This window comes from Bernardetia sp., from assembly GCF_020630935.1.
GTDB lineage: Bacteria > Bacteroidota > Bacteroidia > Cytophagales > Bernardetiaceae > Bernardetia.
Window position 1 is genome coordinate 1 of the sequence record NZ_JAHDIG010000018.1, and the last position, 57,671, is coordinate 57,671.

44 protein-coding genes and 1 tRNA gene are annotated in these 57,671 nt (G+C 34.1%); 22 read left to right on the forward strand and 23 right to left on the reverse strand.

From position 1 onward, the window contains the following. Positions 1 to 81: 81 nt before the first annotated feature. From QZ659_RS06840 to QZ659_RS06870, 7 genes are all read right to left on the reverse strand, one after another. Positions 82 to 774: an ImmA/IrrE family metallo-endopeptidase gene (locus QZ659_RS06840; RefSeq protein ID WP_291723927.1), complete on the reverse strand. Its 693-nt coding sequence runs from the start codon at positions 772 to 774 to the stop codon at positions 82 to 84. Continuing rightward, positions 764 to 1,330, reverse strand: a complete 567-nt coding sequence (locus QZ659_RS06845) for a restriction endonuclease (protein ID WP_291723930.1) — start codon at positions 1,328 to 1,330, stop codon at positions 764 to 766. The genes QZ659_RS06840 and QZ659_RS06845 overlap by 11 nt, the downstream gene beginning before the upstream one ends. A gap of 39 nt (positions 1,331 to 1,369) precedes the next feature. After that, complete coding sequence (locus QZ659_RS06850; RefSeq protein ID WP_291723932.1) at positions 1,370 to 3,586, reverse strand: cyclic nucleotide-binding domain-containing protein; 2,217 nt, start codon at positions 3,584 to 3,586, stop codon at positions 1,370 to 1,372. Positions 3,587 to 3,657: 71 nt separating this feature from the next. Continuing rightward, positions 3,658 to 4,038 carry a four helix bundle protein gene (locus QZ659_RS06855; protein ID WP_291723934.1) on the reverse strand — a complete coding sequence of 127 codons (381 nt, stop codon included), beginning with the start codon at positions 4,036 to 4,038 and terminating at the stop codon, positions 3,658 to 3,660. A 22-nt stretch (positions 4,039 to 4,060) separates the two neighbouring features. Beyond that, entirely contained in the window at positions 4,061 to 5,758 is a 1,698-nt protein-coding gene (locus QZ659_RS06860; RefSeq protein WP_291723936.1) for an adenylate/guanylate cyclase domain-containing protein, read from the reverse strand. 50 nt (positions 5,759 to 5,808) lie between these two features. Then, the gene (locus tag QZ659_RS06865) at positions 5,809 to 7,473 is read right to left on the reverse strand and encodes an adenylate/guanylate cyclase domain-containing protein (protein WP_291723939.1); all 1,665 of its coding nucleotides are present in this window, start codon (positions 7,471 to 7,473) and stop codon (positions 5,809 to 5,811) included. A 129-nt stretch (positions 7,474 to 7,602) separates the two neighbouring features. Next, positions 7,603 to 9,072 (reverse strand): NADH-quinone oxidoreductase subunit N, encoded by a 1,470-nt coding sequence (locus tag QZ659_RS06870; RefSeq protein ID WP_291723942.1) that lies wholly within the window; start codon positions 9,070 to 9,072, stop codon positions 7,603 to 7,605. A 174-nt stretch (positions 9,073 to 9,246) separates the two neighbouring features. Here QZ659_RS06870 and QZ659_RS06875 point away from each other — a divergent pair, with 174 nt between their 5' ends. Together QZ659_RS06875 and mnmE are read left to right on the forward strand one after the other, a co-directional pair. Then, positions 9,247 to 9,891, forward strand: coding sequence for a MarC family protein (locus QZ659_RS06875; protein WP_291723946.1), 645 nt, complete (start codon positions 9,247 to 9,249; stop codon positions 9,889 to 9,891). A 160-nt stretch (positions 9,892 to 10,051) separates the two neighbouring features. After that, positions 10,052 to 11,482 (forward strand): tRNA uridine-5-carboxymethylaminomethyl(34) synthesis GTPase MnmE, encoded by a 1,431-nt coding sequence (mnmE, locus tag QZ659_RS06880; protein ID WP_291723949.1) that lies wholly within the window; start codon positions 10,052 to 10,054, stop codon positions 11,480 to 11,482. Between the two features lie 72 nt (positions 11,483 to 11,554). Here mnmE and QZ659_RS06885 read toward each other — a convergent pair whose 3' ends face one another. Beyond that, positions 11,555 to 12,109, reverse strand: coding sequence for a redoxin domain-containing protein (locus tag QZ659_RS06885; protein WP_291723952.1), 555 nt, complete (start codon positions 12,107 to 12,109; stop codon positions 11,555 to 11,557). Between the two features lie 89 nt (positions 12,110 to 12,198). Next, positions 12,199 to 12,741 (reverse strand): redoxin domain-containing protein, encoded by a 543-nt coding sequence (locus tag QZ659_RS06890; protein ID WP_291723954.1) that lies wholly within the window; start codon positions 12,739 to 12,741, stop codon positions 12,199 to 12,201. A gap of 217 nt (positions 12,742 to 12,958) precedes the next feature. Between QZ659_RS06890 and QZ659_RS06895 the strand changes: the two genes are divergently transcribed. Both QZ659_RS06895 and QZ659_RS06900 read left to right on the forward strand, forming a co-directional pair. Beyond that, positions 12,959 to 13,330 (forward strand): effector-associated constant component EACC1, encoded by a 372-nt coding sequence (locus tag QZ659_RS06895; protein ID WP_291723957.1) that lies wholly within the window; start codon positions 12,959 to 12,961, stop codon positions 13,328 to 13,330. Positions 13,331 to 13,412: 82 nt separating this feature from the next. Continuing rightward, positions 13,413 to 15,230, forward strand: coding sequence for a caspase family protein (locus QZ659_RS06900; RefSeq protein WP_291723959.1), 1,818 nt, complete (start codon positions 13,413 to 13,415; stop codon positions 15,228 to 15,230). A gap of 16 nt (positions 15,231 to 15,246) precedes the next feature. Here the strand turns inward: QZ659_RS06900 and QZ659_RS06905 are convergent, their stop codons facing one another. The 4 genes from QZ659_RS06905 to tsaB form a co-directional block, all read right to left on the reverse strand. Beyond that, positions 15,247 to 15,912, reverse strand: coding sequence for a GldM family protein (locus tag QZ659_RS06905; protein WP_291723962.1), 666 nt, complete (start codon positions 15,910 to 15,912; stop codon positions 15,247 to 15,249). A 12-nt stretch (positions 15,913 to 15,924) separates the two neighbouring features. Then, the gene (locus QZ659_RS06910) at positions 15,925 to 16,908 is read right to left on the reverse strand and encodes a hypothetical protein (RefSeq protein ID WP_291723965.1); all 984 of its coding nucleotides are present in this window, start codon (positions 16,906 to 16,908) and stop codon (positions 15,925 to 15,927) included. Between the two features lie 97 nt (positions 16,909 to 17,005). Next, a complete protein-coding gene (locus QZ659_RS06915) occupies positions 17,006 to 19,486 on the reverse strand; it encodes a BamA/TamA family outer membrane protein (RefSeq protein WP_291723967.1) in 2,481 nt (826 codons plus the stop codon). A gap of 24 nt (positions 19,487 to 19,510) precedes the next feature. Further along, a complete protein-coding gene (gene tsaB / locus QZ659_RS06920; RefSeq protein ID WP_291723970.1) occupies positions 19,511 to 20,242 on the reverse strand; it encodes a tRNA (adenosine(37)-N6)-threonylcarbamoyltransferase complex dimerization subunit type 1 TsaB in 732 nt (243 codons plus the stop codon). 279 nt (positions 20,243 to 20,521) lie between these two features. On the opposite strand from tsaB, the gene QZ659_RS06925 reads away from it, so the two are divergent. From QZ659_RS06925 to QZ659_RS06960, 8 genes are all read left to right on the forward strand, one after another. Then, complete coding sequence (locus QZ659_RS06925) at positions 20,522 to 21,481, forward strand: MlaD family protein (RefSeq protein ID WP_291723974.1); 960 nt, start codon at positions 20,522 to 20,524, stop codon at positions 21,479 to 21,481. Positions 21,482 to 21,550: 69 nt separating this feature from the next. Next, positions 21,551 to 22,162: a hypothetical protein gene (locus QZ659_RS06930; RefSeq protein WP_291723977.1), complete on the forward strand. Its 612-nt coding sequence runs from the start codon at positions 21,551 to 21,553 to the stop codon at positions 22,160 to 22,162. A 302-nt stretch (positions 22,163 to 22,464) separates the two neighbouring features. Continuing rightward, positions 22,465 to 28,587 (forward strand): S8 family serine peptidase, encoded by a 6,123-nt coding sequence (locus tag QZ659_RS06935; protein WP_291723980.1) that lies wholly within the window; start codon positions 22,465 to 22,467, stop codon positions 28,585 to 28,587. 350 nt (positions 28,588 to 28,937) lie between these two features. Further along, a complete protein-coding gene (locus tag QZ659_RS06940) occupies positions 28,938 to 29,822 on the forward strand; it encodes a hypothetical protein (RefSeq protein ID WP_291723983.1) in 885 nt (294 codons plus the stop codon). A 176-nt stretch (positions 29,823 to 29,998) separates the two neighbouring features. Beyond that, positions 29,999 to 30,080: transfer RNA gene (locus QZ659_RS06945), tRNA-Leu, on the forward strand. Positions 30,081 to 30,326: 246 nt separating this feature from the next. Next, complete coding sequence (locus QZ659_RS06950) at positions 30,327 to 31,766, forward strand: trigger factor (RefSeq protein ID WP_291723986.1); 1,440 nt, start codon at positions 30,327 to 30,329, stop codon at positions 31,764 to 31,766. A gap of 219 nt (positions 31,767 to 31,985) precedes the next feature. Beyond that, positions 31,986 to 32,477, forward strand: coding sequence for a hypothetical protein (locus tag QZ659_RS06955; RefSeq protein ID WP_291723990.1), 492 nt, complete (start codon positions 31,986 to 31,988; stop codon positions 32,475 to 32,477). Between the two features lie 86 nt (positions 32,478 to 32,563). After that, the gene (locus tag QZ659_RS06960; RefSeq protein ID WP_291723994.1) at positions 32,564 to 33,022 is read left to right on the forward strand and encodes a beta-carotene hydroxylase; all 459 of its coding nucleotides are present in this window, start codon (positions 32,564 to 32,566) and stop codon (positions 33,020 to 33,022) included. On the opposite strand, the gene QZ659_RS06965 is transcribed toward QZ659_RS06960, so the two are convergent. After that, the gene (locus QZ659_RS06965) at positions 33,019 to 33,435 is read right to left on the reverse strand and encodes a hypothetical protein (protein ID WP_291723997.1); all 417 of its coding nucleotides are present in this window, start codon (positions 33,433 to 33,435) and stop codon (positions 33,019 to 33,021) included. The two genes, QZ659_RS06960 and QZ659_RS06965, sit on opposite strands and share 4 nt — an antisense overlap. A 352-nt stretch (positions 33,436 to 33,787) precedes the next feature. Beyond that, positions 33,788 to 34,609, reverse strand: a complete 822-nt coding sequence (locus QZ659_RS06970; protein WP_291724000.1) for a VanW family protein — start codon at positions 34,607 to 34,609, stop codon at positions 33,788 to 33,790. A gap of 126 nt (positions 34,610 to 34,735) precedes the next feature. Between QZ659_RS06970 and hemG the strand changes: the two genes are divergently transcribed. From hemG to QZ659_RS06985, 3 genes are all read left to right on the forward strand, one after another. After that, complete coding sequence (gene hemG, locus QZ659_RS06975; protein ID WP_291724003.1) at positions 34,736 to 36,100, forward strand: protoporphyrinogen oxidase; 1,365 nt, start codon at positions 34,736 to 34,738, stop codon at positions 36,098 to 36,100. Position 36,101: 1 nt separating this feature from the next. Next, a complete protein-coding gene (locus tag QZ659_RS06980) occupies positions 36,102 to 37,067 on the forward strand; it encodes a hypothetical protein (protein ID WP_291724006.1) in 966 nt (321 codons plus the stop codon). Positions 37,068 to 37,271: 204 nt separating this feature from the next. Further along, entirely contained in the window at positions 37,272 to 38,141 is an 870-nt protein-coding gene (locus QZ659_RS06985) for a flagellar motor protein MotB (RefSeq protein WP_291724009.1), read from the forward strand. A gap of 51 nt (positions 38,142 to 38,192) precedes the next feature. Here the strand turns inward: QZ659_RS06985 and QZ659_RS06990 are convergent, their stop codons facing one another. Together QZ659_RS06990 and QZ659_RS06995 are read right to left on the reverse strand one after the other, a co-directional pair. Then, entirely contained in the window at positions 38,193 to 39,824 is a 1,632-nt protein-coding gene (locus tag QZ659_RS06990) for a transporter substrate-binding domain-containing protein (RefSeq protein WP_291724012.1), read from the reverse strand. Positions 39,825 to 39,940: 116 nt separating this feature from the next. Then, complete coding sequence (locus tag QZ659_RS06995) at positions 39,941 to 40,426, reverse strand: hypothetical protein (protein WP_291724015.1); 486 nt, start codon at positions 40,424 to 40,426, stop codon at positions 39,941 to 39,943. A gap of 145 nt (positions 40,427 to 40,571) precedes the next feature. Between QZ659_RS06995 and QZ659_RS07000 the strand changes: the two genes are divergently transcribed. Beyond that, positions 40,572 to 41,249, forward strand: a complete 678-nt coding sequence (locus tag QZ659_RS07000; protein ID WP_291724018.1) for a heme exporter protein CcmB — start codon at positions 40,572 to 40,574, stop codon at positions 41,247 to 41,249. 517 nt (positions 41,250 to 41,766) lie between these two features. Here QZ659_RS07000 and QZ659_RS07005 read toward each other — a convergent pair. Beyond that, entirely contained in the window at positions 41,767 to 43,086 is a 1,320-nt protein-coding gene (locus QZ659_RS07005) for an ABC transporter permease (RefSeq protein WP_291724021.1), read from the reverse strand. 134 nt (positions 43,087 to 43,220) lie between these two features. Between QZ659_RS07005 and QZ659_RS07010 the strand changes: the two genes are divergently transcribed. Then, positions 43,221 to 44,276 (forward strand): M42 family metallopeptidase, encoded by a 1,056-nt coding sequence (locus tag QZ659_RS07010; protein ID WP_291724024.1) that lies wholly within the window; start codon positions 43,221 to 43,223, stop codon positions 44,274 to 44,276. A gap of 93 nt (positions 44,277 to 44,369) precedes the next feature. Here QZ659_RS07010 and QZ659_RS07015 read toward each other — a convergent pair whose 3' ends face one another. Beyond that, entirely contained in the window at positions 44,370 to 46,532 is a 2,163-nt protein-coding gene (locus tag QZ659_RS07015; RefSeq protein WP_291724026.1) for a M3 family metallopeptidase, read from the reverse strand. 233 nt (positions 46,533 to 46,765) lie between these two features. After that, the gene (gene msrB / locus QZ659_RS07020) at positions 46,766 to 47,347 is read right to left on the reverse strand and encodes a peptide-methionine (R)-S-oxide reductase MsrB (protein ID WP_291724029.1); all 582 of its coding nucleotides are present in this window, start codon (positions 47,345 to 47,347) and stop codon (positions 46,766 to 46,768) included. A gap of 190 nt (positions 47,348 to 47,537) precedes the next feature. Between msrB and QZ659_RS07025 the strand changes: the two genes are divergently transcribed. After that, positions 47,538 to 48,527, forward strand: a complete 990-nt coding sequence (locus QZ659_RS07025; protein WP_291724032.1) for an ABC transporter ATP-binding protein — start codon at positions 47,538 to 47,540, stop codon at positions 48,525 to 48,527. Between the two features lie 105 nt (positions 48,528 to 48,632). Beyond that, the gene (locus QZ659_RS07030) at positions 48,633 to 49,871 is read left to right on the forward strand and encodes a hypothetical protein (protein ID WP_291724035.1); all 1,239 of its coding nucleotides are present in this window, start codon (positions 48,633 to 48,635) and stop codon (positions 49,869 to 49,871) included. Positions 49,872 to 49,880: 9 nt separating this feature from the next. Here QZ659_RS07030 and QZ659_RS07035 read toward each other — a convergent pair whose 3' ends face one another. Then, positions 49,881 to 50,513, reverse strand: a complete 633-nt coding sequence (locus QZ659_RS07035; RefSeq protein ID WP_291724038.1) for an AAA family ATPase — start codon at positions 50,511 to 50,513, stop codon at positions 49,881 to 49,883. Between the two features lie 256 nt (positions 50,514 to 50,769). Here QZ659_RS07035 and QZ659_RS07040 point away from each other — a divergent pair, with 256 nt between their 5' ends. After that, positions 50,770 to 53,064, forward strand: coding sequence for a muramidase family protein (locus QZ659_RS07040; protein WP_291724042.1), 2,295 nt, complete (start codon positions 50,770 to 50,772; stop codon positions 53,062 to 53,064). A gap of 55 nt (positions 53,065 to 53,119) precedes the next feature. On the opposite strand, the gene QZ659_RS07045 is transcribed toward QZ659_RS07040, so the two are convergent. Beyond that, the gene (locus QZ659_RS07045; RefSeq protein ID WP_291724046.1) at positions 53,120 to 53,902 is read right to left on the reverse strand and encodes a hypothetical protein; all 783 of its coding nucleotides are present in this window, start codon (positions 53,900 to 53,902) and stop codon (positions 53,120 to 53,122) included. A 171-nt stretch (positions 53,903 to 54,073) separates the two neighbouring features. Between QZ659_RS07045 and lysS the strand changes: the two genes are divergently transcribed. Both lysS and QZ659_RS07055 read left to right on the forward strand, forming a co-directional pair. Continuing rightward, positions 54,074 to 55,831: a lysine--tRNA ligase gene (gene lysS, locus QZ659_RS07050; protein ID WP_291724049.1), complete on the forward strand. Its 1,758-nt coding sequence runs from the start codon at positions 54,074 to 54,076 to the stop codon at positions 55,829 to 55,831. Positions 55,832 to 56,000: 169 nt separating this feature from the next. Next, positions 56,001 to 56,486 carry a nuclear transport factor 2 family protein gene (locus tag QZ659_RS07055; RefSeq protein ID WP_291724051.1) on the forward strand — a complete coding sequence of 162 codons (486 nt, stop codon included), beginning with the start codon at positions 56,001 to 56,003 and terminating at the stop codon, positions 56,484 to 56,486. Between the two features lie 12 nt (positions 56,487 to 56,498). Here the strand turns inward: QZ659_RS07055 and obgE are convergent, their stop codons facing one another. Further along, complete coding sequence (obgE, locus tag QZ659_RS07060) at positions 56,499 to 57,491, reverse strand: GTPase ObgE (RefSeq protein WP_291724055.1); 993 nt, start codon at positions 57,489 to 57,491, stop codon at positions 56,499 to 56,501. Between the last annotated feature and the right edge of the window lie 180 nt (positions 57,492 to 57,671).

Consider the following 57,671-nt stretch of genomic DNA (forward strand, 5'->3'; position numbering starts at 1 on the left):
AAGAACAGCGCAAAACAATAGCCAAAATTCAAAGTTTTATGGGACAAGATAAGGGGTAGAACCTTGCGCCAGATGGGGGGATTAAATATCAAACATATTCGGATAATAACTCTTCATTACACTCTTTAAAGATTTAGTTTTATACCCAAACTTGATGTAACCTTCTGAATGTAACTTATATATTACGCTTACCTTAGTTGTTTGAAAAAAAATTGAAAGTTTGCTCACGATATATGCAAAGCTCTCTTGATTACAAGTCTGTTCATCAACATATAATATGTTAGAACTTAAATTGATTTCAGACTTTGCTTTTTCAAATTGTTCAAATAAAGCAACACTAGGAATTATTAAGTTTAAAGCAAAATAATTTGCCTGCCATTCAATCCAATTTCCTTTATCCTCGAATATATAATCAAATATTTTGTAGTTGTCTTCATTGTCTTTCAAACTGTCATATTCCTTCTGTTCCATCATTAGTTCACTATGAAGAAAAAAATGTCCTATTTCATGAGCAATTATGAAGAAACCTCTTTGAGATACATATTCTTTAGCACTTACATATATTGTTCTATTATTCAAATCGTATTTGCCCAATATTTCACTTTCTATCTTATTGTTTATGTCAGATATATACTTAGTTTTTAGTCTAAAATTCTTATATAAGTTTGCAATTAGGAGTTTCATATCTAATTGCTTTACACCTATTAGAAATGAGTAAGCAAATTTTCTTAATATATCCTCTGTCAATTTTTTTATTTGTATTTCATCCTTCATTATCTTTTATTTTATCCCTGTACCTCTTTATATAAGATTTTATTATTTGCTCCTCTAAAGTTTTAGCCAAGTCATCTATAGAGGTTTTCCCATTCTTTTTTTTATCAAGACCTTGAGTTGCGTTTTTTTTATTCAAAACTACATTGTAACTAATTTCTGGATTTACATGTATAATCATTAAACCCTTATTTTTAGCAACATTATAAGCTCCTTGACTAAGTTTTCTTGTTGTCATAAAAACTCCTTTGACATTAACCCCTGCTACTTGTTTTGTCTTATTTATAAATTCTTCTATATCATCGACAGGAATATTTTTAGTAGAATAATCTTTACACTCAATCAAGAAAAGAAAATAATACTCCTGTTGATTGCCAAAAAATACCTCTACTGAAATATCAAAGATTATGTTTCCTTCTCTATCTTTAGAATAATAACCTTTTTTCTGATAAATTTTACAAGAATTAGGACTTATTCCTAGAGAACCACTATCAATAATGTTTCTAACAATTTCATAGGACACGTTTTCAAACTTATCTCCTTTTTGAACAGTATTCATTAAATTTAAAATGTGTTAGTGGATTACCAAAATATTTATCTACCCCCTCCTAAACCTCTTCTCATACGTTTCAATAACTTTCCAATAGACGACAGGAATTTCTTGTATCAAATCGGCTGCTATGGCGAAAAGAGAAGTATCTTTTGAGATAGAAATGCTGTATTTTTCGGTGTTTTCTTCCCAGTTTTCAGCATTCAAGATGTCGTTTGCTCCGAAGAAATCGCCTTTTTGTAGCGTTTCTACTTTTTTACCATTCCGTTTGAGAGTTACGCTGCCTTCTGCTATCAGATAGAGAATGTATTTTTGAGAGAAATCTTGTCCTTCAGTTTGGGTCATTGCTTTGGCAATGCGTGTTAGAATAGGAAAAGAAACCACCTCGCCAAAGAGCCATGTATTTTCTAAAAACAAAATATTTTTCTCTACTCGTTTGAGTTCGCTATACAAATCATTTCTATCCACAAAATCGTGATACGATTGTAGAGGAATCTGAATAACAGTAATATTACTGGCTGCTCGGTAGGTTTCAAGAGCTTTTCCACCCAAATACCCCGAATAAAAACCAATGAGAGAACCTGCTGGCAAAACGTGTTGGTTGCCTCGTTTGGAATCTATAAATTCCACCGAACCTGTGAGAAGCAAATACACATATTCGCTATTGTGTCCTTTTTTGAAAAGAATTGTTCCTGCGTTGAAGTGCCTTACCGAATGGTTGAGCAAATAATTGACTTCGTGCTGTGGAGCGCTAGGAAAATAAAATTGAATGTATTTGCTCGCAAAATCAAAGAGATAATCATGACTAGCAGGAATAAGTTTATCAATCATTCCGAAGGCTGCCGATGAACCAATTTCTCGTTCTTTGAAAGTGAGTGGTTTGTGCGTGTGTGCCAAAACTATTTTTTTAGATTCATCTTTTCGATAATCTTCGGCTTGTCCGTGAATCATTCCTCCACCAATATCAATTTTTTTGAGGTCGGTAGGAATAAGGTAGTTTTGCGTGATTTTGTCGTACCACTCATTAGAAACTTGCAAATTGTCGTCTCGTTCCGTCATTTTTTTGAAAACATCAAACGAAACTACATCAGCTAAATGTCCATAAACTTTGTAGGCATCTTTCCATTTGGCTCTAAAATAAAATAAATTCGTTTCGACAGGGTGAGGCGAATACAATGGCATTACCTCCAAGCCATCTACATCGTTCCATGTGTCAAATTCCAAATCACAGACATCAAAAAAGTTTTTAAAATTGCTTTCCTCAATAGACATCAAGGCAGCCAATTTTTTGGTAACGGCAGCACGAACAAGTGGTGTGGCGTAATATTTAAAACGTCTGTCGGTTCGGATGAGTGTAGTAAGCCCTGCAAAATGGTCGTCGTGAGCGTGGGTATGGAAAATTCCCTCAATCTCATTGACGCTAATTCCTAAATAATTCAGACTTGTCAGAATATTGGGACCTGCATCTACTAAAAATATCTTTCCTTGAAAAATAACAATGCTCGCCATACAAGGACGATTAATATCCCAGCCATCACCTTCTCCAGAATGTACCACAGCAAAATATTCTCTATTCAGATAGTGATACCCCAACTGATAAGGAGCTTCATAACGGTCTTCTGCTCCCAAATTTAGATTTACTTCTACGCTTTCCTCTTTATAACTAATCTCATAAATATTAAATCCTTTTCTTTCTATAAAAACTCCGTTTCGAATTTCTGTTTTTGTGTTTTCTTGTTCTGAATTTTCATTTTCTTCGATAATTCGCTTGTCTAAAAGAGCATCAGATGGGTTTATTTTTCCAAAGGCAAAATTGAGTTTTATTCGCATCATTTGCTCAAAATCTTCTCCTCTTACTCCTGCTGCTTCATATTCTTCTTTATTAATTAAGCCATAATTTCCACGATAAAAATATTTCATTTGTGCTTCTATCTGCTCTTCTGTTCCGATAATCATGGGACGGATGCCTGTATTATTCGGATGATTCGGAATGACCATTCCTTGCAAATAGAGCATCTGCATAGCAGGAAATTCTATCAAATTCGAAAAGCTACCGTTCTGCATCAAGACTTCTGAAAGCAAAATACAGTTGGGTCCTGATTCATAAGAAACAATATTTTTTCCTATCTTTTTATCAATCGTTTCGATAAGCCCACGTTTTTTCAAATGTTTGACAGCATCAGCAGGACAACCACAAAGCATAAAAACATTTGCTTCTGGCACTTCTACCCAAAAAATTCCTGTACTTACTTTCAGCTTCTTCATAATATCAGTAATCAGTAATCAGTAATCAGTAATCAGTAAATACGATTTTGTAGTATTTACTTTATATACTACTACTTTTTCTGACTTATTTTACGTTTGTTTATTCTCGTTTTTCTTAAAATTGCGAAAAGCATTTTGCCGATTTCATCGGCTTGTTTGTACATACTCTCGTATGTATTTTCGTCTATATAACCTGTATCTTTTAGTAAACTCAGCCAGTATTTAGTTTCTAAACATTCTTTATAAGCAATGCTCATTTTGGCAGAAAAATCATCATCAGAAATTGCTCCATTAGCTTCTATAATATTTGCTCCAATAGAAGTTCCAGAGCGTAATAATTGCTTTGAAAGTACATACTCTTTTTTCTGCTCTTTCAAAAACTCAAAAGCCTTTACTATTCTGATAGCAAAAGGATAGGCTTTATCATACACTAGGCTTCTATTCTCTATCATAACTAAAGCATCAAAATACTGATTACTGATTACTGGTTACTGACGACTGAACGAAATACATATCAATTTCCCCTTTATTCTTTGCTGTAATTTTCCCTCTGTATTCACACTCAAAATCATTTTTTACATGATGGTATGTGGTTTCAGAGATATTTACCTTTCCAACTTCTCCACTAGACTCCATTCTTGCTGCAAGGTTTACGGCATCGCCCCAAATGTCGTAGGCAAATTTATTTTTACCAATCACACCAGCCACTACCGAACCTGTATGAATTCCCAAACGAAGTTCAAAAGTTGGTTCACCTATTTTTTCTTGGTAAGATTTCCAATCTTTCATAAACTGTTGCATCTCTAAACCTGCTCTTACAGCATCTTTTGGATTGGAACTGTTAGCCACTGGAATCCCTCCTGCACACATATAGGCATCACCTATAGTTTTGATTTTTTCAAGATCGTATTTATCACAAATTTTATCAAACTCTGTAAAACAGTACTCTAATTTTTTGACGAGATCTTCTGGTGATAATTTTTCAGAAATCTGCGTAAAACCTTTGAAATCAGTAAACATAACCGTTACTAGGTCGTAAGATTGTGGTTGAGCATGTCCTGTTTCTTTGAGTTCTTGTGCTGTTTCTTCTGGCAAAATATTGAGTAAAAGCGTATCTGATTTTTGGCGCTCTAGTTCTATTTCCTTGTTTTTCGAACTAAGTTTTCTATTACTATTAAATTTTTGAATAAAGGCTACTACAGAAATAAGAAGAACGATTCCACCACCAATAAGTCCGATGAGAAACTGATTGTTTCGTGCTTTTTGTGCTTGTGCTTCAGCTTTTTGCGCTTGCGCTTCGGCTTGTTGCTCTTTAGCAATGGCTTCTTGTTTCTGACGCTCAGATTCTTTCATTTTCAAATCAAGATTTTTGAGTTGAAGTTCTAGTCCTTGCCTTTCAATAACATATTTTTGAGAGTCAATATCCAAGGTCAGTTCTTTTTTTTGAGTTCTTAAAAACTCTAATTCTCTTTGCGATAAAAGCATAGGGTCTATTTTCATTGCTTCTTCTAGCTCTCTTTTTTTGTCTCGTGGGTCTGGCTTTTCGCTTTGAGCTTTATCCCACATGAGTTCAAAGAGTTTTACTTTTTCTTCGCTCCCTTGTTTTGTGTGTGCCTCTATCAGTACAGTAGAAAGATTTATTCTATCTTGGCGAGTAATTTCGAAAACATCTGGTTTTGAAAGTAGCGTTTCGGCAGTCGGAATGAGGTTTTCATAATCTCTTTCCTTGTGCGTAATTTTGACAATTTTACGCAAAACTTCTCCTTCTTTTTTGGATTCATTTAGTTCATTGTAGAGTTCGGCTGCTTCTCTATATTGATTATTTTTTTTGGTAAAATAATCTGGCATTTTATATTTGTCGCCTAATCGTTCGTGGCTTTTGGCTTTTAAAAGTTTATCATTATTTTTTTCAGCAGTATAGATAGCTCTTTCATAATAACGTGTCATCAAACCATCTTGCTTGATAAGATGATAACTATCTGCAATTTGCCAGCTTAGACTAATGACTGTTTTGTAGTCTCCATTTTTTAAGGCACGTTTTCGCTTGGCATCATAGTTCCTAATCTTTGAAATTACTTGACGACGGTTATAGTTTTGTGCTTTCCCCCAATCATAAGGCACAAAAAGCAACACAATCAGTGAAGCAATGAGAACAAGATATCTTTTTTTCATGTTGATGAATGATTTTTAGGATAGTTTTTTTATTAATTACAATAAGACTTTTAAAACTTAGAAACAACAAAGTACATATCTACTTCGCCTTTATTTTTGGCTTCTATTTTTCCACGATACGAACAGAAAAAATAATCCCTAACAAGTGAATATGTGTATTCAGAAATATTTACTCTTCCAACCTCCCCACTAGATTCCATTCGGGCTGCCAAATTTACAGTATCGCCCCAAATGTCATAAGCAAAGCGTTTTTTCCCAACTACACCAGCTACAACAGGTCCTGTATGGATTCCTAAACGCATTTCGAAATACGGCTTTCCTTGTAGCATTTTCTTTTGTTTGAGTTGCTCAATGACTTCTTGCATTTCCATAGCTGCGCTCACAGCATCGACAGGATTCGTATAATTTGTAGTTGGAATACCTCCAGCACACATATAAGCATCTCCCATCGTTTTGATACGCTCCAAATTCCATTTTTCACAAATAGAATCAAATTCTGAAAAACACTCAGCAAGCTCGTCGATGAGTTCCTCAGGAGTTAGTTCTTCAGCAACTTGTGTAAAGCCTTTAAAGTCTGTAAAAATAACACTCACTTGGTCGTAAGAACGTGGAGGCAAGTTCGGATTACGTTTGAGTTCTTCAGCTATTTCTTTTGGTAAAATATTAAGTAATAGAGCTTCCGAACGCTCTTTTTCTTGTTCTATAATTTCCTTTTGACTTTCAATTTCTTCATTTTTGGACGCTAGTTCTTGGTTGGCAGAAGCAAGTTCTCGGTTGGCTTTTTTCTTAGCCCTCACTGTATTACTCTGAATAATAATAAAAATTATGAGAATTACAGCAAAAAAGGCTACTCCTCCAACAACATACATAAAGAGCTTTTTATCTGCTTCCCTTGCTGCCAAAGATTCTGTATGCAAACGTTCCAAACTATCTGACTCAAATGTACTTCGCTCTAAAAGTTCTTCTATACTAAGTGTTTTTACTTTCTGCTCTTGTGCTATTTTTTCAGCTTCTTTTTTCTTCTCCTCTTTTTCTGTTTTTGAGACAGATAAGGTATCTATCAATACTTCATCTTTTCTTTCTTCTAGTGCTATTACATCTTGCGCCTCGTCTTTTATTTCTTCTTTGATGTTAGCATACAAATTGGCATTTTTAGTATCTCCTTTTATTCTATAGATTTTTGCTAAATCTTCTGTAATTTGTAAAACAAGTTGCGTGGCATTGGCATTGTTGGCAGAACGAATTGTCGTTTTATACACTTCAATAGCTGCATCATATCTCTTCATTTGAGCATAAACATTGCCCTCCAAATAATGATAAAGAGCAGCCTTTTTTCTATCTCCTAATAGTTCATAAGATTTTGAAGCCTTTTTATAATTAAAAACGGCTTGCTCATAATTCTTCTGATTTTTATAAATTTCAGCCAAAGAGGCATAGGTTTTTCCTAAGTTTTCATAATCTTTGACAGTAGCTGAATGCTTAACAGCTTGATTAAGATAGCTGATGGCTTCATCTGTATTTCCTTGCCTGTATTTTCCTTTGCCAATCTCAAAAGCCAATCTTCCTGCTTTATCAGGACGATATTTGTTTACAGCTGCTTTATATTGAGTTTCTAGGTTTTGAGCTACCGTTTGATAGAGAGGAAAAAAATACAACGTAAAAATAAATACACTAAAAATAGAAGCAAGCAGAAAAGATTTTTTTTGGAGTAGCATATTTGAATGGAACTTTTCTATATTAAAAAAGAAGAAGCAAAAAATGAATAGAGAATAGGATTATGGAACACTTAAATTAGACCGATTCTCATAGAAATACAAATTTTTATAAAAAAAAGTAATAAAAAATTAGAACCAGCGAAGAGCAAAAACTACTAATCCAATATTGAGTAAAATCAATACAGCTGAAATGAAAAGAGTTGAAGTAGAAAGTCTAATTATGGGAAGGTTGTTTTGTGTTTTAGAAGCAGACGATTTCAAAAACAAGAGATAAGGCACTTTGAGGTAATAAAAGAAACCTATCAAGGTAGCAATCCCTACGCCAATCAGAGAAAGTAAGAATACTGAACTCACTTCATTTTGATAATTCTGAAAAGCAATAAAAATTACGACGATTTTTACTAAAAAGCCACCCAAAGGAGGAAAGCCAGCTAAAGACAGTGAGGCAAGAGAAAGGAGCAACTTAGAGGAAATTGGTAATTTATTGAGGTCTTTAATTAAAAAATTATCATCATTTTCTAATTCTGCACAAAATTTCCATATAATAGCATTTGATATAATGTAGAAAACCCAAAATAGTAGAAGTCCATTTTCTGAAATAGTAGCGTATTTAAAATTATAAACTAAAAGTAGTAGAAGAAATCCAACTTGAGCAACTCCTGAATAGGCAAAAAAACATTTAAAGCTACTCTGTTGAATAGCTAAAAAACCTCCAAAAATAGCTGATAAAACACCTAGTAGAGAAAGAGCAGAAAATACAATTTCTTGCAAGTCTTTGGATAAATGAATAGACTGACTTAACACAAAAAACAAAACTCCACTCGCTACAATTTTCGGAATAGTAGCTAAAAAAAAGACTGTTCCAGCAGAAGAGTTTTTATAAACTTCGCTTATCCAAAAATGAAGAGGAATGGCTGCGAGTTTGAATAAAAATCCAATTCCTATCAAAACAAAACCAATTAAAAAAATACTTTTATCAGTGTTTGTTAAAGTGGTTTCAAAAATTTGAGGAATAGAAAATGACCCACTTACACCATACCACCACGAAAATCCATAGAGCAAACAAGCTGCACTCACAGCACCAAACGCCAAATAATTGAAAGATGAAGCTATTAGTTTCTCTTTCCCTTTATCAGAGAAAGATACTAGCAAATAACCACAAATAGAAAGCATTTCTAGGCTTATGTACACTCCAAAAATATTGGCTGAAACCACTAAAAATTGTGCGCTCAAAACACCTCCTAACAAGACCACAAACCATTCAGAAAGGTCTTTTTTATGAGAAAGCTGAATCCAAATCGCTAAAATTGCTGAAACAGAAGTTAGTATTTTTAGATAATGCGTCAGTCTGTTTTGGTAAAAAAGGTCGTTCCAAAAAAAAGTTGTCTTAACTGGCGTAGCAATGTCAGTAAAAAAAATAAGGACAAAGATATTTGCTAAAAAAGCAATGCTACAAGTCAATGGTACAAAAGTAGAACTTATCTTTTTAGGCAGCAGCAACCCACAAAAAGCCAACACCCAAGCAACTACTAAAAGTAGTTCTGATTGTAGAAATTTTATATCCTGCCAAGAAAAAAAATAAAAACTTTGTTCTTCCATCTAGCAAAGGTAGAACAAATACAAAAAGAATAAAAGATAAGTCTTTATTGAGACTTAAAAATGCTTTCAATCCTGATTTGTGAAGTTTTCGTGAAAGGGTTCAGTTTCTCATATCTTATTCGTACTTTTGCGTCCTTAAAATTGAAATAAACTTAAGTTACTAATAAAGAACAAATGGAAGAATTAATCAAATTTGGACTGCTCTGTTTTACTACTTATTTTACTATCATCAATCCTTTGGGAGTAATGCCTGTCTTTATGACCATGACGGCTGACCTAAGTGATGCCGACCGTACAGCCACAGCAAGAAAAGCCCTCATTACGGCATTTTTTACGATGATTGCTTTTGCTTTTTCAGGTCAGCTTTTGTTTGATTTTTTCGGAATCTCTGCTGATGCTTTTCGTGTAGTGGGTGGAATTATTTTTTTTATGATGGGTTATGATATGCTACAAGCTCGCCTCATCCGTACCAAGATAGAAGAAGAGTCCGTAAAAAGTTATGTTACTGATATTTCTATCACACCACTTGCTATTCCGATGATTTGTGGACCGGGGGCAATTACTAACTCTATTGTCATGATGCAAGAGGCTCAAAGCATTAATGAAAAAATTGTTTTGATAAGTGTTATGTTTATTATCTGTCTGATTACCTTTCTTACCCTATGGGCTTCTTCTAGAATTTCAAAAATGCTTGGGGAAACAGGAAACAAAATTTTGATGCGAATAATGGGACTTATCGTGATGGTAGTGGCAGTAGAGTTTTTTAGAAGTGGTTTGAAACCTATCATTGTAGATATTGTTAAGGCTGCAGGACAGTAATCAGTTAGTAGTCATCAGTAAAACGATTTGTTTTTGTATAATAACAGTTAAGCTAATTGTAAAGCACACTTACAATTTCGAATGATGAGGTGTTTTTATTTTAATTGTCCACTTTCAAACGCTAGTTCAGCGTAGCTAATTTTTCATTATTAATTAATTTATGTTTACCGACTTTTCAGATACTATTATTGCCCTTTCTACGCCTGCTGGACGTGGTGCAATTGCACTTGTTCGTCTTTCTGGAGAAGATGCCATTTTACACACGCAGCAATTTTTTAAGGGAAAGAATCTTTTAGAACAGAAAAGTCATACTGTTCATTTTGGAACAATAAGAAGCCCTCAAAATGAAATTTTAGATGAAGTCGTAGTTACCATTTTCAAAGCTCCTCATTCATTTACAAAGGAAAATGTAGTTGAAATTTCTTGCCACGGTTCGCCTTTTATTGTCAAACGAATTATTCAAAATTTTTTAGATAATTCGCCTGTACGTTATGCTAAAGCTGGAGAGTTTACACAGCGTGCCTTTATCAATGGTCGTTTTGATTTGGCACAAGCCGAAGCCGTAGCAGATTTGATTGCAGCAGATTCGGCAGCTTCTCATCAAGTAGCTATTTCACAGCTTCGTGGTGGATTTTCCAATCAAATCAAAGAACTTCGTCAGCAGCTTTTAGATTTTGTTTCTCTGATAGAGTTAGAATTAGATTTTGGAGAGGAAGATGTAGAGTTTGCAGAAAGAGACAAACTTATTTCTCTTGTAAAGACTGTTCAAGAGGTGGTAGAACAGCTTTTGAGTTCATTTGAACTTGGAAATGCTATAAAAAACGGTGTTCCGACAGTAATTGCAGGCAGACCCAATGCAGGAAAATCTACACTTTTGAATGCACTGCTGAATGAGGAAAAAGCCATTGTTTCTGATATTGCAGGCACAACACGAGATTTTATAGAGGATGAAATCAGCATTGAAGGAATTGCTTTCCGTTTTATAGATACGGCAGGGCTTCGCCAGACTGATGACAAAGTAGAATCTATTGGAGTAGAACGAGCAAGAAAAAAGATGAACGAAGCCTCTCTCATTTTATATGTAATTGATTTATCAGAGCTTTTTCATCAAAATATTTCTAAGGCAGAGTTTTTTGAAGAAATAAAGGAAGTTGAAAATTTAGGTATAAACACGCTTTTTGTCTTGAATAAGGCTGATTTTTGGAATAAAATCAATAATGAAAGTAGCTTTGAGTGGAAAGATGAATTACAAAAATGGATAGAAAATACAAATACCATTTTTACGCAAGCCAACAACACAACTAGCAGAGAAGATATTGAAAAGCTCAAAAGCAAAATTTTAGAAGCTATCCAAGCCGATGATTTCAATGCAGGAGATACACTTGTTACCAACACACGACATTATGAAAGTCTAAGAGGTGCAAAATTGGCTCTAGTTGATGTGCTGAATGCACTAGAAATGGGACTAACAGGCGATTTACTTTCCCTAGACTTACGCACAGCCTTAGAACACTTAGGTTCTATTACAGGTGAAGTATCGAATGATGAAATCTTGGGAAATATCTTCGGAAAGTTCTGTATTGGAAAGTAAATACTAAAAAAGACCATTTTTCAATTATAAAATTGAAAAATGGTCTTTCTTGAAAAAACAGATGCTATCTTTTTATTCGGAAATAAATTGTTCTATTTCCTCAAAAGGTAAATGGTCTGGAATATCTTTTCCATAATGTGCCTTTATGATAGTTAGGTTTTCATCTAACAAAAAATCGGCTGGAATAGAATGTATTTGAGTTTCTTTAGAGTCTATTTCATATCCTTTTTCCACTAATTTGGCGTGTATTGCCATTTGTTTTGCTGAATTTATAGTGGCATTGAATTTTTCGGTAGAAACCTCTGTGCCATATTCTGAATACGTTTTTCGCTCAAAATCAGCTATAATAGGAATAGGAGAAACCCCTCTGTGAAAAGAACTTTTCAAAACAACGTCTTTTTGAGCTTCCAAAAAGAAAATCATTTCTAGCTTATCTTTCCACGCATCATTCTTCATTGTTAGTTGATGAATCCTAAAATTACAAAATGGACACGCTACATTTCTAAAAAAAGAAACTAATATCTTTTTACCTTTCTTTTGATAATCAGATAAGTTGATTTCTCTATCAAAAACATCGACTACAGAAAATAGGGGAGCAGTTTGTCCAGCTTCTAAACGTTGAGACATGATTATAAAAGGGAATTAAGTTTAAAAAATAAAACAGGGGTAAATTATTAAAAATACTAGCTATTAAGTGGCAAAAATCACACTACTTTTTACAAAATGGCTTCTATTTTTTCAAATGGCAAGTGGTCGGAAGCATTGTTACCATAATAGGCTTCTACTATATTTAGATTCTCATCTAATAAAAAATCTGCTGGAATGGTTGTTATTGTTTTTTCGTCTGTTTCTATACCTAAACCCATTTCTTTAGCTTTATTGAAGGTAGCTCTTCTTTCAGCAGAAAGCATTGTTCCTAAAAACTTGAATATTGAATTTTCTACACCATATTTTTGATACATTATCCTTTTTTCATCACTAATAATTGGAATAGGAGAAACCTCTTGATGGAATATACTACGTAATACCACTTCCTTTTTAGATTCTAAGAAAAAAATCATTTCTAGTTTATCTTTCCAATTTTTATTTTTTCTAGTAAGTTGATGTATTCTAAAATTACAAAAAGGGCAAGCTACATTTCTAAAAAATGAAATGAGTATTTTTTTATTTTTGCTCTTATAAGAAGATAAATCAATATTTCTACCATACACATCTTCTAAAGCAAAAAGAGGAGCTACTTGACCGTTTCTTAAACGCATAAATTTTTATTGAGTTTTGAGGATTCTGATTGAATAATTCAAGACAGTAACGATTTTTTACAAAATTGGTTACTTAGCCGAGTTAATTACCATCATAGATTAACAAAACATAAGAATTTGACTTTTATATTTATGTAGTTTACTAAAAATAGCCTATCTAAACACATTCTTTTTTTATATATTGCGTTTTAAATCTTTTCTCTAAAAATATTCTATTATGAAGACACTAAAGATACACGTTTTGGCAGACGAACAAAGCAGCCAAGAAGCCAAAAACCTAAAAAATTGGTTAGAAAACGACGAAGATTTTGATTATCAGAAAATAAATCAAGAACGTGCTGCTTTAAAAGAAGATGAAGCTGGTGGAGCTATGGAAGCTACTTTGGCAGTTGTTTTGGGTGCGCCTGCTGTGGTTCAGATGGTAAAAGCTCTTCAGACATGGTTCAATCAAAGAGGACAAACGAAAAGAGGAGAAGAAATAACCGTAGAGCTTGAAAAACCAGACGGAACAAAACTAAAAGTAAATGCCAAACAACTCAACGACCAATCTGCCGAACTAATAAGAGATTTGTCTGATATTTTGAAATAATGTATTCGAAGCTATTCTTTATTCGTAATTTTTAATTTTTAATTAGCTACGCTGATTATTACATAATTCATAATTGATATAAATGAGGTTAATTGATGCAGCAAAAACACAAGCCGTTTTGGTGGGCATTAGCAAGTATGATGCTGATGAGTCGCTGCACGACCTGCCTGCTGCAAAAACAAATGTTGATACTTTAGAAAAAGTACTGGCATCTTCTACAGTTGGAATCAACAAAGAAAATATTACTACCCTTCATAATGCAGGGCAGCCACAAGAGATTTTGAAAGTCATCAAAACGGCTGCTCAAAATGCTTCGAAGAGTTTGGTAATTTATTACTCTGGACATGGAATTTTAGATGAAGATTTCAATCTGTATTTGAGTACGAGTGAAAGTAAAGTAGAAGATATTTTTTTTACTGGTGTTTCTATTGATGCTATCAATCGTGTTATTCAGAAAGAGAGACTTTTGGTAGTTTTGATTTTAGATGCTTGTTTTAGTGAAAAAGCCTTTGAGCAATTTCGCAAAACGAATTTCTATGTACTAGCATCTTCAAAGAAAAATACCCCTTCAAAATATCCTCCAGCAGAAGAATATTCAGCATTTACAAGCGAATTAATCAACATTTTAGAGAATGGAATCAATATTCGCAAAACAGAACTTGCTCTGCGTGATATTTACCTACAATTAGAGAAAAATCTAACTTCAAAAGGTTTTCCACAACCTCGTCAAGCCAATACGAATTTGGTGCAAGAGCTTATTTTTGCTAAAAATAACTCAAATACAGTTGTTCCTTCTACGCAGCTCAACCGAAATATTATTTTGCCTGTTTTTTATGCTGTGGCAAAATATCGAAATATTCAAATCGGAACTGTGATAGAAAACGATTTAGACATCGAAAATCCGTTTGCAGAAGACGAACTAAGTGCCTATTTTGAAGATGATGAAGGAGATACAAATTATAGTGAAAACCTTCAACTCACACAAAAGGCAAATCAGATTGTGCGTTATTTTCCTTTGTTTATTGCTGAAGAACTCAAACGTCTCTTTGCGCCTTCGCCTTCCGAACAAGAACGCAATTTGGGTAGAATCAATCAGATTTTGCGTACCTATTTTTCTACAATGCGTTATATCTGCTATCTTCTTTTGGCAGAGCTTTGGGACGAGAAGGTAAAAAGTAATATTCCCATTTCAAGTACATTTCAATCACTTTTCAAAGAAATTGATAACCCTACACCTTCCATTTATTTACCTTTAATAGAAGAAGTAGTAGAAATATTTTTGCAAAATGGGAAAACACCCTACATTTCAGAACTAACAACTTGGAAAAAAGAATTTGAACAAGATAACTTTAAAAATGCGTATCTTTCTTTAGAAAGTCTTTATCAAAACTGGCGTACACAGGCTGCCACTTGGAACATTGAAAAGGTAGAAGAAAACTGCTTAGAAGCTGAAAATCATCTGACTACGATTTTGGAACAACTTGCATTTCTAGCCAAATATGAACTAATTTCTATTAGAAGTATTCGTGTAATTAAACTCAAAAACAGAGACGCCAACTTTGTTCATTCTTTAAACCATCTTTTTTCTGACACCAATCAGTCTGGACAAATCAAAAAAGAACCTCTGAATTTTTATACAGATAGTCATTCTGTTTGTATTACCAAACAGACCAATTTAGAAAATGAAATACTGAATCTTTCGCCTTTATTTTTCGATAAAAACACTTATACCAACAACATTCCTAGTATTTATTTTTACGAAAGAAAAGACAGCATTACTGGAGGTTATTCTTATCGCCCTACTTTTTCAAGAGATGTAGCTGCCGAACCACTTGCTTCTACAAGTGGAGATATTCGCCTTTTAGAGCTTTTTGAAGCGTTTAAGAATAGTCTTTCTTAATCCACTTTCTTACTATTTATCTTTCAAAAGATTCGATACCATAATCATAACTATGAATTGCAGGATAGCACGTATAGTGGATGCTTCCTCTAAAATTCATTTGTTTTGGAGTAAATCTCTCAATGATTATTTTCCATTTTGCAGTAGGGTTTTGCTTAAATAGCTCTCTTATTGTAAACCACTCTTGTTGAGTAAGTTGCTGTTTCTTTTCGGTAAATAGCTCGCTTATTACTACCTCATTATCTCTTACTAAAATTGCTGTAAAATCAATACTATAACGAGAATCTAAAGGGCAATTTTTTAGGAAGTCTTTATCAGGTTCTATATCGATTCGCAATCTTTTAGGAAATTTATCTTTTGTCAAAACACATTTTATTTCAGGTTTGGGAACTAACTTTACATGATATTTCTGCCTAAAAAGCTCTTTTCCATTATATAAAACATATAATGTAGATTTGGCAGAAGTAGGAATAATAATAATTTTAGAAACTGAATTGTTAATTACTTTTCCTCCTTCTACCTCAAAAGTAATTTTAGTGGTGTCTATATCTTTTGGATAGCTTATGAGAATTTCATTTGCACATTTTAAATATAGGCTTGTTTTTGTAGAGTCTATTTGGGCATTCACAAAATGAGAGTAAGCAAAATAAGCCACAAAAACAATAAGAGTTCTAATTTTCATTTTGAAAGCGTATTAGTAATTATAAATTTCCCCCTCCTTGCGTAACTTTTCTATTATCTCTTGCTGCTTTGCTTTATTGTTATTTTTGATAGCTTCATAATAAGGCTTTATAATAGCAGCAGTTTCTGTATCTGAATAGCTACTCGTAACTATTTGATATGCCTTTTCAAATTCTGGGTCTATTTCTTTGGTCTGATAATCAAAAAGAGGCGTATTGTCCATTCCAAAAACTAACGCATTGAAATACATTTTCTTATCCAATTCTATAACTTCGTTTAATGAAGGATGAAAATTAGGATTTTCTTTCATAAATTTTTCTGCCCATACCACACGTTCTGCCAAACGAGTTGGAGAAATAATAAGTCCTCCATCACTAGCAAAAACTTCTTTGGCTTCCTTATTTTTTTGAACCAAATACTCTTTCATAGCAGGAGAAACTCTATCATAAAAATATCCCTTCAAAAAGTCTCTATTTTGTAGAAAATAGGTTGAGCCTTCTTCCATTCCAATTCCAAAACCATGACTAGCAAGCTCTTTATTGTACGCTAACATTTCTGGAGAAGCATCTTTTCCATCATTATAACCGTTGTAAATTCCTGCAATAGAATAATATTTTTCGTAATCTCCTGTCTTTTCAGTGTCTTGAAAGTGTTGTTCTCCTAGATTAATAAGTAGGGAATTATAAAGATTATTAAAGACTAAAAAACCTTCATCAGCCTGTTCTGGAGTTGCATTTGAATAAAGTTCTTGAAATTTTTCGGCTGCCTCTTTAGAAGAAGACATTTGTGTAGTATCTAAAGTAGCTACGAAAGTGCGATATTCTTCTGTTGGATTGATTGTTTCTACTGTTTCTTTTGTAGTTTCAGTAGAAATAGAATCATTTGAAGTAGATTCAGAAGTTTGGTTTTTATTTTTTTCTCCACAAGAAAACAATAATCCAGTAGAAAAAGTAAGCAGAACTATAAAAGATAAAGAGTGTAAATTAATATTTTTCATTAGTACAGAAAGTAGTTGAGTTTAGAAATTAGTTAGACCTAAATTTAAAGAATAACTTTAGTCATTGAAAATTTATTTTTAACAGACTTATTTTTTATCAGAAAGGATAACCAATAGCAATATTGACAGCAGAATTTTGAAAAGGTCGGCGAAAAACATTGTTACCTACCCATCTGTCTGAAAGGGGAAGTGTAGGGTCATACATACGTATTCCTATATCAGCACGTACAATTAAGAAAGAAAAATCTAGTCGAAGTCCTACACCTGTATTGAGTGCAATTTCTTTCCAAAAACGATTAAGTTCAAACTCCGAACCAGGGCGAGCATCATCATTTGAAATCATCCACACATTTCCTGCATCAAAAAAAATGGCTGTTTCTACATATTTCATCAAGTCCCTACGCCATTCTACTGAAAGCTCTACTAATAGTTCTCCCGGTTGTTCGAAACGAGTATCATAATCTCCATTAGCAAGACGTGGAGAGTATGAACCAGGCCCAAGTCTTCGTGGTCGCCAAGCTCTCAAACTATTGCCTCCTCCTACAAAAAAATACCTTTCATAAGGCAATATACTTTCTCTACCAAATGGTTTGGCAATTCCCAGTCTGGCACGATATGCTAAAATGCTTTTCTTTCCTACAGGTTTGTAGTATCTAAAATCTGTATCTGTTCTGAAAAAACGATAAAAAGTAAGCGTGTCGCTCAATATTTCAGTTGAATCAATAACATTTCTATTATTTAAGCTCAAAAAAGAACCTCCATACTCGGCAAATTGTCTGAAATAACGAGCTACTCTTCTTTCGTATAAGTTATCGTTGTAGGTATAGCTTCCTCCAACGGTGGTGGTAAGCGAACGGCTAAAGTTGAAGATAAGATTATTACCATTGGCTGCCAGTTCTTCCAAGTTTTCTAAAAAATTAGGATTAATACGTGTAGTGTTGGTAATCAGTACATCAATAGCATCAATTTGATAGGTTTTGAAAGGAATTTTGTTCCAATTATAACGCATGGCAAACTGTGCATTTGTACGTGTATATTCGGGTCGGTCGGTGTTGGAAAAACCTATTTGAAACCGTGTTCTAGCATTATATTTCCCAAAACGTTGTTGTATTCTTTTAGAAAATGGAAATACAAATTGAGGCAAAGTAAGATTCGTGCTAAAGTTGAACTGCTGGGTTCGAAGGGCTTGATTCAAATCTACTTGTAATCCTTGAATAGCAGCTTGATATTCTATTGCTCCACGTCCGTTAAACTCTAAAAGTTCTCCCCCTCCAAAAATATTTCGGTTGAGTAAAGACACACTAAAGAAAGGACCTGGAATGATTTGCGCTACATTTATTGCTACTCCCCCCTCCAAAGAGAGATTGTATTTTGTATGCGAGTTGGCATAAATGGTTGTTACAAATTTTCCTCCAGTAGTATCATGTCGCATATTAACAAAGCGAAACATATTCAGCTGTGTGAGCGAACGCTGTGTTTCAGCTTCGTGTTCTTGATTGTAATAACGATTTGGACGGAGCTGAATTTTAGTATTCAGAACTCTTTTCGAATAATTTTGCTCGTATTCTAAATATTTTATACTGTCATATTTTGAGTATTTAGGTTTAGTTTTAACAACACCAAAAGCATTTCCATCAATAATTACTTTTACAGAATCTACTATAAAACGCTTATGTTTTCTGTTTTTTTGTGTCAGAGTTGGTAATGGATTTTCAATAGCAATCGTAATATCTGACTGATAGGGAGCATCTTGAATAAGAGAATCTACATCAAAGAATACAAACTGTTTGGTAAAGTCAAAATATCCATTGCTACGCAAATGAGTAGTAATGCGCTCTCGCTCGGCTGCTAAAACTGACTCATTATACCTATCGTTTCGGTTGAAAAGTCGGTTAGTAGTATCTGAAAATACAATTTTTCTGATAGTAGAATCTTCTATCTGATAGTCTATATCTCGTATAATTTGTGCTTTGCCTTCGTGTACCTTATAGGTAACAATCACTTTTTGAGAATCTTGTCTATGATAAGAGATTTTTGGGATAACTGTACTTGAAAAATAGCCTTTTTGCTTTAGAGCCAAACTCATCTGGTCGGCTGTCTGTTGCATAAGTGTAGTATCAAAAATAGCTGGTTCTTCTCCCAACGAACGCATAAACCAGTTTCCATTTTCTATTTTATCATTTGCTTTGAGGAGTTTTTTCTCATATTTATTTCTAATTCGGTTTCGCTTATTTATTTCTTTTTGGCTAGTCGCATTCTCATACTCTGCCAATTTTTTGTCGTATTTGAGTTCTAGTTCTTCTTTTTCTCTGATAAACTCTAAAGAATCTTGTGGAGTATAATTACTTTTCCCCAAATAATAAAAATAGAGATAGGGTGTAATGGGTAGGTACAAAATTCGTCTGTTGGGCTGCTGACGATAATACACTGATAGTTCATCTTCATCTACTTTTTTAGTTCCCTCTATTTTCTGATTATAGAGCAATTTTTCATTAGAGGAAAGATATTTTGTAGGCACACAAGAAACTAACCCCATGAGAAATAAAAACACAAGAAAAATAGAAAGATTTTTTTTCATTAGCTTAAAAAATAGCAAAACTGATTACTGATTACTGGTTATTGGAAACTGCTTTTTAGCTGTCGTATAAAATTCTTTTCCATAGTTAGGCTCAAAATATGCCAAGTCTTCAAACTCCTGATTTTTATACTTCTCAATGGCAAGTTTTCCAACTTCTCTTGCTGAAGAAAGTTTCTCAGAAATGAATATCGCATTTTCATGATTGATTAATGCTTTACACTTTTGTAACTTTTCCTCATTATCTCCAAAAAACAAAATTTTATTTGAAGCAAGTTCTTTTTTAAAGCTATTCTCATCAATAACTAAGGCTGTCTCATTTAAGACATAATTCAAATCAGTATCAAAAATTGCTGTAAAAACTTCCATTCTACGAGCATCCATCAGAGGACAAAGAAGATATTCATTTTTATCTTGTGTCTGATTTTTTAAATCTTTAGCCAAACTTCTCAGCGAAGCAGCCCACGCTTTTAGCGACGGAATACCAATAAGAGGAATATCAAGTCCAGTACAAAGTCCTTTTGCCGTTGAAACACCTATGCGAAGTCCAGTATAAGAACCTGCTCCCGAACCAACAGCAATAGCCTTTAAGTCTGAAAATTTGGCTTGTGCAGTTTTCAAAACAGCTTCCACCAAAAGTGTAAGGCGTTCGGCTTGTTTTCTTTGCTCATGAAGTTCGTGTAGGGCAAGCAAATTGCCTTCTGTGTCGTGAAGAGCGACCGAGCAAATATGAATAGAACTCTCTATACTCAAAATCATAACTTTATTCTCTCTTTTTATAGGTTCAAGATGGATGTTTGTACTATCAGACAACAAAGGTAGAAAAAATAGAAGGCTAAATTTGTTTAAAATAATTTTCATTCTATTATTTAACTTCTAAATTTGTAAGTAAGTCAGAGAATAGTCTGTACTTCTCATACTAACCATTTTTATCCGTACAAAACAAAACTAGAAAAGAAACGTTTTGTAAGCAGATTTGATTTAGGAAGAACCTAAAAGTCTATTTTTTTAACATTATATCATAAAATTCCATTTTTTGTGAAAAACATATCCAAAGAATTTAAAGTCGGTTTGCTTGTAGTAGTGGCTGGCGCAATGTTGTATCTAGGTTTCAATTTTTTAAAAGGACGTGATTTTTTTAGCAGAGACAATACCTTTTATACTTTCTATGATGATATAGATGGTCTGACAGTATCCAATCAAGTTATTATTAATGGATATGCCGTAGGACGTGTTGATAAAATTGAACTTCTACCAGAGCAAGGCAATAAACTACTTGTTACGCTAAAGATAAAAAAAGACATTAGTGTAAGAGAAGGCTCTCAATCTATGCTTGCTGACGGAGGTCTTTTAGGAGGAAAACAGATTAATCTTACTCTTGGAAAAGGTAAAGAACTAGAATCTGGAGATACCCTCAAAGGGGGGGTAGAATTAGGTTTGACAGACTTGATTGCTGAAAAAGCTGACCCACTTGCCAAAAACATAGACTCAACAGCTTTAGTCTTGAAAAATATGTTGGTACAATATGAAGCGATGAGTGGAACTGTTGGAGAAATATTAGAGAATACTAAAATGACAACAGCAAGCATAAATGGAATTTTGGCAGACAATCGCCAACAGCTTCGTAACATTACAGCTAATTTAGCTGCTCTTACAGCTTCTTTGAAAGATACAGAAGCACAATTTAAACCCATAATTGCTAAACTAGATAATTTTGCCAATTCTCTTAATGAACTAGAAGTAGGAGAAATTAGTAAGAAAAGTAATGAGCTTTTGGCAGAACTCAACAAAACTACACAAGCTATCAATAATGCTGATGGTTCTTTGGGAAAACTCATTCATAGCGATTCGCTGTACCAACAACTCAATTATACTGTATCTGATTTAGACAGGCTATTAATTGATTTGAGAGAACATCCACAGCGTTATGTGCATTTATCTGTTTTTGGTAGAAAAAATAAAGACGATAAAAAAGATAATGATGAAAATGGTAAGTAAAGTTAAATAGCTTATTTTCAAGGTAATTCATTGTTAATTCTCTATTTTCCATTATCAATTAATTTACAGATGCTAAACGAGAGTGAACTTTCCATACTCCTACAAAACAAATCTGTCAGAGAGCCATTAGATACTCTGAGAAGTAGTTTTTTTTCTACTTATACAGAAATTCGTCCCCTAGATGAAAAAGATTTCTTTGCTCTTACTCTGCTTGCTCCCTCTATTGCAATTGCACTTGCCAATGGAAGTATAAGTTTGTTTGAAGAACTTAGCCTTACTAAAAAAGCTCGTATGCTCTCTCGTCAAGAGAATGCGTTTCGTACGAACGACCCACTTTTGGCAGCTTTAAAACAACTAATTAAAGATTTCGGACGTTGGGAAAATGGTTTTTATGAGGCTATAAAAACAGCTATGTATTCTTCTCTTCAACAAAATGAACTCCTTTGGCAACATCTACACGAAGAAAAATCAGTAAGTCAAAACTGGAAAAATGATGCTTTAAATGCTCCTTATGTGTTGGTTAAATTTCTAGTGCTTCTATTTTTAGAAGAAGAAAAAATTACAACCACTCCTCTACTCTCCCAAGTAGAATACAAAAAGTTATTAGAAATTGGAGAAAAACTAGAGCTTACCAAATTTCCTATATTCAAAAGTTTTTGTAGCGTTTTTGATGTGAGGTAGAAGTTGTTTAAGACCTAAAAAAGACTTTAAAACACTATTTTACAATTTTGTAGAATAGTGTTTTTTGTATTTGTCTAATCATTAAAATATTCTCATCTCATGATTTTTTTTAACTTTTCTTTTTTTTTTTTTATACCTTGCCATAGCTCAAAAAGCAAAACCACAATAGTTAGTTGATTAACTATTATTCTTATTTTCCTATTTAACCTTTATACAGAATGGATTTTCAATACAACCTTGTTGTTTCCTGTTGTAGAAGAGTAAAATCAATCCAAAAAGTATTAGCTATACTTTTTCTAGGTATGATTACTTTGATACACTCTCCAGAAGTGATGGCTCAAAATACCTCTCCTTCTTTGCGACTAAAATCATCTACGCAAAAGTATGTTTCTAACACTCAAGATTTTATAAAAACAAAGTCTTTATTTGAAGAAGCTTTATCAGACAATCATTATTATTTAGTGGTTCAGTTTAGTACTTTACCTTCTCATAAAGATAGAGAAGCCTTAAAGACTAAAGGTATTGAACTTATCCAGTACCTTCCCGATTTGTCTTATACTGCAAAAGTGAAAGCAAACCTTCCAAACTCAGAATTAGAGGCTCTCATTCAGAATTATCGTATTCATGCTTTTGTAATTCTTTCTACAACTCAGAAAACACAAGAGAGGTTATTACAAAATGATATTCCGAGTTGGGCAGTTCTTTCTGCCAATCAAGTAGCGCTACAAGTAATTCCTTTTAATAAAATAGATGCAGCAAGAGTATTTTCAGATGTACAACGCTTAGGTGGAGAAGTTTCTTACCAAAGTAAAGTAACAGGCAATTTTACAATAAACCTACCTCAAGAAAAAATAGCAGACCTTGCTGAGTTGCCTTGGGTCTTGTGGGTTGAATCTGTGCCAGAGCCTCCAAAAGAAGAAAACTATTATGGAAAATCGGCTCACCGTTCAGCTATTCTGAATTATGGTGCAAGAAACTTAGATGGCACAGGAGTAAACTTAGGTATTTGGGATGGAGGAAATGTAGGTCCACACCTTGATTTCTCTGGACGTGTAACATTAGTGGAGAATACTTCTGCAAGCGACCATGGTACACACGTTGCTGGTACTATGGCAGGAGCAGGTCTTTTGAATCCTCGTCATACAGGAATGGCTCCTAATGCTTTGATATTTTCTCATAATTTTAACGGAGATATAGCTACTGAAATGCAAGATGCTATTGACAATCATGGAATTGTGATTACTCAAAATTCATATGGATTCAGTGCTACCTGTTCAACAGGCGACCCTTATATGATTAATAATAGAGAACAAGACTTACTTGTTAATAACAACCCACATCTTGTACACGTATTTTCAGCAGGAAACTCACAAACTTCTTGTGCAGGTGGATTTGGTACTACAACTGGAAAAGCTGCTAAAAATACAATTACGGTTGGAGCTTTAACTAATAATGATGTGATTACTGGTTTTAGTAGTTTTGGTCCTGTGGAAGACGGACGTATCAAGCCAGAAGTAAGTTCTTTTGGAAATGGTGTAGTTTCTACTGAGCCTAATAATACTTATGCTGCAAATAGTGGTACTTCAATGGCTGCACCAGGAGTTTCAGGTACAGTAGCGCAGATTTATCAACGTTATCGCCAATTAAATACTGGAGCAAATCCTATTGCTTCTTTGGTAAAAGCAGTACTCTCAAATAATGCTGATGATTTAGGAAATGTAGGGCCTGATTATAAATATGGTTTTGGTAGAATCAATGGACTTAAAGCTGTAAAAGCATTAGAAGCAACTAATTATGCTGTAAATACAGTAACTACTGGAGGACAAAATGATGTTACCATTGCTGTTCCTGCTGGAGTACACGAAGTTAAGGTAATGCTTTGTTGGTCTGACCCTGCTGCTGCTGCTAATGCAAACCCAGCTCTAATTAATGATTTAGATTTAGAAGTTTTAGACCCAACTACAAATACTTGGTTGCCTTGGACTTTAGATGGAGCAAACCCAAATAATGTAGCTGTAAGAGGAGTAAATACAGTAGATATTATCGAACAAGTAACTATTCCTACTCCTACTGCTGGAACTTACACGCTTCGTGTAAAAGGAACAGCTGTTACATCTGGAGCAAATCAAGAATACGCTCTTACTTGGACAGTTACTGAACCCTATATAGAAGTAACTTATCCTTCGGCTGGAATGACATTAGAACCTTCTGCCTCTGAACTTATTCAGTGGGATATGGAAGGGGTTTCAAGCACAACTTCTGTTGAATATTCTTTAGATAACGGAGCAACTTGGACAGTAATTAATGGTTCAGTGCCTGCAAATACTCGTCGTTTGAGTTGGACTGTTCCGAATACAATGACTAATGAAGCTAAAATTAGAGTAACTTCTAATACACCTTCTTTAAGTGCAGAAAGTGATGCTTTTGCTATTATAGGAGTTCCTACTGGGATTGCAGGGTTGCCTTGTAGTGGTGCAGCTATTTTATCTTGGACAGCCGTTCCAAATGCAGATGAATATATTATTTATCAACTTGATGAAACTACAGGAGCATATAATCAGATTGGAACAAGCAGTACTACATCCTTTACAGCTACAGGACTCACAGGACTAACTTGGTTCAGTATAAGAGCAAGAAATACTACTACTGGAGCAACTAGCCAACGTTCTTTAGGTTTTTCTATTACACCAGGTGCTGGAACAGGAGCAGACTTAGAACTAACAGCTATAGTCAATCCTGTACAAGGCTGTGATACAAGAACAGCTACTGAACCTGTTACAATCCGAATTAAAAATTTAGATTGTTCTGCCATCACGAGTGGAACGTCAATTCCTGTATCTTATACTGTAAATGCAGGAACTCCAATAAATGAAACACTTGTACTGTCAAGTGATTTGAATGGAGGAGCTTCTGTAGATTATACATTTACTGCAACGGTTGATATGTCTGCTTCTGGAGCTTATGTATTGACAGCTTCAGTTAGTCTTCCTGCAGATACAAATACAGCTAATGATGAAATTACAAACCATACTGTACAAAACTCTCCTGCTATAAGTACTTTACCATATTTAGAGGATTTCGAAAATCCGAATCCAGCAGAGTGTTGGGATATTCTTGATGAAGGTGCTGGAACAGGTACTTGGCAATATGGGACGAATCTAGGTAGTGGAGCTTTCTCTATTCCTTCTGGCAGTCAGTACGCAGCAGCAAACGATGATGCTTGTCCTAGTCCTGGGTGTGGAACTCCATATCGTTCTTGGCTTATCAGTCCAAAATTTGACATGTCTGTGTATTCTAGCCTAGAACTTAATTTCAGAGCTGTATTTTTTACAGCAACTACTCCGATTGATTTGGGAGAAGTTAGAGTTAGTACCGACAGAATCAACTGGACAACGATACACTCTATGACACGCCAATCTAACACTTGGCAAAATATTACTCTTAATTTGGATGCTTATGCTGGCGAACCTCAACTATGGATAGCTTTTTATTATGATGATTTAGATAACTGGGGATATGGCTTTGCTGTTGATGATGTTACAGTAAGAGAAAGGTCTTTACAGTTAGTAAGTTTATCGCCTGCTCATACATCGACTAACGTAGCTGTTAATACTGCATTAGCTCTTACTTTTGACCAAGTTCCTGCCGTGGGTTCAGGTTCAATTACTCTTACAGGTGGTGCTAGTCCGATAGTTGTTCCTGTAACTGGGGCAAATACTTCTGTAGTTGGAAATACTGTTACAGTAACTCTACCTTCAAACTTAGAAAATTCTACTACTTATTCAGTGGATGTTCCAAGTGGTGTATTTACTACAGCTGGTGGTTTAGCCTTTGGTGGTGTTACTCCTGCTAACTGGCAATTTACTACACAATCAGGTGATTCAGATTCTAGAATTGTAGCTCCTACCACTATGCCTACTGGAACAACTATTTCATCTCTTGCTACCAACTCTGGAAGTGCAGTAGAAGTATTTGCTTTTCAAGTAGAAGATTTAGCTACTGCTGATGCTTTTCCAACCATTGCTACACAATTTGACATTGTAAGTGGAGCATCTAATACAGTTACTGATTGGACAACCCAACTACAAGGTGCAGAACTTTGGGCTGGAGGAAGTCAGATTACAGCAACAGCTTCTATTACAACAGATAGAATACGTTTTACCATTCCTGTAGGAAATGCAAGCACAGCAAATGGTGCAAGTACTGAATATAGCTTAAGAGTATTTTTAAATACTACTGGTATTACAGATGCTGAAGTACTACAATTTGCTATTCCAAATAATGGACATGGTGCAACTACTGGTGGTAGCACTTCTCAATTTGCAACTACTTTTCCTGCTGATGTTATTTCTAATACCTTTACTTTAGAAGTAATTGCAACTCAACTTTCATTTGAAAATGTTCCAGCTAGTGCTTTAGTAAACAACAACTTCTCTGTTGGTGTGAGGGCTACTGATGCCAATGGAAATATTGATAATGCACCAAGAACAGTTACTCTTCTTAGAGATGGTGGAACTGGAACTGGAAGTTTAAGTGCTGCTTCAGGACTGGCTTCTCGCAATCTAGTAAACGGTACTCTAACTTGGAGCGACCTTCAATTTGATGCACTTGGAGAATATGGATTAAGAGTAAACGATGATGCAAGTCCTCTGACAGCATTAAGTTCTTTAATCAATATTGTTGCTCCTAGTGGTGGTGGTACGCCTCCATCAGTTTCTACCCCTACTCGTTTCATTGCAACTGCCTTAGATACTGCTACTATTGAACTTTCTTGGGATGCTGCATCAAATGCAACAGGTTATAATCTATATCATAGAAATAATTTGATTGCTACATTACCTGCAACAGCTACTGCTTATACTCATGAAGGATTAATGGAAGACACATATTACAACTATACTCTTCAAGCCTTTAATACAAGCTCAAATGCAACAACAGGTGCAAATACAGCTACTTACCCTAAAGCTCCAGTGTTATTAGAAAAAGTAGATGCTTGTGCTGGGTCAAAGGGTGAAATTACAGTTTCTAGTACACACAGAACAGGAATTATTCATTGGTATGCTTCTGAAACTGCAACAGAGCCAATTCAAGATAATTCATATACTTTTGAGACAGAAAATCTGACTTCTGCTCAGACTTACTATGTTTCAACAATTGGATTAGAACATGAAAGCCAAACAAGATTAGCTGTTACTGTGGATGTAAAAGCAGTTCCAGTAGCAACTATTTTAGGCGATTTGAACCGTTCAACATGTGAAAACTCTATTACTTTAGAAGCTCAACAAGCAACTACTGGTACAGATGTTACCTATGTTTGGTACTTGAATGGAACACAGGTACAAAGTGGCAGCGAACCTACTTATGAAGCAACTCGTAATGGTTCGTATTCTTTACGTGTTGTAAGTAACGGATGTGTATCAAATGTTTCTGAAAGTGTAAGAGTGAAAGTGAAAGATATTGCTCCTGCTACCATCACACAAGGTGTTAGTGCTGTTTTCTGTGAGACAGGAACACTATCAGCTTTAGAATCAGAAGATGCTACTTATCAGTGGTTGTTAAATGGCAATGAGGTAGGAAATACATCTACTATTTCTGTATCAACTTCTGGCACTTATACGCTAAGAGTAAGCAGACAAACTTGTACAGAAGAAGCTCAAATCGTTGTAGAAATTCTATCTTTCCCTACAGACATCACAATTTCTAGCGATAAAACAGAATTCTGTGCTGGAGATGAAGGTGCTACAATTTCTGTACCAGAAGTTCCAAATGCTACTTATACATTATTTAGAAATGGACGTAGGTTGGGAGCTCCATCACAAAGAAGAGAGTTTTCTGTAAGTACTTCTGGAGAATACTTCGTAGAAGTAGCTTTAAGTGGAAACTGTATTTTCCTTACAGATACAATCAGCATAGACAGACTTATTATTCCTACTGTAAGAATTAGTGTTTCTGATAATATTGCCTCACTGGTATCAGAAGGAGAAATTGTAGAAGTAGAATGGTTAAGAGATGGAGAAGTTGTGAGTACATCTACCACAACAACTCTTGAGTTGACAGAAACAGGTAATTATTCAGCACGAGTAACTTACTCAACAGGCTGTCAGGCTACTTCAAGAGCTGTTTTCTATCGCAAACCAGACCCAGTAACAGGTATAGAAGATGAGTTGGCTAACTGCTGCACAGTAGTTTATCCAAACCCTGCTAGTTCAGAAGTATTCTTAAAGCTCTCGGCAGAACTGCAAGAAGAATGCACTATTACTCTTACTGATGGAATCGGCAGAACATTGATTACGAAGCAAATTTCTAAAGAAGAAGCGACCCAAAATATTCGTTTAGATATTAGCAATTACGCTTCTGGAATCTATTTTATCAATGTAGTTACACCAGAAAAAACACTTTCTTTCAAAGTATCGAAAGAAAACTAAATTCTAATTATCTGTAACTATAAAATGAAAAAAGCAGAGTTCTTTTCGGAACTCTGCTTTTTTGTGTAATATCATTAATTCCTGTGATGAATAGATGTTTTTTTTAAACTGTTAGCTTTTTATACTAAAGTAATTACTAAATTTCCCTTTTAACTGGCGCAAGATTTTATCTTGTGTCTATCTATTTCGTCAGCATATGCTGACAAAAAAGAGCGTCCAAGCAAAATGCTTGAACGAGAGATGATGTCGTCTCCAATAAAAAAATATATCAAAAGAAGAATAGTTTTTAATAGCAAATTTGTATTTTGGATTTGATTATAAAACCTCTCCAATATCTGAAACTGTCTCTCATGAAAAAAATCTACCTTCTCTTCTGCTTTTGCTTTTTTCTATCTACCACTTGTCTTGCTCAATTTGGGCAAATAGAAGCTGGCGCAAGAACCTACGGAATGGGCAGAACCTCACTCACTACTTCTGATGCTTGGGCAGTTTTTAATAATGTAGCAGCACTCACAAATGTAAAACGAACAGAGGCTTTTTTAGGCTATTCTAATCGCTTTACACTCTCTGGACTAAATACTTTACAAGCAGGAGGCACTTTTGATGCTTTATTTAATGGTAAAATGGGAATAGGTGTTACTCGTTTTGGTGATGATTTGTATAACGAACATCGTTTGGCTGTTGGTTATGCTCACAAAATCAGCAATATGAGTATTGGTATTCAAGCCAACTATCTGCAAACATCTATACAAGGCTACGGCACACGCCATAATTTTGCTTTAGAAATGGGAGGATTGGCACAGCTTTCTGAAAAACTCTTCTTAGGGATGCACATTTTTAATATCAATCAAGCGAAAGTTTCAGATTTTGAAGATGAAAGAATCCCAACAATGATGAGAATTGGAATTTCGTACCGTCCTGTAGAACGTGTAGTTTTGAATATCGAAACAGAAAAAGATACAGAATATCCTGCTTCTTTTAAGGTTGGTTTAGAATACAATGTTGCTAATTGGAATGAAAATAAAATATTTGCTAGGACAGGAATTACCACTGAAGAATTTTTAGCTCATTTTGGAGTAGGATACTATAAAGGAAATTTCGGTTTAGACTACGCCTTTACTACACTTCCACAAGTAGGATATTCGAATCATATTAGTTTAATTTATCGTTTTGGAAAGGCTAGAAAATCGGATAAGGATGCTAATGAAGAAAATGCTGTTCCAGAAGCACATTAAATACAAAAAAAAGTTTTATACACACAGAAGTTTACTTTCATTGTAAAACACTGATAATCAACAAGAAGTGTTTGATTGAATTATTTCTCAAAAAAAAAATTGCAAAATGAACTAAAATAATTGTGAAATAGTTTGGATATATCAAATGGCTGTACTACTTTTGTATCACAATTCAAGCGGATGTGGCGAAATTGGTAGACGCACTAGACTTAGGATCTAGCGCCGCAAGGTGTGTGGGTTCGACTCCCTCCATCCGCACTATTTTTATAAATATTGTAGCAATACAGATTTATAAAAACGACGGGTTTAATAAAAACAAAATTTCTCTTATTTCTCTTAAACTGAACTTAGTTTGATTGCCTGAATAAGAGAAATTTTTGTTTATAATGACTTTTGAGCGAAAGTTATATATTAAAAAATAATTCATTTCATCACGCAGGATTACATTTTAAGAGTTTAAAAAAACAATAAGAACTATGTAATTCTAAAATTTTATAGACCATCGTGGAAATTAAGTTAGAAAAAAAGAATGAAACCAATGCTTTTATTCATGTTTCGGTAAAAGAAGAAGATTACAAAGCTAAATTTGATAAAAAACTAGAAGATTATCGCAAACAGGCTTCTATCAAAGGTTTCCGTCCAGGAAAAGCTCCTATGAGTTTGGTAAAGAAGATGATAGGAAAAGAAGTGAGAATGGACGAAGTAAACGATGTAGTAACTAAAGGAGTAAGTGATTATATCCAAGAAGAAAAACTAGATTTGCTCGGTGCACCTATACCACAGCCTAAAGATACTAACTGGAGCAAAGAAAAAGAATTTGAGTTTTCTTATGAAATCGGATTAGTTCCTGACTTTGATTATGACATTTCTGAAAACGTTAAAGCTGATAACTATAAAATAGACATTACTACAAAAGAAGTAGATAATTATATAGACAACCTCCGTTCTCGTTTTGGAAGTGTAGAAAACCCAGAAGAATCTGAAAAAGGAGATTTTGTCTATGGAGAAATTTTCCAAATGGGAAAAGATGAAGAAGGAAATGAAACAAAAACATTTTCAGTAGAGACTCTTATTCCTACAAATAAAATTGCAGACTCTCAAGTAGAAAAGTTTGTAGGCGTAAAAGGAGGCGATAACTTTACTTTTGATATGGCAGAAGCTCTTCCAAATGAAAAAGAAAGAGGTTTTGCATTAGGTATCGAAACTGAAGATGCAGCCAAACTTTCAGGTGAGTTTACAATGGTAGTAGAAAGCATTACTCGTCGTATTCCTGCTCCATTAGATGAAGAATTTTTTAAGAAAATAGGAGCTTACAAGCCTGCTAAGCCAGAGCCAGTAGTTGAGGGAGAAGAGCCAAAAGCAGAAGAACAAGAGCAGCCAGAACCAGAAGTAATGAATGAGGAAGAGTTTCGTGAAGAAATCCTGAATCGTTTGAAAGAAGATTATGCCAAAGAAGCAGAAGCTCTTACAGATATTTATCTTCGTAGAAATTTGATAGAAAATACTAAAATTGACCTTCCAGACGAGTTCTTGAAACGTTGGTTGGCTTTTGCTAATGAAGGTAAATTTACAGCAGAACAGATTGAGGAAGAGTATCCAGAATTTGTAAAAGAAATGAAATGGTCTCTTATCCAAAATCGTATTTTGAAAGATAAAGAAGTAGAAATCACAAGAGAAGACATCATTGCAGAAGCTCGTAAGGAAGTTCAAAACATGATGATGCGTATGGGTGGAGGAATGCAACTTCCAGAATCTCAAATGGATAGCATGGCAGAGAGTTTCTTACAAGCAGATAACGGCAAACACTACCAGCAAATAGCTACTCAAGCAATGCGTCAGCGTTCTATGGAAGCTGTTCGTGAGTCAGTTACCCTAAATGACAAAGTAGTAACTGAAGAAGAATTTGCTGAAATTGCTGAGTCTTTAAACACTCCTGCAAAATAAGCTGAAAAGTATTTCCATAATAAAACCCCTAAAATCTAAAATTAGATTTTAGGGGTTTTATGTTTTGGCAAGCCTAATAATACTTTCACTATTGAAGTATTGGAAGAAAGAAGCGAAAGACAAAGAAATTTTAAAGATTCTAAACTGACTTTGATTGAACCTTTCCACTTCAAATCATAGTTCTATAAAAAAATAGTCCCTCAAAGACAATATAAAAAAATGAGTTGGAAAATAGTAGAACGAAAAATTGGAAAGGCTGGTAATCTCAAACAACGCCAAAAACGACAACAAGAATGGAATAAAAAATATGGCGATAATTGGATGATAGGTTATATAATCGATGGAGAATTTGTATCACAAGAAGATGCGCTAGAAAACGTTTATTATGAAAGTTACAAACAGCATTTTGAAAATAACCTAGAAGATTTAGAGGAACTGATAAACACAGCCAAAACACTCTCCAATCCACACTCAAAGGCTACTGGAGGTGTAGATTTACAAGTTCCTGCCATTATGAGTTACTTGAATAGAAATAATTTAGAACTAAAAGGTAATGAAGTCGTAGATATTGGAACGTATGGAGAAGTCTCTCACAAAATAAGTGTTCGCCTAAGTCCACTGACTATAAAATGCTCAGAAAATCCAAGAATGACATTAGAAAAGTTTTGGCAAGACAAAAAATGTCTTGCTATTTGGGATACTTCCTTATAAGTAAAAATTTATATAAAACCTTATTCTTAAAATTAGAGTTACCCTTCAAGTTTTGAATTTTATTTTTAAATTTTGAATTTGTAGATATGTTATCTCTTTGGCAAATTATTTTGGTTATTGTCATTACAGCTATGTGTATGGAAGGCGTAGCGTGGTTTACGCATAAGTATATTATGCACGGTTTTTTGTGGTTTTTACACAAATCTCATCATAAACATCACAATCATTTTTTAGAAGTAAATGATGTCTTTGCTTTAGTTTTTTCAGTGCAATCTATGGCAATGATTATGTTTGGACTAACCTACCCCAAATGGAATATTTTGTTTGCATTAGGAGTAGGAATCGCACTCTATGGAATATTTTATGCTGTTTTCCACGATATTTTGGTACATAATCGCTTACCCTTTTTAAAAATTAATATACAAAATCCATATCTCAAACGCATTGTCAGAGCACACGGAGTGCATCATCGTTCCCATAAGAAAGATGATTCGGAAGCATTTGGTTTTTTGTATGCGCCTAAAAAATATGACAAGAATAGTTAATTATCAGAATTATTTTTACTCAATATCCAATCTTGTGCTCTTTCAATATTCTTAAAATATTTTAGACAATAGGGATAATTCATATTTTCAGTTGCTTTTATAGCTACCTGAACACCTATACGATGCACAGCATCTTGTGGAGGAATCATTCCCACAACAATTTCTTGAGCAAGTTCTCTGAAGCACCTTGGTAAAAAAACAGTTATCTGCCAAGTACGAGCTTGAAGTGAGTTGTATTCAAAGCTAGATAAATCATAAATCCAATAGCTACAAGTATGCTTTTTAGCTTCTGTCAAAATATTTTCAAAAAAAGTTTTATATTCATCAAGAGTCATGTGTCCATGCATTTTCATGAGTAAAATATCTTTTTCTTCATTGTATTGAATTACACTTTGATTTGTTGTAGGGTGCATAGTCATAGCTTGTGAAATTTGGATAGAATGGTTTATCGTACTGCATATAACACTGCAAATTTAGATGCATTTCAAGATAGAAATAGACTTTAAAAGTTAATTTAATTAACTAACCACTTATAAATAGCCCGTATTCATATTAAATTTTAGATTATTCTGATGAATTTCTTCTTCTATTGCATAAGTAACAATGAATTTAATATAAATTATAGTTTAATTTTATATTAAAAATCAAAATTTTATTTGGTTCACACTTTAAAATTCAGCACATTGAGTTGTTCAATCAATTTTTTATTAGCAAAATACAATTTTTACTTACAAGCAATATTTGTTGGTTCATTTTGCATCACCATTACGAGATGTCAAATTCCTTTGGCACATACTTTACCCTAGCAAAGTTCTTGGTAATCATTTCAGTAGTTATAATTTTACCACTCTGAAATTTTAATATCTTATTTCTCCATATCTCGTTAGCTCTGAAAAACTCTCCATCTTGTTTCAAAAACCTATGATTTTTCTCAAATACGTGGTAAGCAAAATCTAATTCTTCATTTACCCTAATTTCGCCTTCAAGGAGTTTATCGGTCAGCCAAAGATTTATTTGAAATGTCCATGGCGTATTGTTGGTAAGCTGAAAATCAAGATAGTTGTAAAAAACGGTTGCTCCACTAGCAAAAGGTAATACTCGCCCGTCGTCTGGAAAAGGGTCGTAGCTATGATGATGGCGTTCGTTAATGGTAAGTGGAGAGTGTAGAGCTAGCCAATGTAATAGATTCGAACTCTGACAGATTCCTCCACCAATTCCAGCTTTTGCCTCTCCAAAAGAGAGTTCCATGCCCATTTTGTATCCTTTCTTTTTTGTCGGAAGCCCTACTGTTTTACAAAAAGAAAAGGTTTCATTGGGCTTTACAAGTGTTCCATTGATTTTTTGGACAACAATTTCTAAATTTTTGATTTTGTTATATTGGAGTTGCATATCCGAATCTCCTAGCTTTTTAAGTAGTTTAGATTGGTGTTTTTTAACCCTAAAAGGTAACTTATTTGGTTGTCTTTCTTTTGTATAGGTTTTTGAATCTAACCACCACATTAGCTTTCTTCTCCATCTTTTTTCCCAAATAGAAATAAAATATAAAGCTGGATGATATTGTGATAAGAGTTTACGTCTTTTTTTCATGCTGTGCTTCTTCAAGTTTATTACTATCTACAAAAGTATCCTTTTTGCTTCTTAACGAATAACTTTTTATTTTCGTAGAGTAATTTTTCTATCCAAAACTATTTTCAATTTCCTTTCTCTTTTACAATGATAGCAATCGTCGGTGCAGGTATTTCAGGACTTTCTTTAGCTTGGCATTTACATCAAAAAAATATTCCTTATCAAATCTTTGAAGCTAGTAGCGAAGTAGGAGGGTACTTGAAAACTACTCAAATGGGAAAAAACAAGGCGTATTTGTTTGAAAAAGGAGCAAATTCGCTATTGATGGACGATGAAATCTTTGATTTTATACAAAAATCTGGTTTTGAGAATGAGCTTGTCTATGCTAATAAAGTCAGTAAGAGTCGTTTTATTGTTAAAGATGGAAAACCCAAAAAACTACCTACTTCACCACAAGGCTTACTCTTTAGTTCATTTTTTTCTCCAACAACTAAAGCCAAAATTTTTAAAGAACTCTATTCAAAAAAAGAAGAATTAGACCCTAAAATTACAGTAGGAGATTTTTTAGAAGAACGTTTTGGAAAACAGTTGGTAGATTATGCTGTAAGTCCTTTTGTTACAGGAATCTATGCAGCAGATGCCTACCAACTTTTACTCAAATATACTTTTCCAAAAATTACGGAATACGCTGAAAAACATGGTTCTATTTTGAAAGGTTTCATTAAAGAGAATGGTGGAAGTAGAAAACAATCTGTTTCATTTAAAAACGGAATGCAGTCTTTTGCTAGACATCTAGCAAAAAGCATCAATGTACAGTACAATCATAGAGTAGTTTCTCTGAAAAACAGTGACTTTATTGAGCGAAAAAATAGACGTTGGGTATTAGAAATAGAACACGATTATAGAGGGCAAATAACAACAGAAAGCCTAGAGTTTGACAAAGTTTTTCTGACAACACCACCTTCAGCAACTGCCAATTTTTTAGAACCTCACTTTGAAAAACTAGCTCTCACTATCAAAGACATTCATTACCCTACTATGTGTTTGATTCATAGTGTGTTTAAAAAGAAAGATGTAGGTTTTGAATTGAATGGTTTTGGCGCATTGCATCCAAAAGTAGAAGGTCTTTTTTCAGCAGGAACAATTTGGAGTAGTAGTGTATTTGAAGGGCGTGCGCCCAAAGATGAAGTTTTGTTTACTGGTTTTGTAGGAGGCAGACAGTGGCAAGAAAATGCAGAACTTCCCAAAAAAGAAATTTTGGAAAAACATACTGCCGAACTCAAACAAATCTATGGAATAAAAAAAGCCCCTGTTATTCAACAGTTTATAAGATGGGAAAAGTCTGTTCCTCAGTACGACGAGCAGATGCTTCAAGTAGAAAGACAACTCAAACGACTTAAAAAATCGGATATTTATATTTGTGCTAATTGGTTTGGAGGAGTTTCGGTAAGCGATTGTATTAAAAAAGGACGAGATTTAGCGTTGCAGTTTATCGCAGATTCAAATTTATGATATGAATAGCTACATTTTAGAAGCCAAAGAACATAAAACACTGCTTGCCCAAAATAGAATTGACCCCATTACAGGCGATTTGATAAAGGAAGGCGATGAAGTGGTTTTTTGTGCTGGTTGTAAGTCTATTTTTTTGAAAGATACGTGGGAATATTTAGGACAAAAACACTGTAACCAAACAGCAACACTTAATTGTATTCCAGTTAGTTCTGCAAAATTAAAACTTGGGAATGATATTTTGTATATTCATCCCATCAAAAACATAAGTACTATTGAGTTAGAGATAGTTTCTTTAATGGAATATTGGATATATTCGGAAAAAGACACAGGTAAATATCACGACTATTTCTTTGGAGATAAAGCAGACAAATTTAAAATTTTTGTTTATGTATTTTTTTTCATTTTATCTCAAGTAATATACTATAATACTCAAAATGGCTTTCTTTTTCTCATATCAATCGCTTGTACATTTGCCTCTTATCCATTTTTAAAATTTTTAATTTACAAAAAATATAGAAAAACATTAAAAGATAAGTATAGAAATATAACCGAACAATCTTTTTTAGTAAAAAACAATGGAATTTCTGTTTGTTCAGAGTATGGAATAACAGAAGTTTTTTTACCTTCTAAAAAACTTAAAGCTGTTACTTTATCAAACTTAGGATTCTTCTCTAAATCGGAAATTATTTTTGAATATGATGAAGAGAGAAAACTGACCATTCCAATAAAGAAGATAATAGATGAAGGTAATTTTTTTCCTTTTCTGAAAGCCTTAGCTCGTTTTAGCCAAGGACTTGACTTTCCAATTACACTCTTTATTGATGACAAGGAAAAAATAGAACAAGCCAATAGGCTTATCACAGAAACAAAAGCTAAATTTACAATAGAAAGCCGAGAAGATGTTTTGAAGATGAAATACGGCAGTCTTTATAAATATGCTGATAAAATTGAAAAATTATTATCTTAGAATTAAAAGTTGTTTTAAGAATGTAGTTTTATAATTGTCGGTACTGACCTATCGGTCTGACCTTAGTCTATTAGGTCAGTCTCGCTAGAGCAGACCTTAAATAATTTGTTTTTGCTCTATTGACTTCGCCGACTTTCAGGTCTTAAAAAACTTCTTAATCTTACTTGTCAAAGACAATTCTTTGCCCTACAAAAATATAACTAAATGAAATTATACATACTTTTTTTATTGACTTTGCTGGTCAGTTTATTTACTTTCTCGTGTGTCAGTCCAAATAAATACAAAGCTAAAGTAGCCGAAGTAGAGCGCAAAGAGCAAGAAAACGAACGTATCAGAAGGCAATTTTATGAAGCTCAAAAACTACTCATTCAAAGTTCAGATTCTTTGAGAGAGGTTATTGTTTCTTTACAGACAAAAGATTATCAGCTAGATAGCTTACAAAAAGTTTCTCAAAAGGCCATCAAAAGGAATGATTCATTGTATCAGAAACTAAAAGTTAATGAAGAAGAACTGGTACAAAAAGAACAGGAAATTCTAAAAAAAGAAAAAAACATCTCCATTCTTAGAAACAGACAGTATCAACGCCAAAGACAATCTAATGAAATTCAGAAGTCTATCAAAACAGCGTTTAGTTCACTGAGCAAAGAATCTTTTTCTGTCCAAGAAAAGTCTGGACGTTTGTATATTTCGTTTTCCAACAAACTTCTTTTCGAAACGGCAAGCATAGACATCAATTCGGAGGGTAAAAAAGCATTGCAAAAATTGGCTTCCATCTTAAAAAATAATACTTCACAACTAGATATTTGGGTAGAAGGACACACCGACAATATGCCTGTAACAGGTGCAGAGCTTCCTTTCAAGGACAACTGGCAACTTAGCGCACTTCGTGCTTCAGTAGTTACACAAATTTTAGTAGAAAATGGAGTTTCTCCGAAAAGTATTGTAGCAGCAGGTTATGGAGAGCATTTACCTATTTCTAGCAACCAAACAGCAGAAGGCAAAAGCAAGAACCGACGCATCGAAATCGTACTTTTGCCCAAACTAGATGAAATTTTTGAGCTGATAGGAAAGTAAGTGAGAAATTTTTAAGAAATTACTATCAGTCTATTCTAGTAATTCGTATTTTCAAGAAGTAGATAGTTCTTGTTTTTTTAGGTTAGGAATTTGTAAAATAAATTTTGACCCTTTTTTATAATCAGATTGTAAATTAAGCGTTCCTCCAAGCTGGTCGACGGTTTGTTTGACAACATAAAGCCCTAAGCCTGTTCCTTTTGAACGTTCGTTGCCTCTATAAAACATTTCAAAAACTTTCTCTAACTGTTCTCCTTGTATACCTTCTCCATTATCTTCTATCGTAATGTTAGCGTACTTTCTAGTAACTCGTACAGAAATATTTACATAGGCTGCTTCATCTCGTTTAGCTCTATATTCTACCGAATTAGCAATCAGACATTCCAAAATGGTGTACAGACGGTCTGTGTCTGAATAAAACTCTAACTGTTGTGTAATATCTTTTCTAAACTCTACTTCTTTTGCACCTTCCAAAAACTTGGCTTCTTCTATCAGTTGGATAACAAAACCATCAAAGTGAATACGTTCTTTCTTTACTTTAAAGTTTTTATTGGCTACGTAAGCTAAAATTTTATTGACATAATAATCTAATTTGTGCAAACTTGTTCCGATATTAGAAACATAAAAAGATAAATTTTTATTATCATCAAACTCTAGTTGGATTACACTGATTAGTCCGAGTGCAGAAGCTATTGGCGAGCGTACATTATGCGAAACACTATATACAAACTTATCTAATTCATAATTTCGTTTTTCTAATTCTTCATTCTTATCAAATAAGAGCTTTTGAGCTTTTTGTTTTTCTTTTATTTCTTTCCTTAACGTATTGGTTTTGCGCTTCACTTCTCTGCGAAGAGCAAAAATCCAAGTTCCTATTATCAAACTAACAGAAAGCAAAATAATAGCAGTCCATTTTAGGCGTTTAAGTAAAATAGTGTAGGCTTCTTTTTCATTATCAAACCATTTGACATATAGCTCGGAATAGACACCATTTTCTTTTATTCGGTTCATTCCCATTTCAATATCTCTAGCAAGTTTTTTATCGCCTTTTTTGACTACAAAAGCCAAGTTTTTAGAAAAAATAAATTCCTCTCCTACGGCTAAGTTATCCAAACTGTATTCTTCTATAAACTTATGTGCTGTATATTGATTGATAAGTGCATAATCACACCTGCCATAAGCTACCATTTTGAGAGCATGTAAATCTGTTACAGATTCCATTCTGTGAATAGTAGGGTCTTGTTTTTTTATATATTCTTCAGCAATAGCATTGGCTGTTACGGCAACAGATTTACCCTTCATTTGCCGAATGAGCTTTACAGGAGGATTTTTTCTGTTTCTGACAATTACATAAGAAACAATATCGTGGTGAGGTAAGAAATCTATTTTTTTAGCTCTCTCTTCAGAATAAATCATATCTACTACATTTATTCTTCCTTTTGGAGATTCTAGCTCTTCTCTTATTTGTGTCCAGTTGCCTAATTGAATATCTACTTCATATCCCATTTCATTTCCTATGGCTTTTATCAAGTCTATATGAAAACCGTCATATTCTCCTTTTTTATTGATAAATTCATAAGGTGGATAATCATAATCTGAACCAAAAAAAATCTTTTTGGTAGAATCACTCTGTCCGAACAAAGAATTTATTACAAATAAAAATATGAATGAAAATATGTATTTCATCAAACAAGGAAACTATAAGAAAGCAATACGATAAATGTAGGCAGTAAAGAGAAAGAGTTATTATTGGCTACTACATTTTGCAGTTAGAATAGATTGTATCAAGATACATATTTTTTCTAAAAAATATCAATGATTTTGACTTTTTTTCCCCTAAACTCAAAAGTTTCTCCTTTCTTTTTTCCACTCATCATTTCATAAATTGGAGCAGCCGTAGAAATAGCAAAATAAGAACTTGGCTTACCATCAATTTTTATTTCTCCTTGGCTAAGCGAAACAAAAAACTTTTGTCCCATATCTGTAATTACAATAGCTCCTAAGTCCACAGAAGAATAATTTTTTTGCATAGATATTCTTGACAAAACTTCTAGCTTGTCTTTTGCTTCTACAAACTGACGAGCGTACATATCTCTGTCTTGTTGTAATTGAGTACGAAAAGACTCAAATTTTTCCTCCATACTTCCTTGTTCTTCATTGGCACTTTCTTGTGCTTCATTCATAGCATTTTTAGCATCATTTGCAATTCCGATTTGTTTCTGACGAACAGCTTCTAAAAGTTGTTTTTTCAATAAAATATTAGATTCTGTAGTTGAAGGTGTAGCCATAATTTTAAGATGTTTTGAACTGAACTATAAAGACAAAGTATAAAATTTAACAAAATGATTTTCTCATAACGCAAATGCTTTTGAATAGTTGTATTTAAAAGAAAAACTATTCAAAATTTTTACAAAAAATAGTCATCTTTGCAGTATGAATAAAAAGACCAATGCCTTTTCCCAAATCTTTACACTTCTACAAAAAGAATTTCGACTAGAGTGGCGACAGCGAATTGCTCTAAATAGTATTTTACTCTATTTAGCAGCCACTATTTTTGTATGCTATTTGAGCTTTCCATTGCAAAAACTTCCTCCTTTGGTTTGGAATGCTCTCTTTTGGATAATCTTAATTTTTGCCAGCATCAATGCCATTGCTAAAAGTTTTGTGCAAGAAAGTGAAGGGCGTTATATGTACTTTTATACGCTCTTTAAACCTGAAGTACTGATTGTTGCCAAAATGATTTATAATACCTTTCTAATGCTTCTGATTTCATTTTTAGGCGTTACAGGATATGTTTTTGTGATGGGAACGCCTATTCAAGACTGGAACTTATTTTTATTGATTGTTTTGCTAGGTTCTATTGGTTTTTCTACTTCCCTTACTCTTATTTCTAGCATCTCGGCACAGACACAAAATAGCAGTATGCTAATGGCAATTCTTAGTTTTCCAGTGATTTTACCCTTAGTCTTGCTTCTGATTGATGCTTCCAAAAATGCTATTGATGGCTTAGCTTGGAGCGTTAGTAAAGATGAAATTATGCTTTTAGTGGGAACAGATTTAGTCTTGGCTGCACTAGCCTATATCCTTTTTCCTTTTTTATGGAGGAGTTGATAGCTTAAAAATTAACTTAACATCAGAATAGAATCTCTAATCTACTATTCTTTTTAGCTGCTTTTCTCTCCCAAAATGTGATGATTGCATAAATAATCGCAAACAAATGTACGGTTAAGAGATAATAGATTTCAAAGAAAAATGTGGTTTTAAAAGATAGTGAAACTATAAAAACTATACCTATAATAAAATAAAGTAAGATAGCTAGAAAATAATACATTCTAGTTGCTCTAATTTTCTTAGAATAACTTCCTAAAACTACTTGAAGAAGGTTAAATAAAGGATTGTAAAAACCCAAAAAACATAAGGCATAAAAATTTACTTGTTTGAAAAGCAATAAATGAGTTATAAATTTTGGTTTGAAAACGATAACCAAATAAGAAATAATTAGTACAGGTACAGCAACAAATTGAATTAGAAAATCGAAGTCTAAGGTATTTCTTTTTCTAGCATTGAGCATAATGGAGTACGTTACATCATATTCTAAAAATCATAAATCTAACTTATAAACTAGCCTTTAAGCCTTATAAAAAAGCCATTTAGAAACTTCTTTGTAGGTTGGTTTTTTGCCATACATCAAGATTCCAATTCTGTAAATACGCCCTACAAGCCAAGTAATACCAAGGAAAGTGAAGAACAAGGTAAGCATAGAAACTGCTACTTCCCAAAGTGGTGGCTCAAAAGGAATTCTGACCATCATAATGAGAGGGGAAGTTAAGGGAAACATAGAAGCCCAAAAGGCAACCGTTCCATCTGGGTCATTGACTACCAAGCCAATAATTCCGATAGCCGTAATGAGTGGAATGGTAATGGGAAGCATAAATTGTTGCGTATCTGTCTGATTATCTACAATCGAACCCACAGCACCATAGAGCGCACCATACACCAAATATCCCATAATGAAATAAAACCCAAAAGCTCCAATAATAAGAGGGAAATTAAGTGTTTGGACAGTCTCTAAAATATTCTGAACTGCCAAATCAGTTTCTAGGTTAGAAGCCATTCCTCCAGACTGTGCGACAATAGCTTGCGCTTCTTCTGGTGTCATATTATTTTCTAAAGAAAAAATAGAAGAAACCGTAAAAAACAAGACTAAGCCAAGTACAATCCAAATTAAAAATTGCGTAAATGCTACACATGCTACTCCTATAATCTTTCCTAGCATCAGTTGAAAAGGTTTTACAGAAGAAATAATAACCTCTACGATTCGGTTGGTTTTTTCCTCCATCACACCACGCATCACTTGCGCTCCGTACAAGAAAATAAAGAAATAAATCATTACAGCACTAAGGTAAGCCACAATGCTTGCGACTGTGGAGTCTGTACGACTTTCTTTTGAATACAGAGGTGTTACAGTTAGAGTTACTTTCGTTTTGGCTTCTTTTATCAAGACAGGATTCATTCCGAGTTGTACTAATTTTCTCTCTTCCAGTTTTTTAGCAATCTGTCTTTCAATCTTTTTCTCTAGTTGAATAGGTATATTTTTATCTGCAAAAAGTAAGATTCCATCTGTATTTTCAGCCGTAACATTTCTTGGAATGAGCAGAAGTCCATCAAATTCTTTAGATTTTTCTTTTAGATTTTCCTTTGCCTCTTCTATATTATTTTGAATTGGGTAATCTAATTTTACATTATCAATTTCTGAAAGTCTTTCTAATAAATTACCTTCATCTACTACCTGTATTACTTTTTGCCCTGTGTCTAAAGAAGTTAGCCAAGCAGGAATTACCATCAGAGCAATTACTAAAAATGGAGCTATAAGAGACATTATGATAAACGACTTCTTACGAACTCTAGTCAAATATTCCCTTTCTATGATAATTCGTATTTTATTCATTTGGCTTTTTTATTTTTTAATTCTATCTAAAGGAACAAAGTTAAAAATTTCTATCAAACAACTACTTTTACAGCCTATTATTTTAACTTTGAAGCAAATTAATTTTTAATAAAAAACATAAATTACCAATCACAATGAATATTGAAAAAATAGATATTGAACTACTCTCTCGTCTGACAAATGCAGCAGGCGCACCAGGGTATGAAGACCGAATCCGTGAGCAAATCCAAACAGAAATAAAAGATTTTGTAGATGAGATGAGCATTGATAATCTAGGCAATCTGATTGCTATAAAAAAAGGAACATCATCAGAGGATAAAAAAGTAATGGTAGATGCTCACATGGACGAAATTGCTTTTATGGTTACTCACATTGACGATAGAGGTTTTGTTCGTTTCCATCCCCTCGGAGGTTTTGACCCAAAGACCCTTACAGCACAACGTGTGATTGTTCATGGAAAAAAAGATATGTTGGGCGTTTTGGGAACAAAAGCCATCCACATGATGACTGCCGAAGAGCGTAAAAAATCAGCAGAACTAGACGATTATTTTGTCGATTTAGGACTTCCAAAAGAAGAGGTAGAAAAATTTGTTTCTGTGGGCGATACTATCACAAGAGAGCGAGATTTGGTAGAGATAGGAAATACAATTTCTACAAAATCGTTAGATAACCGAATTGCAGTATATATTTTAGTAGAAACTTTAAAAAATTTAGAGGCTACACCTTATGATGTCTATGCCGTTTTTTCTGTGCAAGAAGAAGTAGGTTTGCGTGGCGCATTGGTGGCTACTCGTAATATCAACCCAGATTTTGCTATTTGTTTAGACACGACTGTTACGAATGATATGCCTAGTGTTGCTCCTCAAAAACAGGTTACACAACTTGGAAAAGGAACAGGCATAAAAATTATTGACTCTCAAACTATCTGCGACCCTAGAATGGTAGATTTCTTGAAAGCGACGGCTGATAGAGATAACATCACTTGGCAAGCTGAAGTATTGCCTGCTGGTGGCACAAATACGGCTTCTTTGCAACGTGGTGGTAGTGGTTCGATTGCTGGCGCAATTTCTATTCCTACTCGTTATCTACACCAAGTAACAGAAATGGTGCATAAAGATGATGTTTTGGCAAGTACCAAACTTCTCATGGCTGCACTAGAAACTATGGACAAATACAACTGGGATAGATAAAAATATTTAGAAATCTTAAAAAAAGAATATTCTCATAAGTAACCATTGCCAGCGTTTGTTCTACAAACTACTGGCAATAATTTTTTTATAAAATTACTTCACAGGAAAACCTCTATCTCTCATAAGGGCTTTCATATCAGCATCACGCCCACGGAATAGTTTATAGGCTTCGGCTGGGTCTATGGCATTGCGTGGTGCAAAAAGATATTTTACTAACTTTTCTGCCATTTCTGCATCATAAAATCCTCCTTCTGCTTCAGCAAAGGCTTCGGCTGCGTCTGCTGTCAAGACATCTGCCCACATATAGCCATAATACGCTGTTGCATAGCCTTCTCCAGAAAATACGTGTCCAAAGTGTGGTGTACGGTGGCGCATCACAAGCTCTTTTGGCATTCCAAGCTTATCTAATGTTTCACGTTCAAATTTATCTACATCAATGTTTGCAGGGTCAGCCAAGTGGAGTTTCATATCAATCAAAGCAGAAGCTAAGTATTCTGTCGTTCCAAAACCTTGATTGAAAGTAGAGGCTTTTTTGATTTTGGCTACTAACTCTTTTGGCATCGGTTCGCCTGTTTCTTGATGTACTAAATAGTTATCAATTACCTCATCAGTAGAAAGCCAACGTTCTAAAAGTTGTGATTGAAATTCTGTATAGTCTCTTACTCCACCATTCAGTGTTGGATATTTTACGTTTGATGAAAGTGCGTGGAGTGCGTGTCCAAACTCATGGAAAAATGTAGTAGCATCGTCCCAAGAAACCAAAAGAGGTTGCCCTGGTGCTGATTTTACAAAATTGGAATTATTGGATGCCAAAACGTTTTTCTTTCCATCAAAAGTGGTATGACTTCTATAACTTGTCGCCCAAGCCCCTGAACGTTTGCCTTTTCTTGCATAAGGGTCAAGATACCAAAGTCCGATATTCTCCCCTGTGTCTTGGTTAGTTACTTCCCAAACTTTTACATCTTCATGAAAAACAGGCACAGAACCCTCTGGAACTGGCGTAAATTTATATCCGAATAAACGTCCTGCGACATAGTGCATTGCTTCTGTGAGCTTATCAAGCTGTAAATATTGTTTTACTTCGTCAGAATCTAAGTCATATTTTGCTTGTCTTACTTTTTCAGCATAAAAACGATAATCCCACGGCTCAATCTTGATATTATCTCCATTTTTATCTGCAACAGCTTGCATATCTTTTACTTCTTCATCTACTCTAGCAATAGAGGCTTTCCAAACTGTTTCCATCAAATTCATTGCATTTTCTGGAGTTTTTGCCATACGGTCTTGCAAACGCCACTGAGCATAATTTTCATACCCCAAAAGCTCTACACGCTCTCTACGAAGTTTTAAGATTTCTTCAATAATTTTATTGTTGTCATACTCATCTGCATTATCTCCTCTTGAATAGTAGTTTTTCCAAACTTTTTCTCTCAATTCTCTTTCCGTAGAATACGTCAAGAACGGATCCATTGAAGAACGAGTGTTTGTAATAGCATACATTCCTTCTTTTCCATTATCAGTGGCGATTTTGGCAGCCGATTTTATAAACCCTTCTGAAAGCCCTCCTAATTGCGTAGAATCCAAATAAGTGATATAACCTTCCTCATCGTGCAAGACATTATTTGAAAATTTGGTGTAAAGTGTAGAGAGTTCTTTGTTGATAGCAGCATATCTCTCCTTTTTCTCTGGACTAAGTTCTGCGCCATTCATTTCAAAACTTTTGTATATCAAATCTACTACACGCTGCTGGTCTGCTTCCAAAGGATTTTGTTTGGAGTTTTCATATACCGTTTTAATGCGTTGAAAAAGTTTTTCATTTTGAGTGATTTTAGATTGAAATTCTGAAAACTTAGGCGAAAGTTCTGCATCAATTTCTCTAAATTCTGGTGAAGACATATTGCTACTCAAAATTCCATAATAGGTAAAGGCTCTATCCAGTGCTTGCCCTGCACGCTCCATTTCTTCAATGGTATTTTCGAAAGTAGCAGGTTCGGGGTTATTGGCTATTTTTTCAATATCAGCCAAATTCATTTCCATTCCTTTGAGCATAGCTGGCTTTACGTCCTCTAGCTTTACTTTATCAAAAGCTGGGACACCTCCATAGTTGCCTGTCCATTCTTGAAGCAAGACATTTTCTGTTGTAGTTTCTGTGTTTTCAGTTGAGTCTGTATTTTCCTTTTTTGCTTCTTGCTTGCAAGCTGTAAATGCAAAGAAAGTCAGTAGCAGAAGTAAAAATTGGTTTGTGTTTTTTGTCATTGGTATAAATTTAAAAGTAAATGATTATTGGTAAGGACACCAACAATGGCTAAATTATTTTCATTTAAAATTAGTTATACTTTTGATAAAATTTTGAAATCGGTTTATCTTAAAGGTATTTATTAGCTTTTTTTATATAAAATGAGAGTTCATTATTGTGTAAAACACAAAAAAGCATTCTGAACTGAATCAAAATGCTTTTAAGAAAAAATTTAGAAATTTAGTACTCTGAATTACTCTTTCTCAAAATCTAAGGAAACCGAATTGATGCAATAACGCATTCCTGTTGGTCTAGGTCCATCATTAAAAACATGTCCTAGATGTGAGCCACAATTACTACAAACCACTTCTGTACGCACCATCCCGTGAGAACGGTCTTTGATCTCATCTACGCTGCCATCAATAGCTGTGTAGAAGCTTGGCCAACCACTTCCCGACTCATATTTTGTTTCAGAATCAAAGAGTTTTTTGTGGCATGCTCCACACGTATAAACTCCTTTTTCGTGGTGGTCGTAAAACTCTCCAGTGAACGCTCGTTCTGTTCCTTTTTGGCGCAATACTCGGTATTCTTGTTCTGTGAGTTCTTCTTTCCACTCACTTTCCGATTTTTTTAATTTATAATCTGACATAGAAGTATCGTTTTGATTGAAATTATAATTTGTTTTCTTGTAATTTTGAACTTCAAGACTTTTCTCTGTCTCTACATTCTGATTAGATGTATTGTTTGAACTATTGCTGGTAATGCCAATGAAAGCAACCAACCCTAATCCAAAAACAATAGCTAGTATAGGCAATATTAAAGTTTTTGTATTCATGCTTTTATAAACGATTCTGCATAAGCCTTTGTTTATTAAGGAATTATAAAAATATTTATATCGCTCACAGGGATATGAGCAACTTTAAAGAAAATAATCAAATCATATTTTCTATTTGCATAGTTTTTAAAATAAAGAGTAAACTCCAACACTACTCACTCTAAAGAGTGAGCTACATTAAGCTACATGTATGCTAGAACTACAAGATATCTATAAAAAATTTCCTCTGATGACAGACTATGCTGTCAATGATGTTTCTTTTCATTTGGAAAAAGGCAAAACATTGGCTCTACTTGGCGAAAGTGGAAGTGGAAAAACTACACTTTTGAGAATGATAGCAGGATTAGAAAAACCGACAGAAGGCTCTATCACTTTGCAAAACAAATTTATTTATAATCATTCAAAATCGTTGTTTATAAAACCCGAAAAACGAAACATTGGCTTGTTTTTTCAACACTATGCACTTTTTCCTCATCTGACAGTTTTTAAAAATATTGCTTATGGGCTTAGTAGTACAAGCTATACTACATCACAAAAAAAACAGCGAGTAGATGAAATGCTCTCTTTGGTAGAACTTAAAGGTTATGAAAAACGATTCCCACATGAACTTTCTGGAGGACAGCAACAGCGCATTGCTTTAGCTCGTGCGCTCGCCCCACAGCCTCAACTTTTACTTTTAGATGAGCCATTTTCCAACCTTGATGAACAACTCAAAAATGAAGTTAGGCAGCAAATCAAATCTATTTTAGAAAAAACACAAACTACAACTATTTTAGTAACTCACGATTTGCAAGATGCTTTGTCTTTGGCAGACCAACTTGCTGTTATGAAAAATGGAAAAATAGAACAGCTAGACACACCTCAAAAATTGTATCATTATCCAAAAACAAAATATGTAGCTACTCTTTTCGGTGAAATTCAAGAAGTTGATAAAGAAAATAAAAAAGTTTATACTCGTCCAGAGTGGATTGAAATCACAGAAAAAAAAGAAGAAGACTTAGAAAACAGCCTTGTTGAGACATTAAAAATAGAAGATATTAAATTTTACGGGAATAGTTATAAAATTACAGCAAAAAACTATTCAGAAAAATTGTTTAAAATTCAGACCAATACATTTTCATCTTTTGAAAAAGGCGATGAGTTACAAATTGTTGTAAAAAAGACTTTTTCTTTAGATTAACTTCCAGCAGAATTTTGTATTTTGATAACATTTTATTTGTATTCCGTTTTTTTCTAAATTTTTATTTTCATTCTCAATCTGAAGAGTGAGCTATATTTTTTACTTATGAAAATACATTATCTACTTACTTTTAGCCTACTATTTATATTTTATGCTTGCCAAACAGCCAAAAATATAGAAGACGATGACGACAATAAAACTGATATAAAAGCACAACAGATGGCACAATGGCGACAAGATTCTTTACAAAGAGTTTTCTGTGATTGCTTGGTTGAAGATAGCATTAGCCACGAAGAAAAATTAAAGAATATTGACCTTTTTTTATCTCAAAATGCAGATATAAATCGTCCTTGTAGCTTGGAAGAAGAGGTAATTTCAAGTTCAGCAGAGACTGCCCTTATTAACCTAGGAGTTTCTATTAGTAATAAAGTTTTTCGTACTAAATTTAGAAAAAGAAGTTCAAGAGTAAGTACTGTTACAAAGAACTATCCTATTTTGATGCTCTTTGCAGATGATACAGTTATGCTTCGTCAGCTTGTGGAGCGTGGAGCAAATTTAGATACCAAAACAAGTGATATAGTTTCACTTCCTTCTTATTATGTTAGTCAAGATGATTTAGAAAAATTACAATTTACTTTAACATTAGGAGCAAATACAGAAAAAATAGAGCTATTTACAAACAATGAAAAAACTATTGACTTCCTACTATCACAAGGGGGAAAAACAGAAAATATTGATAAAGTAATTCTTTTTGAAAAAGATAATTATAAGGAATTAGCAGAAAAATATAATGTAGATTTGAGTAAAACTACTTGTGAAGAATTTAAAAATATTGTAGAAGTAACCAATTTCAGAAAAATAAATTTTGAACGAACCGAATGGCTACTAAGCAATGGAGTAAATGCTAGTTGCATCAATGGTAAGTTTTTAGAAAGTATTATCAATGAAGATTTTGATGGAAAAATATATAGTGCCAGCAAAACGCCTAAGCCCAACCAACATACTCAAAATGAATGGGTAGAAATGGTTTCAAAATACAAAGTAAATTGGAATCAATGTAGTAACTTCGGCAAAACACCTTTGCTTTTGGCTGTCGAAAAACGTGAAACAGATTTAATAAAAACACTTTTGAAAGAAGGCGCAGACCCCAATTTTGCTTGTGAATTTGCAGGCAAAAGAAGAACTGTTCAAGATGCACTTACCAAAACAAAAGAATATGCAGAACAAAATGAGCAACGCAAAAAAGAGCGTGAAGGCGATAAATACAGCGACAAAGATGCTAAAAAGCATACAGCCTATATGCAAACACTAGAGGAAATTAGAATATTATTAGAAACAAAATAATATTTTTTTCTAAAATTGATTTTGCGAAAGTCCTAATTTAATTAAGGTATCTATTTTTTCGATGGCTTCTTGGAGTCTTTCATTTCCCAGTTTGGAAATTTCTATGTAGTTTATATTTCTCTTTTCTAGTTCTCCTTTCATCTTTTCATAGAAAAATAGTCTTGAATTTTCTCCCCCTCGCTGCTTATCAAATTGCCATTTTGTATTTGGCTTCAATAGCAAATAATGAGAATAGTTTTGGTCTTGAATAGCCTTTTCTAACCAAAACGGAACTTTTTCGTAGATATATTTTGAATACACATAGGTAGTAAGCAAATTGGTGTCTAAAAAGTAAAGGGAGTGATTGTGAGAAATGGCTAGTTTTCCAGTTCTTTTCTCACTACAAAGTTGCCCTATCGCAATCGGCTCTACATCTGCGAATGTAAGTGCATGAGTATCTTCATATTTAGCATAATTCATCTTTATATCTAAATATTCTCTTGAAAATTCGTTATTAAAAAAAACATTATAATGTGCTGCCAAAGCTGCAACAAGAGTAGATTTTCCAGAAGATTCTGCACCAAAAATAATTATACTTTTAGGTTTTTCGTTATCAAGAGTAGTAATTGTTATACTTTTTTCTGTAAATTGAGTATCTTTCATGTAGCTTAATCGATTTTTTTAGAAATCATTTTTATGGATTTGTTGTTAAAAACACATCCTTATTTCAAAATAACAGAACACAAAACCAAATTAGTTAAAGTAGTTTCTATTTGATTGATGAAATGGACTTACGTAGATTAGTGTCCTGTGGCGCACAAGACACAGTTTCAAATTTCACAAACCCTGCTCTGTTTGTCATAGAGCATCATGTTGCGTAAGTCCAGTTCATTAAATAAAACTATAAATTTTAAGTATTATGCCGTATTGTTTTTCAACATTTTTTTTAGAAAAGTCTAGTAAAATTGCTCTTTGTTTATTCTTACTGGCTTTGGTGGCTTTTCCTACTTTTTCTTGGGCATCTTCACCACTAGACACCACCTTAGTTATTGAAAAAGATATTTATCCAAAAATAACAAACAAACAAGAACGTCTGATTGAGGGAAAAAAATATACTTTTGCCACCATTAATGGGCGCAAAGGAATGGTTGCTCTTTCAGGAAACTTTTTAAGTGAGATGGCTCGTGCTGCTGGTATAGAAGTAGGCGATTTTTTAGACTGGAATGATATGAAGCCCACTGATGCCATCAAAACTGGACAAGTATATTATCTTGAAGACAAAGGAAAAAGAGCTGAAGATGTAGCCACACACGTACTTTTGCAAGACGAAACACTTTGGGACGTTTCTCAAAAATATGCTATGCAATATAAATATTTATTGAAATACAATCGTTTGGATGAAGACGATAAAGTAAAAGTAGGGCGAGTGCTTTGGATTCAGACCAAACGACCAAAAAAAGTGCCTGTTGAGGTCAGAGATGTTACCCCTATTGTAGCCAATTTTGAGGAAGATGATACAGAAACAGCAGCCGACCCAGAGCTTATGGCAGAATGGGAAGAACTCAAAAAAACTGAGCTTGCTGGAATAGACGATAATAAGGAAGACAAAACTACCTCTACTACTACTATTACTAAAGATGAGACTAAAAAAACAGACTCTGACGATGCTCCACAGCAAGGTTCTTTTGAAGAGTTTGAAAGCGAGACTGATAAAGAAGGCGTAGTTATAACAGAAAAGACTGATGATAAAAAAGAAGAAAAAACAGCCTCCAATGTGGTAAAATATCATACAGTAGCAGAAGCAGAAAGTCTTTACGATGTTTCTAAAAAATACAATGTCGTGATGTCAAAATTGAAAGAGTGGAATAATTTAGCAGACTACACCGTTTATACAGGACAAAAACTTATTGTCAGTCAGCCAGATTTGAGCAATGAAGATAAAGTATATAATGGAAGTTTGGTTACTGAAAAACCAGAAAAAAATAATACATCTTCTGAAAAGAAAGTAGTAGTAAAACAAAATACAGATGGTAACTTTGTTACCTTTATAGATTCTTCTGGTGTGCTTTTACCAACCCCTCAAGAAGATTTCCGTCCTGTTCAACCCACTATTTTAGATATAAAAAATGCAGATTATCATATCGTTGAAAAAGATGAAACACTTTGGTCTATTGCAAGAAAATACAACTTGAGTCCGAAAAAACTAATTCTTTGGAATGGATTTGTTACTGGAGATAATATTGATGTGGGAGATAAAATTGTCTTGAAAGAAAGCCTAGCACTTCCAGAAGGCTCAAGAAAAGAAGTAGAACAAAATTCTGGTTCATCTTCTACCAACAATACAAATACAGAAGGAAATACACAGTTTAAAGACCCAACACTCATAGACCCAGCTATTAGTAATGGTGTAGCTGATAGTGATAATTCTAGCCAAAGCAAAACAGATGCTTCAACTCTTAGTAGAGAAGATATTATTCAAGCAGGAGGAAATCCTGATAATGTTGGAAAAGAAGGTTATGATGAAATAGGAGTTCCCATTGCTGGCTATGATTTTTCTAACAACAAAGGTAACAAAGTAGATACAATGAAGACAAAAGTTGTAGAAACAGAAACCAAAGCAGAAATCTATGTCGTCAAGCCACAAGATGTATTGGGAAGAATTGCTCAAAAATACAGTACAACAACAAAGGAGCTACTGGAGTGGAATCCTAAACTACCAAAAACAGGAGCAATTAGGGTAGGAGATACACTTTTTGTATCTCCACCAAAGACAACACAAACTGTTACAGAAGAAACAAGTACACAACAGACAGCTACTGTCTATCCAGTAGAATACTATGGAGCAGGTTTTCATGCCGTACAGCCAAATGAAAACATCTATACCTTAGGAGACAAATACGGAATTCCAATAGCTCGCCTTATAGAATGGAATAACTTAGACAAAAACACAATAGACCTTCCTGTGGGAATGAAAATGATTGTCAATGAAGGTGTTTTGAAAATGGGAAGTGGTGGTAGCACTGCTCAAAATAGTGAAACTCAACAAACTGAAACAGTACAAATGAGCTATGTACATCACGTAGTAGAGAAGGGCGAAACACTTTTTTCCATTGCTAGAAAATACAACCTTTCTACAGCTCAAGTCAGAGAGTGGAACAATCGCCAAGGAGATTTGGTCTATGAAGGAGAAAAACTCATTGTAGGAATAAAATAAACTTTTTAAATTCTTTATAAAAAAAGCCTTCAAAAAATGAAGGCTTTTTTATGTGTTACTCTTGTTGTAACCAATGAAACTTTCCATCTTTCCAAAAGATAAAACCTCCTCCACAAGATTCAAGAGCGTGGACATAAATTGCATCATACTCTAACTTAACTCTTTCTTTTTTAGGCACTTCTTCAAAAGCTCTAAAACCGTCTTCATAATTTGACCAAAGAGTTTCTTGACTTTCCACTTTTAAAAATTCGCCTACCCAATTGTAGCTTTTCATATCAAAAGATGTATTCTTATTTTCTAAGAATATCACTTCAGAGGTATTATTTTCTTTGTGGTTTAAAAAAGCAATTCGTTTATTTTTTTCTAAATCTTCTAGTAACAAAACTCTATCTGAAATACCGTCGCCGAAAAAGTCTCCTTGCAAACAAAAAACGCTGTTCTGAACATTTATTTTGTATTTTTCTATATCTATTTCATTCTTCATTTGCTCTGTTAGTAAACTCACAAAATCACTTTCCTTCTTCAAAAAACCACTAAACACATATCCTTTGATTATACGTGAAGGCAGGCTTATCGATGCATTGGAAACTGGGGTTACCTCTACCCAAGTCCACACGCCATTTATTGTCTTCCCTGTTTCCATGATAGAATATGACTTATCTGTATTTTTTATCTTCTTTATACGTGTACCAAACTCAAACTTGCCTATTACTCTTGCAGAGTCGCTTGGAAATTTTCGAATTAACAAACCATTTGGAGCAGAAACAAAATAGTCTTGACTGGCAAAACAGAAATTTAAAGCAAAAAAAGACAAGATAAAAAAGAAAATAGTTTTCATTATGAAATAAAAGTAAATTTGAAATTTGATTTTAAAAAAATTGTAGAATACTGTCCAAAAAATTTGTATTTTTGAAACTTATTTTCAAAATAAGACTTTTTCAACTATCTATCAAAATATAAACTAGAGACTTTAAGAGTTTCTAAAAACCTTGAGTTTTAAAGGAAAAATATGCAACCATTACTTAGCGAACAAGAAATTCTGCGCCGTCAGAAAAGAGAACAACTCATTCAATTAGGAATAGAGCCTTATCCTGCTGCACTTTATGACTACACTCATACAGCCAAACAGATAAAAGACACTTTTCCAGAAGACAAACCAGAAGGAGAAGAAAACTTTGATGACTATAAAGAAATTTCTATTGCAGGTCGCTTAATGACACACCGTGTACAAGGTTCGGCAGCATTTGCAGATATTGAAGATAGTACAGGACGTTTGCAAGTATATTTTCGTAGAGATGATATTTGTCCAGATGAAGACAAGACTATGTATAATACAGTCTTCAAAAAACTTTTAGATATTGGAGATATTATTGGTGTAAAAGGATATATTTTTCGCACAAATGTAGGCGAAATTACACTCCACGCTACTGAATTTACCGTCTTGACAAAATCTCTTCATCCATTGCCTGTTGTAAGACGAGTAGAAAATGAAGATGGTACTGTTAAAACATACGATGCTTTTACAAATCCAGAACAGCGTTATCGTCAGCGTTATGTAGATATGATTGTAAATCCAGAAGTAAGAGACGTTTTCAAAAAACGTTCTCAACTTATGGGCGTAATGCGTGAATATCTGAATGATAAAGGATATTTGGAAGTAGAAACACCAATTTTACAGCCTATTTATGGTGGGGCAGCAGCTCGTCCGTTCAAAACACATCACAATACGCTAGATATGACACTTTATTTGCGTATTGCCAATGAGCTATACCTTAAAAGATTAATTGTAGGTGGTTATGACGGAGTATATGAGTTTGCAAAAGACTTCAGAAATGAAGGAATGAGCCGTTTTCATAATCCAGAATTTACTCAAATTGAACTCTATGTAGCGTACAAAGACTATGAGTGGATGATGAATTTGGTAGAAGAAATGGTAGAAAAAGTTGCTCTCAAACTTCACAATTCAACAGAAGTACAAGTAGGAGAAAATAAAATCAATTTTGCTCGTCCGTGGAAACGCTACACGATGTATGAAGCTATCGAACACTTCACTGGTGTTGATATTTCTGAAATGAATGAAGAGGAAATGCGTAAGGCTGCCCTTCAACTTGGTGTTGAGATAGACGACACGATGGGAAGAGGAAAACTTATCGACGAGATTTTTGGAGAGCATTGTGAGCCAAAACTTATCCAACCAACATTTATTACAGATTATCCTGTAGAAATGTCGCCACTTGCTAAAAAGCATAGAGACAAAGAAGGTTTGGTAGAGCGTTTTGAGGCAATTTGTAATGGAAAAGAAATTTGTAATGCCTTCTCTGAACTCAACGACCCTATCGACCAAAGAAAACGTTTTGAAGAACAGTTAGAACTTGGCAAGCGTGGCGATGAGGAAGCGATGGTATTAGATGAAGATTTCCTAAACGCACTTGAATATGGAATGCCTCCAACAGCAGGACTAGGAATAGGCATTGACCGTCTTTCTATGATTATGACGAATCAAGATTCTATTCAAGATGTATTGTTCTTTCCTCAGATGCGTCCGAAAAAACAACCAAAATATGCTTCTGAACAAGATTATGAAGAATTAGGTATTCGTTCGGAGCTTATTCCAATCATTCAAAAACTAGGTTTCCTTACTATTGAAGGCTTAAAAGAAGCTATTCCATCAAAACTTTTCAATGATATGTGTGGAATGCGCAAGAAGATGAAACTAAAAGAAGTAAAAAATCCAACGAAAGAAGAAGTGGAAGGTTGGTTGAAATAATGAGTAAGTTATCGTCGGTGGAGACACCGACAATGGCAGAATAAAAATATGTGTAGGTCAAAGGCTAGCCTTTGACCTATTTTTATAAAACCTCCCCTCCAAATACTGTAATTTTTTATCTTATCTAACTACCTATTGAAATAAAGTCTAAAAAATCATTTACGTAGTTATGTTATTTTATAAAAAATTTATTCTCAGTTTTATTTTTGTCGTCTTTTTAGGAAGTACTGTCATAGCACAAAGCCCAATAGATTCACTTTCAGAAACAGATAAAGAAGTAATTTTACCTATCGAACAACTTTTTGAAGGAATGCTAAAAGGCGATAGTAGCCTTATCCGACAAGCATTTTATGAAAATGCAAATCTCAAAACGGTTATTAAAGACAAAAATGACAACATAGTTTTGAGAGTAGATTCTTTAGAAAACTTACTAAACGCTGTAGCTACTCCTCACGAAAAACCGTACAGAGAAAAAATATTGAGCTATGAAATTAAGACAGATGAAAACTTAGCACAGGTTTGGACACCCTACAAATTTTACGTAGGCGAAACATTTAGCCATTGTGGAGCAAATGCGTTTCACCTAATAAAAACAAAAGAGGGTTGGAAAATTATAAGTATCACAGATACTCGCCATAGAGAAGGGTGTGAATAGAATATTAAGACACTACCTTTGCAAATTCTCCCAAATTTTATCTTTCAATATATCTAAATTAGCCTGTGTAACTGCTGAGATAAAAAGGTGAGGAATGTCTTTTGGCAAATCAGGTTCTAGCATAGACTTTAACTCATCGTCTATCAAATCCATTTTTGAAATAGCTAAAAAGCGTTTTTTATCTAACAATTCTGGATTGTATTTTTCTAGCTCACCTACCAAAATATCATACTCTTCTTTGATATTTTTTGCATCTGCCGAAATGACAAACAAAAGCATAGAATTTCTCTCAATATGTCTCAAAAAACGCACTCCTAAGCCTTTTCCTTCTGCTGCTCCTTCAATAATCCCTGGAATATCTGCTACCACAAACGAACGGTGGTCTCGGTAAGGAACTACTCCCAAATTAGGAACAAGCGTAGTAAAAGCATAATTTGCAATTTTTGGCTTGGCTGCCGAAATCACAGAAAGCAGTGTTGATTTTCCTGCATTTGGAAAGCCTACCAAACCCACATCTGCCAAAACCTTTAGTTCTAGCGTAAACCAACCTTCTGTAAAAGGCTCTCCTGGTTGAGAATATTCAGGAGCTTGATTGATAGAATTGCGAAAATGAAAATTGCCTAAACCTCCTCGTCCTCCGTGTAGAATGATAACTTCTTGTCCGTCTTCCAATACTTCGGCTACTTTTTCTCCTGTTTCGGCATCTTTTACAACTGTTCCCAACGGAACTTCTAAAATAGTGTCTTCGCCTTGTTTTCCATAACTTTTCTGTCCACTTCCGTTTTCTCCATCTTGTGCAAAAACGTGTTTTTGGTAGCGCAAATGTAGAAGTGTCCAAAGTTGAGCATTAGCACGAAGAATAATATGACCTCCACGTCCACCATCTCCACCATCAGGACCTCCTAGTGGAACGTGTTTTTCTCTGCGAAAATGTGTAGAACCAGCACCACCTTTGCCAGAACGAAGAAATAATTTTACGTAATCTATGAAGTTAGGAGAATCCAAAGTGTTTTTCAGTTAGCAGTTATCATTTAGCAATTACCGATTAAGAGCAATCAGTAAGCTAGTATTTGTATCAATTTGCAAAGATAGGAATTTTTTTAGTTCTGATGCTAACAAAAGGCATTTACACATTAGTCTATATTTACAAAGCTACTAACGTAATGTCATTACGCTGTTTTTCTA

Bases quoted from the DNA above. Each gene is read 5' to 3' on its own strand.
- QZ659_RS07045 (WP_291724046.1), bottom strand. From the start codon at position 53,902: ATGAAAACTATTTTCTTTTTTATCTTGTCTTTTTTTGCTTTAAATTTC.
- mnmE (WP_291723949.1), top strand. From the start codon at position 10,052: ATGTTTACCGACTTTTCAGATACTATTATTGCCCTTTCTACGCCTGCT.
- QZ659_RS06970 (WP_291724000.1), bottom strand. From the start codon at position 34,609: ATGAAAAAAAGACGTAAACTCTTATCACAATATCATCCAGCTTTATAT.
- hemG (WP_291724003.1), top strand. From the start codon at position 34,736: ATGATAGCAATCGTCGGTGCAGGTATTTCAGGACTTTCTTTAGCTTGG.
- QZ659_RS06865 (WP_291723939.1), bottom strand. From the start codon at position 7,473: ATGCTACTCCAAAAAAAATCTTTTCTGCTTGCTTCTATTTTTAGTGTA.
- QZ659_RS06890 (WP_291723954.1), bottom strand. From the start codon at position 12,741: ATGCGTTTAAGAAACGGTCAAGTAGCTCCTCTTTTTGCTTTAGAAGAT.
- QZ659_RS06960 (WP_291723994.1), top strand. From the start codon at position 32,564: ATGTTATCTCTTTGGCAAATTATTTTGGTTATTGTCATTACAGCTATG.
- QZ659_RS07000 (WP_291724018.1), top strand. From the start codon at position 40,572: ATGAATAAAAAGACCAATGCCTTTTCCCAAATCTTTACACTTCTACAA.
- QZ659_RS06935 (WP_291723980.1), top strand. From the start codon at position 22,465: ATGATTACTTTGATACACTCTCCAGAAGTGATGGCTCAAAATACCTCT.
- QZ659_RS07055 (WP_291724051.1), top strand. From the start codon at position 56,001: ATGTTATTTTATAAAAAATTTATTCTCAGTTTTATTTTTGTCGTCTTT.
- QZ659_RS06885 (WP_291723952.1), bottom strand. From the start codon at position 12,109: ATGTCTCAACGTTTAGAAGCTGGACAAACTGCTCCCCTATTTTCTGTA.
- QZ659_RS06870 (WP_291723942.1), bottom strand. From the start codon at position 9,072: ATGGAAGAACAAAGTTTTTATTTTTTTTCTTGGCAGGATATAAAATTT.
- QZ659_RS06860 (WP_291723936.1), bottom strand. From the start codon at position 5,758: ATGAAAAAAAGATATCTTGTTCTCATTGCTTCACTGATTGTGTTGCTT.
- QZ659_RS06905 (WP_291723962.1), bottom strand. From the start codon at position 15,912: ATGAAAATTAGAACTCTTATTGTTTTTGTGGCTTATTTTGCTTACTCT.
- QZ659_RS06875 (WP_291723946.1), top strand. From the start codon at position 9,247: ATGGAAGAATTAATCAAATTTGGACTGCTCTGTTTTACTACTTATTTT.
- QZ659_RS07015 (WP_291724026.1), bottom strand. From the start codon at position 46,532: ATGACAAAAAACACAAACCAATTTTTACTTCTGCTACTGACTTTCTTT.
- QZ659_RS06850 (WP_291723932.1), bottom strand. From the start codon at position 3,586: ATGAAGAAGCTGAAAGTAAGTACAGGAATTTTTTGGGTAGAAGTGCCA.
- QZ659_RS07035 (WP_291724038.1), bottom strand. From the start codon at position 50,513: ATGAAAGATACTCAATTTACAGAAAAAAGTATAACAATTACTACTCTT.
- QZ659_RS06840 (WP_291723927.1), bottom strand. From the start codon at position 774: ATGAAGGATGAAATACAAATAAAAAAATTGACAGAGGATATATTAAGA.
- QZ659_RS06990 (WP_291724012.1), bottom strand. From the start codon at position 39,824: ATGAAATACATATTTTCATTCATATTTTTATTTGTAATAAATTCTTTG.
- QZ659_RS06980 (WP_291724006.1), top strand. From the start codon at position 36,102: ATGAATAGCTACATTTTAGAAGCCAAAGAACATAAAACACTGCTTGCC.
- msrB (WP_291724029.1), bottom strand. From the start codon at position 47,347: ATGAATACAAAAACTTTAATATTGCCTATACTAGCTATTGTTTTTGGA.
- QZ659_RS06895 (WP_291723957.1), top strand. From the start codon at position 12,959: ATGAAGACACTAAAGATACACGTTTTGGCAGACGAACAAAGCAGCCAA.
- lysS (WP_291724049.1), top strand. From the start codon at position 54,074: ATGCAACCATTACTTAGCGAACAAGAAATTCTGCGCCGTCAGAAAAGA.
- QZ659_RS06955 (WP_291723990.1), top strand. From the start codon at position 31,986: ATGAGTTGGAAAATAGTAGAACGAAAAATTGGAAAGGCTGGTAATCTC.
- QZ659_RS06940 (WP_291723983.1), top strand. From the start codon at position 28,938: ATGAAAAAAATCTACCTTCTCTTCTGCTTTTGCTTTTTTCTATCTACC.
- QZ659_RS07025 (WP_291724032.1), top strand. From the start codon at position 47,538: ATGCTAGAACTACAAGATATCTATAAAAAATTTCCTCTGATGACAGAC.
- QZ659_RS07005 (WP_291724021.1), bottom strand. From the start codon at position 43,086: ATGAATAAAATACGAATTATCATAGAAAGGGAATATTTGACTAGAGTT.
- QZ659_RS06985 (WP_291724009.1), top strand. From the start codon at position 37,272: ATGAAATTATACATACTTTTTTTATTGACTTTGCTGGTCAGTTTATTT.
- QZ659_RS06915 (WP_291723967.1), bottom strand. From the start codon at position 19,486: ATGAAAAAAAATCTTTCTATTTTTCTTGTGTTTTTATTTCTCATGGGG.
- QZ659_RS06855 (WP_291723934.1), bottom strand. From the start codon at position 4,038: ATGATAGAGAATAGAAGCCTAGTGTATGATAAAGCCTATCCTTTTGCT.
- QZ659_RS06995 (WP_291724015.1), bottom strand. From the start codon at position 40,426: ATGGCTACACCTTCAACTACAGAATCTAATATTTTATTGAAAAAACAA.
- QZ659_RS06900 (WP_291723959.1), top strand. From the start codon at position 13,413: ATGAGGTTAATTGATGCAGCAAAAACACAAGCCGTTTTGGTGGGCATT.
- QZ659_RS06965 (WP_291723997.1), bottom strand. From the start codon at position 33,435: ATGCACCCTACAACAAATCAAAGTGTAATTCAATACAATGAAGAAAAA.
- QZ659_RS07010 (WP_291724024.1), top strand. From the start codon at position 43,221: ATGAATATTGAAAAAATAGATATTGAACTACTCTCTCGTCTGACAAAT.
- QZ659_RS06930 (WP_291723977.1), top strand. From the start codon at position 21,551: ATGCTAAACGAGAGTGAACTTTCCATACTCCTACAAAACAAATCTGTC.
- tsaB (WP_291723970.1), bottom strand. From the start codon at position 20,242: ATGATTTTGAGTATAGAGAGTTCTATTCATATTTGCTCGGTCGCTCTT.
- QZ659_RS06910 (WP_291723965.1), bottom strand. From the start codon at position 16,908: ATGAAAAATATTAATTTACACTCTTTATCTTTTATAGTTCTGCTTACT.
- QZ659_RS06845 (WP_291723930.1), bottom strand. From the start codon at position 1,330: ATGAATACTGTTCAAAAAGGAGATAAGTTTGAAAACGTGTCCTATGAA.
- QZ659_RS07040 (WP_291724042.1), top strand. From the start codon at position 50,770: ATGCCGTATTGTTTTTCAACATTTTTTTTAGAAAAGTCTAGTAAAATT.
- QZ659_RS07030 (WP_291724035.1), top strand. From the start codon at position 48,633: ATGAAAATACATTATCTACTTACTTTTAGCCTACTATTTATATTTTAT.